General features: G+C 59.1%; 50 protein-coding genes (1 of these 50 running past the window's edge). 18 read left to right on the top strand and 32 right to left on the bottom strand.

The window, feature by feature from the left end; translation table 11 throughout:
- The 11 genes from nuoG to AB5Y86_RS03855 all read left to right on the top strand — a co-directional run.
- Positions 1-2,232, top strand: partial view of an NADH-quinone oxidoreductase subunit NuoG gene (nuoG, locus tag AB5Y86_RS03905; RefSeq protein WP_368192188.1) — the 3' portion only. 525 nt of this gene lie to the left of the window's left edge; only the last 2,232 of its 2,757 coding nucleotides appear in the window; its start codon lies off the left edge, out of view; the stop codon is at positions 2,230-2,232.
- Positions 2,229-3,197, top strand: a complete 969-nt coding sequence (nuoH, locus tag AB5Y86_RS03900) for an NADH-quinone oxidoreductase subunit NuoH (RefSeq protein ID WP_005337244.1) — start codon at positions 2,229-2,231, stop codon at positions 3,195-3,197. Before nuoG ends, nuoH begins: the two co-directional genes overlap by 4 nt.
- Before the next feature lie 10 nt (positions 3,198-3,207).
- On the top strand, positions 3,208-3,750 hold the full coding sequence (gene nuoI / locus AB5Y86_RS03895; protein WP_005337245.1) for an NADH-quinone oxidoreductase subunit NuoI: 543 nt from the start codon (positions 3,208-3,210) through the stop codon (positions 3,748-3,750).
- Positions 3,751-3,760: 10 nt separating this feature from the next.
- Positions 3,761-4,312 (top strand): NADH-quinone oxidoreductase subunit J, encoded by a 552-nt coding sequence (gene nuoJ / locus AB5Y86_RS03890; RefSeq protein ID WP_368192187.1) that lies wholly within the window; start codon positions 3,761-3,763, stop codon positions 4,310-4,312.
- Positions 4,309-4,617, top strand: coding sequence for an NADH-quinone oxidoreductase subunit NuoK (gene nuoK, locus AB5Y86_RS03885; RefSeq protein ID WP_005337247.1), 309 nt, complete (start codon positions 4,309-4,311; stop codon positions 4,615-4,617). Before nuoJ ends, nuoK begins: the two co-directional genes overlap by 4 nt.
- Positions 4,614-6,461, top strand: a complete 1,848-nt coding sequence (gene nuoL, locus AB5Y86_RS03880) for an NADH-quinone oxidoreductase subunit L (RefSeq protein WP_368192186.1) — start codon at positions 4,614-4,616, stop codon at positions 6,459-6,461. The genes nuoK and nuoL overlap by 4 nt, the downstream gene beginning before the upstream one ends.
- A gap of 98 nt (positions 6,462-6,559) precedes the next feature.
- Positions 6,560-8,101 (top strand): NADH-quinone oxidoreductase subunit M, encoded by a 1,542-nt coding sequence (gene nuoM / locus AB5Y86_RS03875; protein WP_368192185.1) that lies wholly within the window; start codon positions 6,560-6,562, stop codon positions 8,099-8,101.
- The gene (gene nuoN / locus AB5Y86_RS03870) at positions 8,101-9,564 is read left to right on the top strand and encodes an NADH-quinone oxidoreductase subunit NuoN (protein ID WP_005351071.1); all 1,464 of its coding nucleotides are present in this window, start codon (positions 8,101-8,103) and stop codon (positions 9,562-9,564) included. Before nuoM ends, nuoN begins: the two co-directional genes overlap by 1 nt.
- A gap of 232 nt (positions 9,565-9,796) precedes the next feature.
- Positions 9,797-10,933 (top strand): FIST C-terminal domain-containing protein, encoded by a 1,137-nt coding sequence (locus AB5Y86_RS03865; protein WP_368192184.1) that lies wholly within the window; start codon positions 9,797-9,799, stop codon positions 10,931-10,933.
- A complete protein-coding gene (locus tag AB5Y86_RS03860; protein WP_124929064.1) occupies positions 10,930-12,387 on the top strand; it encodes an HD-GYP domain-containing protein in 1,458 nt (485 codons plus the stop codon). Before AB5Y86_RS03865 ends, AB5Y86_RS03860 begins: the two co-directional genes overlap by 4 nt.
- Position 12,388: 1 nt before the next feature.
- Entirely contained in the window at positions 12,389-13,933 is a 1,545-nt protein-coding gene (locus AB5Y86_RS03855; protein ID WP_368192183.1) for an HD domain-containing phosphohydrolase, read from the top strand.
- 64 nt (positions 13,934-13,997) lie between these two features.
- Here the strand turns inward: AB5Y86_RS03855 and purL are convergent, their stop codons facing one another.
- Positions 13,998-17,921 carry a phosphoribosylformylglycinamidine synthase gene (purL, locus tag AB5Y86_RS03850; RefSeq protein WP_368192182.1) on the bottom strand — a complete coding sequence of 1,308 codons (3,924 nt, stop codon included), beginning with the start codon at positions 17,919-17,921 and terminating at the stop codon, positions 13,998-14,000.
- Between the two features lie 149 nt (positions 17,922-18,070).
- Between purL and mltF the strand changes: the two genes are divergently transcribed.
- Positions 18,071-19,555: a membrane-bound lytic murein transglycosylase MltF gene (gene mltF / locus AB5Y86_RS03845; RefSeq protein WP_005344877.1), complete on the top strand. Its 1,485-nt coding sequence runs from the start codon at positions 18,071-18,073 to the stop codon at positions 19,553-19,555.
- Between the two features lie 373 nt (positions 19,556-19,928).
- On the opposite strand, the gene AB5Y86_RS03840 is transcribed toward mltF, so the two are convergent.
- The 20 genes from AB5Y86_RS03840 to trmJ all read right to left on the bottom strand — a co-directional run bounded on the left by AB5Y86_RS03840 (position 19,929) and on the right by trmJ (position 38,911).
- The gene (locus AB5Y86_RS03840; RefSeq protein WP_042056368.1) at positions 19,929-20,153 is read right to left on the bottom strand and encodes a zinc ribbon domain-containing protein; all 225 of its coding nucleotides are present in this window, start codon (positions 20,151-20,153) and stop codon (positions 19,929-19,931) included.
- Positions 20,154-20,277: 124 nt separating this feature from the next.
- Positions 20,278-21,774, bottom strand: a complete 1,497-nt coding sequence (der, locus tag AB5Y86_RS03835) for a ribosome biogenesis GTPase Der (RefSeq protein WP_005333794.1) — start codon at positions 21,772-21,774, stop codon at positions 20,278-20,280.
- A 74-nt stretch (positions 21,775-21,848) separates the two neighbouring features.
- Positions 21,849-23,033, bottom strand: coding sequence for an outer membrane protein assembly factor BamB (bamB, locus tag AB5Y86_RS03830; RefSeq protein ID WP_368192181.1), 1,185 nt, complete (start codon positions 23,031-23,033; stop codon positions 21,849-21,851).
- Positions 23,026-23,676, bottom strand: coding sequence for a tetratricopeptide repeat protein (locus AB5Y86_RS03825; protein WP_021229680.1), 651 nt, complete (start codon positions 23,674-23,676; stop codon positions 23,026-23,028). Before AB5Y86_RS03825 ends, bamB begins: the two co-directional genes overlap by 8 nt.
- A 3-nt stretch (positions 23,677-23,679) precedes the next feature.
- A complete protein-coding gene (gene hisS / locus AB5Y86_RS03820) occupies positions 23,680-24,957 on the bottom strand; it encodes a histidine--tRNA ligase (RefSeq protein ID WP_167565141.1) in 1,278 nt (425 codons plus the stop codon).
- Positions 24,958-25,095: 138 nt separating this feature from the next.
- Positions 25,096-26,211, bottom strand: coding sequence for a flavodoxin-dependent (E)-4-hydroxy-3-methylbut-2-enyl-diphosphate synthase (ispG, locus tag AB5Y86_RS03815; protein WP_005333801.1), 1,116 nt, complete (start codon positions 26,209-26,211; stop codon positions 25,096-25,098).
- Positions 26,212-26,221: 10 nt separating this feature from the next.
- Positions 26,222-27,190 carry a cytoskeleton protein RodZ gene (gene rodZ / locus AB5Y86_RS03810; protein ID WP_368192180.1) on the bottom strand — a complete coding sequence of 323 codons (969 nt, stop codon included), beginning with the start codon at positions 27,188-27,190 and terminating at the stop codon, positions 26,222-26,224.
- Positions 27,180-27,971: a PilW family type IVa pilus biogenesis/stability lipoprotein TapF gene (gene tapF / locus AB5Y86_RS03805; protein ID WP_088869222.1), complete on the bottom strand. Its 792-nt coding sequence runs from the start codon at positions 27,969-27,971 to the stop codon at positions 27,180-27,182. The genes rodZ and tapF overlap by 11 nt, the downstream gene beginning before the upstream one ends.
- An 11-nt stretch (positions 27,972-27,982) precedes the next feature.
- Complete coding sequence (locus AB5Y86_RS03800; protein WP_005344856.1) at positions 27,983-29,086, bottom strand: bifunctional tRNA (adenosine(37)-C2)-methyltransferase TrmG/ribosomal RNA large subunit methyltransferase RlmN; 1,104 nt, start codon at positions 29,084-29,086, stop codon at positions 27,983-27,985.
- A gap of 167 nt (positions 29,087-29,253) precedes the next feature.
- Complete coding sequence (gene ndk / locus AB5Y86_RS03795) at positions 29,254-29,682, bottom strand: nucleoside-diphosphate kinase (RefSeq protein WP_005333805.1); 429 nt, start codon at positions 29,680-29,682, stop codon at positions 29,254-29,256.
- A 267-nt stretch (positions 29,683-29,949) separates the two neighbouring features.
- Positions 29,950-31,233: an aminopeptidase PepB gene (gene pepB, locus AB5Y86_RS03790; protein WP_227094765.1), complete on the bottom strand. Its 1,284-nt coding sequence runs from the start codon at positions 31,231-31,233 to the stop codon at positions 29,950-29,952.
- Entirely contained in the window at positions 31,230-32,534 is a 1,305-nt protein-coding gene (gene pepB / locus AB5Y86_RS03785) for an aminopeptidase PepB (RefSeq protein ID WP_265784044.1), read from the bottom strand. The genes pepB (AB5Y86_RS03790) and pepB (AB5Y86_RS03785) overlap by 4 nt, the downstream gene beginning before the upstream one ends.
- Before the next feature lie 173 nt (positions 32,535-32,707).
- A complete protein-coding gene (fdx, locus tag AB5Y86_RS03780; protein WP_368192179.1) occupies positions 32,708-33,046 on the bottom strand; it encodes an ISC system 2Fe-2S type ferredoxin in 339 nt (112 codons plus the stop codon).
- Position 33,047: 1 nt separating this feature from the next.
- Complete coding sequence (gene hscA / locus AB5Y86_RS03775; protein ID WP_368192178.1) at positions 33,048-34,895, bottom strand: Fe-S protein assembly chaperone HscA; 1,848 nt, start codon at positions 34,893-34,895, stop codon at positions 33,048-33,050.
- Positions 34,896-34,923: 28 nt separating this feature from the next.
- Positions 34,924-35,442 (bottom strand): co-chaperone HscB, encoded by a 519-nt coding sequence (gene hscB / locus AB5Y86_RS03770; protein ID WP_005351031.1) that lies wholly within the window; start codon positions 35,440-35,442, stop codon positions 34,924-34,926.
- A 118-nt stretch (positions 35,443-35,560) separates the two neighbouring features.
- Positions 35,561-35,884, bottom strand: coding sequence for an iron-sulfur cluster assembly protein IscA (iscA, locus tag AB5Y86_RS03765; RefSeq protein WP_005333812.1), 324 nt, complete (start codon positions 35,882-35,884; stop codon positions 35,561-35,563).
- Positions 35,885-35,899: 15 nt separating this feature from the next.
- Positions 35,900-36,283, bottom strand: coding sequence for a Fe-S cluster assembly scaffold IscU (iscU, locus tag AB5Y86_RS03760; RefSeq protein WP_005333813.1), 384 nt, complete (start codon positions 36,281-36,283; stop codon positions 35,900-35,902).
- A 41-nt stretch (positions 36,284-36,324) separates the two neighbouring features.
- Positions 36,325-37,539 carry an IscS subfamily cysteine desulfurase gene (locus AB5Y86_RS03755; protein WP_368192177.1) on the bottom strand — a complete coding sequence of 405 codons (1,215 nt, stop codon included), beginning with the start codon at positions 37,537-37,539 and terminating at the stop codon, positions 36,325-36,327.
- A gap of 53 nt (positions 37,540-37,592) precedes the next feature.
- Entirely contained in the window at positions 37,593-38,096 is a 504-nt protein-coding gene (gene iscR, locus AB5Y86_RS03750) for a Fe-S cluster assembly transcriptional regulator IscR (RefSeq protein ID WP_100653984.1), read from the bottom strand.
- Between the two features lie 92 nt (positions 38,097-38,188).
- Complete coding sequence (gene trmJ, locus AB5Y86_RS03745) at positions 38,189-38,911, bottom strand: tRNA (cytosine(32)/uridine(32)-2'-O)-methyltransferase TrmJ (protein ID WP_216962173.1); 723 nt, start codon at positions 38,909-38,911, stop codon at positions 38,189-38,191.
- 188 nt (positions 38,912-39,099) lie between these two features.
- Between trmJ and AB5Y86_RS03740 the strand changes: the two genes are divergently transcribed.
- Positions 39,100-39,516 carry a hypothetical protein gene (locus AB5Y86_RS03740; RefSeq protein ID WP_005344838.1) on the top strand — a complete coding sequence of 139 codons (417 nt, stop codon included), beginning with the start codon at positions 39,100-39,102 and terminating at the stop codon, positions 39,514-39,516.
- On the opposite strand, the gene AB5Y86_RS03735 is transcribed toward AB5Y86_RS03740, so the two are convergent.
- On the bottom strand, positions 39,469-40,002 hold the full coding sequence (locus AB5Y86_RS03735) for an SCP2 domain-containing protein (protein ID WP_005344837.1): 534 nt from the start codon (positions 40,000-40,002) through the stop codon (positions 39,469-39,471). The two genes, AB5Y86_RS03740 and AB5Y86_RS03735, sit on opposite strands and share 48 nt — an antisense overlap.
- A 189-nt stretch (positions 40,003-40,191) precedes the next feature.
- On the opposite strand from AB5Y86_RS03735, the gene AB5Y86_RS03730 reads away from it, so the two are divergent.
- Complete coding sequence (locus tag AB5Y86_RS03730) at positions 40,192-41,187, top strand: peptidase U32 family protein (protein ID WP_267517400.1); 996 nt, start codon at positions 40,192-40,194, stop codon at positions 41,185-41,187.
- 11 nt (positions 41,188-41,198) lie between these two features.
- Positions 41,199-42,071: a U32 family peptidase gene (locus AB5Y86_RS03725; RefSeq protein ID WP_368192176.1), complete on the top strand. Its 873-nt coding sequence runs from the start codon at positions 41,199-41,201 to the stop codon at positions 42,069-42,071.
- Positions 42,072-42,136: 65 nt separating this feature from the next.
- Here the strand turns inward: AB5Y86_RS03725 and nlpI are convergent, their stop codons facing one another.
- From nlpI to queA, 7 genes are all read right to left on the bottom strand, one after another.
- Complete coding sequence (gene nlpI / locus AB5Y86_RS03720; RefSeq protein WP_005351017.1) at positions 42,137-43,081, bottom strand: lipoprotein NlpI; 945 nt, start codon at positions 43,079-43,081, stop codon at positions 42,137-42,139.
- A gap of 90 nt (positions 43,082-43,171) precedes the next feature.
- A complete protein-coding gene (locus AB5Y86_RS03715; RefSeq protein ID WP_019446086.1) occupies positions 43,172-43,540 on the bottom strand; it encodes a rhodanese-like domain-containing protein in 369 nt (122 codons plus the stop codon).
- A gap of 84 nt (positions 43,541-43,624) precedes the next feature.
- A complete protein-coding gene (secF, locus tag AB5Y86_RS03710) occupies positions 43,625-44,572 on the bottom strand; it encodes a protein translocase subunit SecF (RefSeq protein ID WP_005337322.1) in 948 nt (315 codons plus the stop codon).
- Positions 44,573-44,582: 10 nt separating this feature from the next.
- Positions 44,583-46,436, bottom strand: coding sequence for a protein translocase subunit SecD (gene secD / locus AB5Y86_RS03705; protein WP_005337324.1), 1,854 nt, complete (start codon positions 46,434-46,436; stop codon positions 44,583-44,585).
- Positions 46,437-46,454: 18 nt separating this feature from the next.
- On the bottom strand, positions 46,455-46,790 hold the full coding sequence (gene yajC, locus AB5Y86_RS03700; RefSeq protein ID WP_005337327.1) for a preprotein translocase subunit YajC: 336 nt from the start codon (positions 46,788-46,790) through the stop codon (positions 46,455-46,457).
- 52 nt (positions 46,791-46,842) lie between these two features.
- Positions 46,843-47,979 (bottom strand): tRNA guanosine(34) transglycosylase Tgt, encoded by a 1,137-nt coding sequence (gene tgt, locus AB5Y86_RS03695; protein WP_069555774.1) that lies wholly within the window; start codon positions 47,977-47,979, stop codon positions 46,843-46,845.
- A 74-nt stretch (positions 47,980-48,053) separates the two neighbouring features.
- The gene (gene queA, locus AB5Y86_RS03690) at positions 48,054-49,106 is read right to left on the bottom strand and encodes a tRNA preQ1(34) S-adenosylmethionine ribosyltransferase-isomerase QueA (RefSeq protein WP_021229691.1); all 1,053 of its coding nucleotides are present in this window, start codon (positions 49,104-49,106) and stop codon (positions 48,054-48,056) included.
- A 212-nt stretch (positions 49,107-49,318) separates the two neighbouring features.
- On the opposite strand from queA, the gene AB5Y86_RS03685 reads away from it, so the two are divergent.
- From AB5Y86_RS03685 to ahpF, 3 genes are all read left to right on the top strand, one after another.
- A complete protein-coding gene (locus tag AB5Y86_RS03685; RefSeq protein ID WP_013723842.1) occupies positions 49,319-49,765 on the top strand; it encodes a CBS domain-containing protein in 447 nt (148 codons plus the stop codon).
- 692 nt (positions 49,766-50,457) lie between these two features.
- On the top strand, positions 50,458-51,024 hold the full coding sequence (gene ahpC / locus AB5Y86_RS03680; protein WP_005337335.1) for an alkyl hydroperoxide reductase subunit C: 567 nt from the start codon (positions 50,458-50,460) through the stop codon (positions 51,022-51,024).
- A gap of 154 nt (positions 51,025-51,178) precedes the next feature.
- Complete coding sequence (ahpF, locus tag AB5Y86_RS03675) at positions 51,179-52,759, top strand: alkyl hydroperoxide reductase subunit F (RefSeq protein ID WP_368192175.1); 1,581 nt, start codon at positions 51,179-51,181, stop codon at positions 52,757-52,759.
- A 135-nt stretch (positions 52,760-52,894) separates the two neighbouring features.
- Here the strand turns inward: ahpF and AB5Y86_RS03670 are convergent, their stop codons facing one another.
- The 3 genes from AB5Y86_RS03670 to AB5Y86_RS03660 all read right to left on the bottom strand — a co-directional run bounded on the left by AB5Y86_RS03670 (position 52,895) and on the right by AB5Y86_RS03660 (position 57,671).
- Positions 52,895-53,611 carry an SIMPL domain-containing protein gene (locus AB5Y86_RS03670; protein WP_368192174.1) on the bottom strand — a complete coding sequence of 239 codons (717 nt, stop codon included), beginning with the start codon at positions 53,609-53,611 and terminating at the stop codon, positions 52,895-52,897.
- Positions 53,612-53,667: 56 nt separating this feature from the next.
- Positions 53,668-54,228 carry a hypothetical protein gene (locus AB5Y86_RS03665; protein WP_368192173.1) on the bottom strand — a complete coding sequence of 187 codons (561 nt, stop codon included), beginning with the start codon at positions 54,226-54,228 and terminating at the stop codon, positions 53,668-53,670.
- Positions 54,229-54,314: 86 nt separating this feature from the next.
- Positions 54,315-57,671, bottom strand: coding sequence for a type I secretion C-terminal target domain-containing protein (locus AB5Y86_RS03660; RefSeq protein ID WP_368192172.1), 3,357 nt, complete (start codon positions 57,669-57,671; stop codon positions 54,315-54,317).

Genomic DNA, 57,671 nt, shown 5'->3' with positions numbered 1-57,671 from the left:
CACGACAACGTCTATTTCGGGCGGGTCGAGGATGGCACCCTGGAGAGCGAATTTTCCGGCAACCTGGTGGAGGTCTGCCCCACCGGCGTATTCACCGACAAGACCCACTCCGAACGTTACAACCGCAAGTGGGACATGCAATTTGCCCCCAGCATCTGCCAGCAATGCTCCGTGGGCTGCAACATCAGTCCGGGTGAGCGTTATGGCGAGCTGCGCCGCATCGAAAACCGCTTCCACGGCAGCGTCAACCACTACTTCCTCTGTGACCGTGGCCGCTTTGGCTATGGCTACGTCAATCTGGCGGACCGCCCGCGCCAACCGCTGCTCAAAGATGGCAACGACCAGCTGACCATCACAGTCGATGGCGCCCTCAACCGAGCCGCCGATGCGCTGCGCACGGCCCGCGGCCTCATCGGCATCGGCTCGCCCCGCGCCTCGCTGGAGAGCAACTTTGCCCTGCGCGAGCTGGTGGGTGAAAACAACTTCTACGCAGGCGTCGAGCAGGCCGAGTGGGCCTGTCAGCTGAAGATGCTGCAGATCCTGCAACAGGGCGGCGTGCCGACTCCGAGCCTGCGGGACATGGAAGAGGCTGACGCCATTCTGCTGCTCGGCGAAGATGTCACCATGAGCGCCGCCCGTATCGCGTTGGCGCTGCGTCAAGCCGTCAAGGGCAAGGCTCGCGAGCTGGCCCGCAAGATGAAGGTGGATCTGTGGCAAGTCGCCGCCGTACAGACCCTGGGTCAGAACGAACGCTACCCGCTGCTCATCACCAGCCTCGACACCACCCGTCTGGACGATGTGGCGGCCGACAAGCTGCACGCCCCCTATGCCGATCAGGCGCGCCTTGGCTTTGCCATCGCCAACCTGCTCGACCCGAGTGCACCGGCCGTGGCCGATCTCGGCCCCGAGCTGCAGGCACAAACGACTCGCTGGGCCGAGCTGCTCGGCAACGCCAGGAAGCCGCTCATCATTGCAGGCTCCACTGCCCGCGAGGTGGCGCTGCTTGAGGCGGCCAGCAACATTGCCCGCGCCCTGAAAGGCCGTGGACAGGAAGCCAGCATCGCGCTGGTTGGCCAGGAGGCCAACTCGCTGGGGCTGGCCATGCTGGGCGCTCAAACCTTGTCAGACAAGCCGCTCGAAGCCGCCCTTGCGCGTATCGAGTCAGAAGAGGGGTTGGCGCTGGTCACTCTGGAGAACGATCTCTACCGCCGCGCGCCACGCAACCGGGTGGATGCTGCGCTGGCACGGCTGCAGCACCTGCTGGTCATCGACCATCAGGCAACCCCGACCGCCAACAAGGCTGATCTGGTGCTGCCAGCGGCCAGTTTTGCCGAAGCCGATGGCACCTTGGTCAATATGGAAGGGCGCGCCCAGCGCTTCTTCCAGGTCTATGCACCCGCCTTTTACAACGCCGATATTCAGGTGCGTGAAGGGTGGCGCTGGCTGGCAGCGCTGCAAGGGGCGATAGAACGCAAGCCGCTGCGCTGGCAGAACTTCGACCAGGTCAACCATGACTGCGCCACCAGCCATCCGCTGCTCGCTACCATGCTGGAAGCGGCGCCCAACGCAGGCTTGCGGATCCGTGGCATGCGGCTGGCCCGTGAGCCACACCGCTACAGTGGTCGCACCTCCATGCTGGCGGATCAGAACGTCAGTGAACCGCGGGTAGCGCAAGATCCCGACTCCCCCTTCAACTTCTCCATGGAAGGGTATGCCGGAGCCCGTCAGCCGCTGCCGCAAGTACCGTTCGCCTGGGCGCCGGGCTGGAACTCTCCCTCCGCCTGGAACAAGTTCCAGGATGAAGTGGGTGGCAAACTGCGTGCTGGTGATCCGGGTCGCCGTCTGCTGGAAGCAACAGACCCGCAGGCAGAAGGCAAGGAGCTGCTCGGCTGGTTCACCACCATCCCCGCCCCCTTCAAGGCCGCAGAGGCGCTGCAAGTGGTCAATTATGCCCAGCTGTTTGGCGGCGAGGAGCTCTCTGCTCGCAGCCCGGTCATTCAGGCCCGGATGAACGAACCCGAGCTGGTGCTCAATCCCCTTGATGCGCAGCGTCTGGCCCTCCACGGGGGCAGTCAGGTCTCCTTCTCCTGGGGCGGTAGCCACTGGCAACTGCGTCTGCGGCTTAGCGAGCAGCTGAGCGCCGGTCTGGTGGGGCTCCCCCTTGGGGTGAACGGCCTGCCGACGGCCCTGCAACAAGCCTCAATCACTAACCTGCAGGAGGTGATCGCATGAGCGAGTCGCTGATCGATCTGTTGCTGGAGGTGGGCAAGGCACTGATCGTGCTGGTGGGGATCGTGGGGGCTGGCGCCTTCATGAGCTTCATCGAGCGCCGTCTGCTGGCCCTGTGGCAGGATCGCTACGGCCCCAACCGGGTGGGGCCGTTTGGTCTGCTCCAGCTGGCCGCCGACATGATCAAGATGTTCTTCAAGGAAGACTGGATCCCGCCGTTCGCTGATCGGCGGATCTTTATCCTGGCCCCCATCATCGCCTTCACTGCCTTTATTCTGGCGTTTGCGGTGGTGCCCATCACCCCCACCTGGGGCGTGGCGGATCTCAATGTGGGGCTGCTCTACATCCTGGCCATCGCGGGGCTGGCGGTCTATGCGGTGCTGTTCGCCGGCTGGTCGAGCAACAACAAATACTCATTGCTCGGCAGCTTGCGCGCCTCGGCCCAGACCCTCTCCTACGAGGTGTTTCTCGGGCTATCCCTGATGGGGATTGTGATCCAGACCGGCAGTTTCAACCTGCGGGATATCGTCGAGGCACAGGCAGACTTGTGGAACGTGGTGCCCCAGATCCTGGGCTTTGTCACCTTCCTGTTTGCCGGTGTCGCCGTCACTCACCGTCACCCGTTTGACCAGCCAGAAGCCGAGCAGGAGCTCGCCGACGGCTATCACATCGAGTATGCGGGGATGAAGTGGGGTCTCTTCTTCGTGGGCGAATATATCGGCATCGTGCTGATCTCCTCGCTCATCGTGACCCTCTTCTTCGGTGGCTGGCACGGCCCCTGGCTGCCCCCCTTCATCTGGTTTGCCCTGAAGACCGCCTGTTTCATGGTGTTCTTCATCCTGCTGCGGGCCTCCCTGCCTCGCCCGCGCTTTGACCAGGTGATGTCGTTTGGCTGGAAAGTCTGCTTGCCGCTGACCCTGATCAATATGCTGGTCACCGCGGCAGTTGTACTGATAAGTACGCAGTGAGGCACTCAATATGAAAATTGTTAGCATTATTCAGGGTGTCGGCACCCAGTTACGCAGTCTGGCAATGGTCTTCTCCCATGCCTGGCGGCCCCGTGAAACCCTCAACTATCCGGAGCAGGCAGTCTATGCCGCCCCCCGCTACCGCGGTCGCATCGTGCTGACCCGTGACCCCGACGGGGACGAGCGTTGCGTGGCCTGCAACCTCTGCGCAGTTGCCTGCCCGGTCGGCTGCATCTCGCTGCAAAAATCCGAGCGGGAAGATGGTCGCTGGTATCCGGAGTTCTTTCGCATCAACTTCTCTCGCTGCATCTTCTGCGGCCTGTGTGAAGAGGCTTGCCCCACCACCGCCATCCAGCTGACGCCGGATTTCGAGATGGGTGAGTATCGCCGCCAGGATCTGGTGTACGAGAAGGAAGATCTGCTGATCAGCGGGCCCGGCAAATACCCGGACTACAACTTCTATCGCATGAGCGGGATGGCCATCGACGGCAAGCCGAAAGGGGATGCCGAAAACGAAGCCAAGCCCATCGATGTCAAGAGCCTGCTGCCCTGAGGAGTCAATCATGGAACTGGCATTTTATGCCTCGGCCCTGGTGGCCATTTACAGCACGCTGCGGGTGATCAGCACCAGCAATCCCATGCATGCGCTGCTCAATCTCATCATCTCCCTCATCGCCGTGGCCATGATCTTCTTCTGCCTGGGTGCCGCCTTTGCGGGCGCCCTGCAGGTGATCGTCTACGCCGGCGCCATCATGGTGCTGTTCGTGTTCGTGGTGATGATGCTGAACCTGGGGAGTGCCCAGGCACAGGAGAAAAAGTGGCTCACCCCCATGACCTGGGGGGGCCCAGCCCTGCTCTCGCTGATCCTGCTGGGCTTTCTGGCCCACGGCATTCTCGGGGTGACCGGGGGCCTGATCGGAGTGACCGAGGTGACCGCCAAGCAGGTGGGTGTCGAGCTCTTTGGCCCCTATGTGCTGGCGGTGGAGCTTGCCTCCATCCTGCTGCTGGCGGGTCTGGTAACCGCCTATCACCTGGGTCGGGAAGAGAAGAGCGGTGAAGTGCTCTCCGTCCCGCGCTCTGTTTCCCGCTCTGCACAAGAAGGAGGTCAGCAATGAATGGAATCCCTATGGAGCACGGCCTCCTGCTGGCCGCGGTGCTCTTCTGCATCGGCTTGTGCGGTCTACTGATCCGCCGCAACCTGCTCTATATCCTGATGAGTATCGAAATCATGATGAATGCCTCGGCACTGGCGTTTGTGGTGGCGGGTAGCCGCTGGGCCCAGGCCGATGGCCAGATCATGTATATCCTGGTGATTTCTCTGGCGGCAGCGGAGGCCAGTATCGGCCTTGCCCTGTTACTGCTGCTCTATCGTCGTTACCACACCCTGAACGTGGACACTGTGAGCGAGATGCGCGGATGAGCCTCTTATATCTGACTTTTCTATTTCCGCTGCTGGGATGGCTGGTGCTGGCCTTCTCCCTCGGCCGGTTTGGCGAGCGTACCTCGGCGCTGATCGGGGTGGGCTCCATTGGCCTGTCGGCCCTCACTACCCTGTGGGTGGGCATCGACTTTCTGGGCAACCCGCCCGAGGGGGGCGTCTATATCCAGCACCTGTGGCAATGGATGGCGGTGGGCAACTTTACCCCGAGCTTCTCGCTGGCACTGGATGGCCTGTCGCTGACCATGCTGGGGGTGGTGACCGGGGTGGGTTTCTTCATCCACCTGTTCGCCTCCTGGTATATGCGCGGGGAAGAGGGTTACTCCCGCTTCTTCACCTACACCAACCTCTTTATCGCCAGCATGCTGTTTCTGGTGCTGGCCGATGACCTGCTGTTTGTCTACCTCGGCTGGGAAGGGGTGGGGCTGTGCAGCTATCTGCTGATCGGCTTCTACTACAAGGATCGCAACAACGGCGCGGCGGCCCTCAAGGCTTTTATCGTGACCCGTGTGGGTGACGTCTTCCTCGCCATCGGCCTGTTTATCCTCTATCGGGAACTGGGCACCCTCAATATCCACGAGCTGCTGGTGCGTGCTCCCACCCTGTTTGCCGAGGGCTCCCCTGCCTTGTCACTGGCCTGCCTGATGCTCTTGGGTGGTGCGGTCGGCAAATCGGCCCAGTTGCCTCTGCAAACCTGGCTGGCGGATGCGATGGCAGGCCCGACCCCGGTCTCTGCGCTGATCCACGCCGCCACCATGGTGACCGCCGGTGTTTACCTGATTGCCCGTACCCACGGCCTGTTCCTGCTGGCACCGGAGATCCTCCATCTGGTCGGGCTGGTTGGCGCCATCACGCTAGTGCTGGCAGGCTTTGCCGCGCTGGTTCAGACCGACATCAAGCGGATCCTCGCCTACTCCACCATGAGCCAGATTGGCTACATGTTCCTTGCTCTCGGGGTCGGCGCATGGCAAGGGGCCATCTTCCACCTGATGACCCACGCCTTCTTCAAGGCGCTGCTGTTCCTCTCCGCCGGTGCCGTTATCGTTGCGACCCACCACGAGCAGAACATCTTCAAGATGGGCGGACTGCGCAAGAGTCTGCCGCTGGTCTATGCCTGCTTCCTGGTGGGGGGCTCGGCGCTGGCGGCATTGCCGCTGGTCACCTCCGGTTTCTACAGTAAGGACGCCATCCTGTGGCAAGTAGAGGCCTCTGGCCAAAGCGCGCTACTGTGGGCCGGTCTGGCGGGGGCATTCCTCACCTCGCTCTATACCTTCCGGCTGATCTTCATCGCCTTCCATGGCAAAGAGCAGACCAAAGCCCATGCGGGCCACGGTCTGGCTCACCACCTGCCGCTGCTGGTGCTGCTGGTGCTCTCCACCGGCATAGGCGCGCTGATCACTCCACCGCTGGCAGGTGTACTACCCGCAGGCCCGGGGGACCATATCGAAGAGGGGCGCCATGCACTGGAAATCACCTCCGGCATCATCGCCATCGCAGGCATTGTGCTGGCCGCGTTTCTGTTCCTTGGTGAGCGCCGTCTGGCCACCTCCATTGCCAACAGCGCGCCGGGTCGCCTGCTCAGCACCCTCTGGTTCAACGCCTGGGGCTTTGACTGGCTCTATGACCAGCTGTGGGTCAAACCCTATCTGCTGGCGACCCGTCTGCTGGCCCGCGACCCGCTGGACTGGATGATGGGCCTGCCCGCCTGGCTTGCCCTGCGTGGCAACCAGCTGCTGGCCTGGACCGTGACCGGCAAGTTGCGCTGGTATGCCGCCTCCATGGGGATCGGCGCCGTGCTGGTGCTGGCGCTGTTGCTGCTGGGATAACGCGATGAACAACACGAAGATCGTACAGCCGGGCTGTTTGCTCTCCCTGATGGAACAGGGAGCGCAATCTCATATGAACTTGAACGAGAGCTGATACCGTGACCTTACTCTGGATCTTGCTAATTCCTTTTATCGGCGGCTTGCTCTGCTGGCAGATGGAGCGTCTCGGCGGGCAGTTTGTCCGCTGGGTGGCCCTGCTCTCCATGAGCGCCAGCCTGCTGCTCTCCTGTGCCATCTGGCTAAGTGGTGATTTCTCCCTTGCCACCACGGGCCTCGACAGCGCGGGCGTCTCTGGTGCTGCCTCCGCCTGGGCCGCCGAGTGGCGCCTGCCGTGGATCCCCCGCTTCGGCATCTCTTTGCATCTGGCGGTGGATGGCCTGTCGCTCTTGATGGTGATCCTCACCTGCTTTATCGGGGTGCTGGCCATCCTCTGTTCGTGGAAAGAGATCGTGCAGCGCATCGGCTTCTTCCACCTCAACCTGCTCTGGATCCTGGGCGGCGTGCTCGGGGTCTTTATGGCGCTGGACCTGTTCCTCTTCTTCTTCTTCTGGGAGATGATGCTGGTCCCCATGTACTTCCTGATTGCGCTCTGGGGCCACTCGGTCACTGACGGCAAATCACGGATCAATGCGGCGACCAAGTTCTTCATCTACACCCAGGTTTCGGGCCTTATCATGCTGGTGGCCATCATCGGGCTGGTGCTGACCCACCAGCATGCCACCGGAGTCTTCACCTTCAACTATCTGGAGCTGCTCAATACCCCGATGAGCAAGGGCGTTCAGTGGCTGCTGATGCTGGGCTTCTTTATCGCCTTCGCGGTCAAGATGCCACTGGTGCCGCTGCACGGCTGGCTGCCGGATGCCCACAGTCAGGCGCCGACTGCAGGTTCGGTGGATCTAGCCGGTATTTTGCTCAAAACCGCCGCCTACGGTCTGCTGCGCTTTGCCTTGCCGCTCTTCCCCGAAGCGTCCGCCGAATTTGCTCCCTACGCCATGGTGCTGGGTCTGATCGGTATCGTCTACGGTGCCATCGTGGCCTTTGCCCAGACCGACATCAAACGGCTGGTAGCCTACACCAGCATCTCCCACATGGGTTTTGTGATGATCGCTATCTATTCGGGTAGCGAAGTGGCCCTGCAGGGTGCTGTGGTGCAGATGATCGCCCACGGTCTCTCCGCTGCCGGCCTCTTTATCCTCTGCGGTCAGCTCTACGAGCGGTTGCACACCCGGGATCTGCGCCAGATGGGCGGCCTGTGGGGGCGTCTGCGCTATCTGCCCGGTGTGATGCTGTTCTTCTCGGTAGCGTCGCTCGGCATGCCGGGCACCGGCAACTTTGTCGGCGAGTTCCTGATTCTGGTCGGCAGCTTCCAGGTTGCCCCTGTCATCACGGCGGTCGCCACCTTCGGTCTGGTGCTGGCCTCGGTCTACTCTCTCATCATGTTGCAGCGCGCCTGCTTTGGCCCCGCCAAGGATGAGAGCATGCTCAAGGGACTGGATCGCCGCGAGCTGACCATGATGATGGTGATCGCGGGCCTGCTGGTTCTGCTTGGCCTCTATCCCCAACCCGTGATTGACACCGCCAGCAGCAGCCTTATCAACGTGCTGCACTGGTATCTGCTGCCGACTGCTGGAGCCCTGTAATGACTTTCTCCGCTTCCCAACTGCTGGCACTGCTTCCCCTGCTGTTGACCACCGGGGCCATGGCAGCCCTGATGCTGGCCATCGCCTGGCGCCGCTGTGTCACCACCGCCTTTACCGTGACCATTGTTGGCCTCAACCTTGCTCTGTTCTCGCTGCCCATCGTGATGGCGCAAGGGGATCAGGGGGTCACCCCGCTGCTGCAAGTTGACAGTTACGCCGTCTTCTACATGGGACTGGTGCTCATCGGCGCCCTGGCCACCTGCACCTTCGGTCAATCGTGGCTGAAAGCCTACCCGGACAACCGGGAGGAGTTCTTCCTGCTGCTGCTGATCGCCACCGCTGGTGGTCTGGTGCTGGCATGCTCCCGTCACCTCGCCTCTCTCTTTATCGGGATCGAGATGCTGACCCTGCCAATGTTTGGTCTGGTGGGTTACGCCTACCGCGAGCGCCACTCGCTGGAAGCCGCGGTGAAATACATGGTGCTCTCTGCCGCCGCCACCGCCTTCCTGCTGTTTGGCATGGCGCTGCTCTATGCACAGGCTGGCAGCCTGAGCTTTGCAGCCCTGGGGCAGACCCTGGCCGAGAGCCCGGCTCACCATCCGCTGCTGATGGGCGGTTTGGGGTTAATGCTGGTCGGCTTTGCCTTTAAACTCTCCCTGGCCCCCTTCCACCTCTGGACCCCGGATGTCTACGAAGGTGCCCCGGCACCGGTCGCCACCTTCCTCGCCACCGTCAGCAAGGTGGCGGTCTTTGCCGTGCTGCTGCGCTTCTATCTGGCGGTACCGGCGGCGAGCGATCCCATGATCCACTGGCTGCTGGCAGCCATGGCGGTCATCTCCATCCTGGTCGGCAACCTGCTGGCCCTGGTGCAGACCAACGTCAAACGGATGCTGGGTTACTCCTCCATCTCCCACTTCGGTTACCTGCTGGCGGTGATCGTGGCGAGCCGATTCGGCCAGATGCCGGTGGAAGCCGCCGGGGTCTACCTGCTGATGTATCTGTTCACCAGCCTGGGTGCCTTTGGGGTGGTGAGCATGATGTCGAGCCCCTATCGCGGCAAGGATGCCGACTCCCTGCACAGCTATCGCGGTCTGTTCTGGAAGCGCCCCTATCTGACTGCCGTACTGACGGTGATGATGTTGTCACTCGCGGGCATCCCGATGACCCTCGGCTTTATCGGCAAGTTCTACCTCATCGGCGTCACCGTCGAGGCGCAGCTCTGGTGGCTCTCCGGCGCCATCGTGCTCGGCAGCGCACTGGGTCTCTACTACTACCTCAAGGTGATGGTGACCCTCTATCTGCGCGAACCGGGTATGCAGCAGCGCGATGCCAGCGCCGACTGGGCACTCTCCTCCGGTGGTGTGGTAGTGCTGCTCTCTGCAGCACTGGTGGTGTTGCTGGGGCTCTATCCCCAGCCGGTCATCAGCCTGGTACAAGGGTTCCAGCACGTGGTATTGCAGTAACCGTTACCGTCGCTACCCCTCATTACCCGCAAAACCGGCAGCCTTGGCTGCCGGTTTTCTATTTCCGGCCCGACAGCATCGCGCACTCCACAGGCCAGCAAATGACAGATCAGTCAGCGAGGGTGATGCCCATCATGGTTTTTGCCATACAACCAGAACCGGGCGAGATCCTCATACCCTCTTGAATTTCTTATTGATATATTGGTTATATTCTGGAATGGAGTTCAGATTGATGAAGCAACACTACGTTTGCCAATTTAACCCGACAGAACTGGCCGCCACGCTGGCACCCTTGCAAGGAGGCAAGCTGACCATACTGCTGGCCGAACAGGATTGCGCACAGGTTCCCCTGTTGCAGCAGTTGTGCCGCGACTTCAACATCGCCCTGGATGGCGCCATTTTCCCCCAGCTGATCGGTGCGCAAGGATTGTTGCCGCAAGGGGCCTGGCTACTGCCCAGAGCCAACCCCTATCACGCCACACTGCTGCCCCTGACAGCGCAGGCCAGCGCAGTATCCCTTGCCCACCGGATTGCGGAACAGGTGGAGAACATGCTGGCCACCTGGCCAACCCCTTCGCCGCCACCAACCCTGTTTCTGACCTTCGACAACCTCATTCCCAATATCGCCTCCATTCTGGATGCGCTTTATCTGCAACTGGCCAATCGCGTCAACTATGCCGGCGCCAACGCAGGCAGCGGCAGCTTCACCCCTCTTGCCTGCCTGTTCGACAATCAACGGCAACTTGCCTACGGGGTCACCTGCACGCTGCTGCCCAGCAACAGCTTTCCCTTTCTGGAACATGGTTACCAACTCTCGGCCCAACCAATGCTGGCCACCAGCAGTGAAGCGAACAAGATTGCCTACATCGACTGGCAACCGGCCTTTCAAAAATATCAGGGGCTGATCCGCCAGCAATTCCAGCACACTATGGTGCGCGAGGAGCTCTACCGTTTCGTGGTGCACATGCCACTGGGCCTGCTGCGGGCCAACGGGGATGTGATTGTCAGGATCCCCGTCGAGGCAAACGATGACGGCGCCCTGCTCTGCGCCGGCGAGGTCGCGGAGCACAGCATCCTCACCCTGCTGAAGGCGCCAGAGAGTGCCACCGCACATGCCTGCTCACTGGCCAGGCGCCTCAACCAGCAACAAACCCTCACCCGGGCACACTTGCTGGAGGTCTACTACTGCGCGGGACGCCAGCTGCACTTCGACCAGCAGACGGTGACCGAACTGCACACCCTGCTGATCCACTCGGGGGCCGGCGATCTGGCAGGAGCCCTCTCCCTTGGCGAAATTGGCAGCGTGCGCCATGGGGATTACCCCCAATTTCATAACGGCGCCATTCTCTGTAACGGGGCATTGATATGAACAACGACCACGCCATGGCCATCGTCTGCGATCTGGCGCTATGCATCGGGCGTGAAGTGACGCTGGATGCGCTGCTCACCAAGGTACTGCAACGCTTCATGCATCACTGCGCCACGCCGGTTGGTGCGGTATTGCAGCAACAACGGGAGGGATACAAGCTGCTCAAGGTGATCGGCGACGAGCAGCTGCGTCAGCACACCGGCACCACCCTGACCCTGCCTGGGTGGGTCAGCGAGGAGGAGCACTGCCTGCTGCAACAGACGCTCCCCCTGCCGGGCAGCCGCCCCTACCAGTTTGCCTATCGGCTCAAGGTTGAAGGGGGTTATCTCATCTTGCTGCTCGCCCCCCAACCACATCAGCAGATCGTACCGGTCTGCCATCTGTTCAGCCCGGTGCTCGGCAACCTGGCCCGCGCCATTTCCCTGTGCAAGGACAGCGAGCTGCTCGCCCTGCGTCAGCAGGCCGAACTGAAGGATCTGAAACACTTCAACGAATCCCTGCTCAAGGCTATCCCGATCCCGGTGTTCTACAAAGATATCGAAGGGCGATTTCTGGGCTGCAACCAGGCCTTCAATCAGGTGATCGGCATCGGCAAGGAGGCGCTGCTGGGTCGACGGGTCGAGGAGCTGCTGCCAGTCGGGCTTGCCGAGGCCTACAGCATGCGGGAAGCCGAGTTGCTGCGAAGTCGCCAGCCCCAGTGCATCGAACAGCAGTTGCATGATCGCAATGGCATGCGCTATCAGGTCATCTGTTTCAAGGATCTCTTCTATGACCATCAGGGGATGGTTGCCGGCATCATCGGCACCCTGGTCGACATCACCCGCCTCAAGGAGAGCGAGCGTCACCAGCGTGAGCTGCTGTTCCAGACCATCAGTGCCCTCGCCAGCGCTATCAGCCACAAGGATCGCAACAGTGCGGGCCATGAGCTGAGGGTGCGCGATTTGGCACTGGCCATCGGGCAGGCCATGCAACTGCGGCAAGAGCGGCTGGATGCGCTGGGACTGGCGGCCATGGTGCACAATATCGGCCTGCTGCAGATCCCCACCGAGATCATCACTCGCCCCCGTGAATTGCGACCGGTGGAGTTCGAACTGATCAAGCAGCACCCCCAGGCCGGCCACGATATTCTCAAACAGATCGACTTCCCCTGGCCCATAGCCACCATAGTGCTTCAGCACCACGAAAACCTCGATGGCAGCGGTTATCCGCAGGGGCTGGCGGGCAACGCCATTACCCTGGAGGCGCGCATTATCCGGGTGGCCGATTCGCTGATCGCCATGACCTCCCATCGCCCGTTCCGCCGGGCCATGCCTCTGAGTGACGCCATTGCCGAACTGACCCGCTATGCCGGGATCCATTACGATGAAAAAGTGGTCAACAGCTGTATCGTGCTCTGGCAGACCGGCTACCACTTCGGGCCTCCCATCAGTCAACTTGCAGACAAGGCGGGATAAGATGTCCGAACTCCTCACCTCCTGTGCACTCCCCCACCCACTGACCGATGCGCTCCCCTCCTCGGCGCTGTTACTGACCCAGGTGATGGATCAGCTTCCCTATCGGGTGCTGCTCAAAGACACCCGATTCAGCTACATCGCGGGCAACCGCCTGCTGGCGGCGGATCTCGCCCTCTCCCCAGAGGCACTGGTGGGCAAGAATGACTGCGACTTCTTTCCCCCCGAACTGGTACAGCGCTATCGGGAGGATGACGCACGAGTCATGCGCGAGGGGATACACCAGCACATCGAAGAGCCCTATCTGAAGGGGGGAGAAGCCCGCTGGCTCAGCACCACCAAGTTTCCCCTGCGTGATGAGGCGGGGGGCATCGTGGGGGTCGGCGTCTTCTTCGAAGACATTACCGAGCAGAAATGGCAGCAGGAGAAACTGCAACAGTACAGCTGGACCCAGCAGGCGATCAGCCGCGCCCACCACGCCCTGCTCAAACCGGGCGATGAGCCACAACTGCTGCAGGATATCTGCGATGCCATCGCCGTCGATGACCGTTTTCCGCTGGTGGCAGTGCTGCAAGGCCAGCCCGATCTCGCCCAACCGCCGGGGATCGTGGCGCAGGCAGGCAGTGCCGATGCATCGGAACAAACGCTGTGGTTGAACGATGAGGCCCTCACCCAGGCCATCCTCCACCAGCGGCGCCTCAATCAGGTGATCTTCCACGAGCAGCCCCATACCGGCCGCCACCCGTTGCGATCCCGCCTGCTGATCCCCTTGCCACTGCAGGAGGATCTGGCCGGTGCGCTGATCATTCACAGCGACCAACCACGGTTGTTCAGCCAGGAGGAGGAGCAACTCTTCATCCAACTGACCGACTACCTCACCTATGGCCTGCAGGCGCGCCATACCCAGCAGGCTTATCTGCGCTCGCAACAGGAGAAGATCTTCCATGCCCGCCAGCTGGAGCTGGCACTGGAAGATGCGCTGGGTGCCATCGCCGCCGTGCTGGAGCAGCGCGATCCCTATACCGCTGGCCATCAGAAACATGTGGCCAAGCTGGCCCAAGCCATCGGCCGGGAGCTCAGGCTGGAAGAGAAGCGGCTGCGGGGGATCTATCTGGGCGCCATGGTGCACGATATCGGCAAGATCCAGGTACCGGCTGAAATTCTCACCAAACCGGAACGCCTCACGCCACTGGAGTTCGAGCTGGTCAAGGAACACCCCGCCATCGGCTATCTGGTGCTCAAGGATATCGACTTCCCCTGGCCCATCGCCCGGATGATCCACCAGCACCACGAGTATCTTGATGGCTCCGGCTATCCGCAGGGGCTCAAAGGGGATGAAATCCTGCTGGGGGCCCGCATCCTCACCGTCGCCGATATCGTCGAATCCATGTCCTCGGATCGCCCCTATCGCGCCGCCCTCGGCATTCCCCAGGCCAGGGAGCAGATCATCCAGATGCGCGGCCATCAGCTCGATGCGGATGTGGTGGATGCCTGTCTGCGGATCCTCGACCGGGGAGACTTTATCCCCCAACCGCTCGGCAAGCCGTAACGACACGGATAAAAAAACCGGCCAATTGGCCGGTTTCTGTTTTTATGCGCTGGTGCTGTCTCTATTAACCCAGACGAACCCGGGCGTTGCGGAACATCCGCATCCAGGCACCATCCTCACCCCAGTTGTCCGGGTGCCAGGAGTTGGCCACGGTGCGGAACACCCGCTCCGGATGCGGCATCATGATGGTAGCTCGGCCATCTTGCGTGGTCACCGCGGTGATACCGTTCGGTGAGCCATTCGGGTTGGCCGGGTACTGCTCGGTCACGCTGCCGCGGTTATCGACAAAGCGCAGCCCTACCAGACCGCTGGCCTGCAACGCGCTCAGGTGAGCGGCATCGCGCACCTCGACACGCCCTTCCCCGTGGGAAATGGCAATGGGCATCACCGAGCCTGCCATGCCGGCGAAGAAGGCCGATGGGGACTCCTGCACCTCAACCAGACTGAAGCGGGCCTCGAAGCGCTCGGAGCGGTTGCGCACAAAGCGCGGCCAGAGATCGGCACCCGGGATGAGATCCCGCAGGTTGGACATCATCTGGCAACCGTTGCAGACACCCAGAGAGAGGGTATCGCCACGCTCGAAGAAGCGCTGGAACTGCTCGCGGGCGTTGTCATTGAACAGGATGGACTTGGCCCAGCCTTCCCCCGCCCCCAGCACGTCACCGTAGGAGAAACCGCCACAGGCCACCAGGGTCTGGAACTCCTCCAGCTTGATGCGACCGGAGAGAATGTCGCTCATATGGACATCGACCGCCGCGAAACCGGCACGATCGAACGCCGCCGCCATCTCCACATGGGAGTTGACTCCCTGCTCGCGCAGCACCGCCAGACGGGGGGAGACCCCACGGGCGATATAGGGAGCAGCCACATCCTCGGACGGGTTGTAAGTCAGCTTGGCATGCAGACCCGGATCGGTGGCGTCCTGACGGGCCGCGTGCTCACTGTCGGCGCACGCCGGGTTGTCGCGCAGGCGCTGCATCTGCCAGCTGGTCTCGCCCCAGATGGTGCGAAGAGCGGTACGGCTGGCACGATAGACCTCCTGACCGCCCCGCTGCAAGGTGATGAGATCCCCTTCGCGCACGGTACCGAGCACATGGGAGCAGGCTGCCAGACCGTGACCGGCCAGCAGGGTCATCACCGCCTCTTTATCTTCACGACGCACCTGAATGACGGCGCCCAGCTCTTCGTTGAACAGCGCCGGCAGCAGCTCGCCGCCGATGCGATCGAGCTGGATGTCGAGGCCGCAGTGGCCGGCAAACGCCATTTCGGTCAGGGTGACGAACAGGCCGCCGTCGGAGCGGTCGTGGTAGGCGATCAGTTTGCGATCGGCCACCAGCGCCTGAATGGCGTTGAAGAAGCCCTTGAGCTGGACCGGATTGTCGAGGTCCGGCGCCTTGTCACCCAGCTGGCGATAGACCTGCGCCAGCGCCGAGGCGCCGAGGCGCTGCTTGCCATTGCCAAGGTCGATGAGGATAAGGTCGGTTTCACCGAGATCGGTACGCAGTTGCGGAGTAACCGTGTTGCGCACATCCTCGACCCGGGCAAAGGCGGAGATGAGCAGGGAGAGCGGCGAGGTGACGCTGTGCTCCTTGCCATCCTGCTGCCAGCGGGTCTTCATGGACATGGAGTCCTTGCCCACCGGAATGGTGATGCCCAAGGCCGGGCAGAGCTCCTCACCTACCGCTTTGACCGCCTCATAGAGCCCGGCATCTTCACCCGGGTGACCGGCAGCGGCCATCCAGTTAGCGGAAAGCTTGACCCGCTTCAGCGACCCGATGTGGGCCGGCGCCAGGTTGGTGAGCGCTTCCGCCACCGCCATACGAGCGGATGCGGCGTGGGAGAGCAGCGCCACCGGGGTTCGCTCGCCCATGGACATGGCTTCGCCGTGATAGCTGTCATAGGTGGCAGCGGTGACGGCGCAATCGGCCACCGGGATCTGCCAGGGGCCAACCATCTGGTCGCGATTGACCAAGCCAGTCACGCTGCGATCGCCGATGGTGATAAGGAAGGACTTCTCCGCCACGGTCGGCAGACGCAGAACTCGCTCGGCCGCGTCACTCAAAGTGATGCCATCGAGCTGGAGCGCTTTGCCTTGTGCAGGCAGAGTCACCACGTCGCGGTGCATCTTGGGCGCCTTGCCGAGCAGCACGTCCAGCGGCAGATCGATGGGCTGATTGTCAAAGTGGCTGTCAGAGAGGGTCAGATGCTTCTCTTCGGTCGCGGTACCGATGACGGCATAGGGCGCGCGCTCGCGCTCGCACAGGGCCTTGAACAGCGGCAGCTTGTCCTGCGCTACCGCCAGCACGTAACGCTCCTGGGATTCGTTGCACCAGATTTCCAGCGGGCTCATGCCCGGCTCGTCGCTCTGGATGGCGCGCAGATCGAAACGACCACCGCGCTCACCGTCGTTGACCAACTCCGGCATGGCGTTGGAGAGACCACCCGCCCCCACATCGTGGATAAAGACGATAGGGTTGTCGTCACCCAGCTGCCAGCAGCGATCGATCACCTCTTGGCAACGGCGCTCCATCTCGGGGTTGTCACGCTGCACCGAGGCAAAGTCGAGATCTTCGGCCGACTGGCCGGAGGCCATGGAGGATGCGGCACCACCGCCCAGACCGATGTTCATCGCCGGGCCGCCCAGCACGATGAGCGCCGCACCGACCGGGATATCCCCTTTCTGGACATGTTCGGTGCGGATGTTGCCGATACCGCCTGCCAGCATGATGGGCTTGTGGTAGCCACGCACCTCGACGCCGTTGTGGCTCGGCACCTCCTCTTCGAAGGTACGGAAGTAGCCGAGAATGGCCGGACGGCCGAACTCGTTGTTAAACGCGGCGCCGCCGAGCGGCCCCTCCTGCATGATGTCGAAGGCACTGACGATACGGCTCGGCTTGCCGAAATCCTGCTCCCAGGGCTGCTCGAAGCCGGGAATGCGCAGGTTGGAGACGGAGAAACCGACCAGACCCGCCTTGGGCTTGGCACCGCGACCGGTGGCACCCTCGTCGCGGATCTCGCCGCCGGAGCCGGTGGCTGCGCCCGGGAACGGGGAGATGGCGGTCGGGTGGTTGTGGGTCTCCACCTTCATCAGGATGTCGACCTGTTCCTGGTGATACTGGTACTCGCCGTTGGCCGGGCTCGGGAAGAAGCGGCCCCCCTGGCTCCCTTCCATCACGGCGGCGTTGTCTTTATAGGCAGAGAGGACATGATCCGGCGTCTGCTCGAAGGTGTTCTTGATCATCTTGAACAGCGACTTGGGCTGCTGTTCGCCATCGATCGTCCAGTCGGCATTGAAGATCTTGTGACGGCAGTGTTCGGAGTTCGCCTGGGCGAACATGTAGAGCTCGATGTCGTTGGGGTTGCGACCCAACTTGGTGAAGTTCTCCACCAGATAGTCGATTTCGTCGTCGGCCAGCGCCAGACCGAGCGCCACGTTGGCTTCGGCCAGGGCTGCGCGACCACCGCCCAGCACATCCACCTGGGTGAAGGGGCGCGGCTCGTGGTGAGCAAACAGGGCGGCAGCTTCGCTCATCTCGGCAAACACCACTTCCATCATCCGATCATGGAGCACGGCGGCAATGGCGCTGCGCTGGGCGGCACTCAGCTCACCCTGCCCCTTGATGGTCAGGTAATAGGCAATACCACGCTCCAGCCGCTTGACCTGTTTCAGGCCGCAGTTGTGAGCGATGTCGGTTGCTTTGGAAGACCAGGGGGAGATAGTGCCGGGGCGGGGGGTAACAAGAAACAGCTGACCGCTGGGGGTGTGTTCGGGGATGGTCGGGCCGTAGCGCAAGAGCTGGCCCAAGGTCGCTCGCTCGGGGGGAGAGAGGGGGCTTGTCAGCTCGGCAAAGTGCACATACTCGGCATAGACATCCTCTATCTCTACTCCGCTCTCTACTCCACTCTCGTTTCTCATCTGTGCGAAGCGTTGCAGCAGTTTTTGGACACGAAAATCAGACAGTGCTGGGGCACCACGCAAGATATCCATATGACCTTTCTCACCAAGTTTTAAAGTGGGGGGGAATTGAGACGCGCGTATTATAGGGATCTGGCTCACAGCGGACAAACGTTTTTCTCACTTCGTGCAGTGTGACTCTGCGCACACTCTCTGGTATAAAGGTGCCTCTTTTTTGACAAATGCCGATTTTTTCAACAAAGGTACTCACCTACTTGCGCTGCATTTTTCGACTGTTTATCGGGCTGTTGTTGACGCTGACACTGGTTGGCTGCGACTTCTATAGCCCCTCCAGCCAGCTGGAGCAGATCCGCCAGCGAGGCGAGATCCGGGTTGGCACCATCTATGGTCCCACCTCCTATTACCAGCGTGACGACCTCGCTCAGGGGTTCGATTACGAGCTGGCGCAAAATTATGCCGACTGGTTGGGGGTGAAACTCACCATCATCCCGGTCGACACCACTGACCAACTGGTCACCCTGCTGAAAAAGGGCAAACTCGATCTGGCGGCTGCCGCCATCATGGTCACCCCCGAGCGACGCGAGCTGTTTCGCTTCGGCCCGGGCTTCTACCAGGTCTCCCCCAAACTGGTCTACCGCAACGGCAAACCCAAGCCGGCCTCATTGAACGATATCAAGGGCAAGTTGGTGGTGGCCGCCGGCTCCACCGGTGAAGATCTGCTCAAAGAGATGAGCAAAGAGAATCCGAAACTAGCCTGGAGCACCAGCGACAACGCCGATGTGGAGGAGCTGCTCAAACAGGTGGTGGATGGCAAGATTGACTACACGGTGGTGCAGGATACCGTGCTGGCCCGTACCCAGCGCTACTACCCGGAGCTCACCGAGGGGCTGACCCTGGCCCAGAAGCAGACCGTTGCCTGGGCCATGAGCAAGCTGCCCGATGACAGCCTCTATGCCAGCGTGATCGACTTCTTCGGTCAGCGCTTTATGGATGGTGCCATCGCCAAGCTGGACGAGAAGTACTTCGGCCACGTGCAGAACTTCGACTTTGTCGATACCCGCACCTTCCTCAAGCGCGCCAAGAGCCTGCTGCCCAAGTACCAGCCGCTGTTCCAGACTCACGCCAAGAATATCGACTGGCGTCTGCTCGCCGCCATCAGCTATCAGGAGTCCCACTGGGACCCGCAGGCCCGCTCCTACACCGGCGTGCGCGGCATGATGATGCTGACCGAGCCCACAGCCAAAGCGATGGGAGTCAACGACCGGCTTCATCCGGAAGAGAGCATCAAGGGTGGCTCCCTCTATCTGCAACAGATGATGGAGAAGGTGCCGGATTCGGTGCCCGATGACGAGAAGGTGTGGTTTGCCCTCACCGCCTACAACATCGGTTACGGCCACATGATGGACGCCCGCCGCCTGACCAAAGAGCTCGGCAAGAATCCTGACGCCTGGAGCGACGTGAAAGAGGTGCTGCCGCTGCTGCAGCAAGCGCGCTGGCACCGCAAGGTGCGTTATGGCTATGCCCGTGGCAGCGAGGCGCGCAACTATGTTAACAACGTGCGCCAGTATTACCAGAGTCTGCTCTGGCTCGACAACGAGCAGCAGAAGGCACATCAGCGGGAGAGTCTCGACAACGACAGCGAGCCCGAGCTGGCCGAGCGCCCCACCGCCATCGCCGAAGTGGTCAATCAGATCACCATGCGCTAACCAGCCATTATTCGGCTGTTTTCACACAAACTTCTCTGTTACCATCGATTCACATCGGAGCCTATCCGAAATCGCATTGTTTTCATTATGTTGAGAGATTAAATAACAGCAATTTCGGATGGGCTCCATCAATGACCCAAGGCCGGGATGGCCAACTGAGTTGGGAGGAGACCAAGATGCAAAAACGTAGAAAAATCAGTCTGGTCAGAAAAGCGAAGTGCAGCTGGAGCCCCAGACGCAAACTCAAGCTTAATGACATCAAGCGCAACCTGTGGCGCAGAAATCGATCCTATACCCTGCTTATTGCAGAGCACACAGCATAAACCCGGCATTCGCCGGGTTTTTTTATCTTCTTTCTCACCTGAATACTGTCTTACACCAGCGCCGCCTTGAACTGTACCGACCGCTTGGAGATCAGCGAGTTGCAGTGGTTGCAGAAGTAATCCACTGCGCCGCACGCCTTGAGACGCTCCAGCTCCTGCTGGCAGGTGGGGCAGATGGCCGTGACGTGGACATTGGCCTGACACTGACCACAGGTTTGCTCCTTGCTGCGGGTATCCAGTTCAGCCTGGCATGATGGACAAAGCAGGGCTTCCATAATCAACTCCTCGAAAAGTGGACCTGCCATGGTCTTGTTCCATGGCAGATCCCCCTCCCCTTATTCCTCACCTTAACATGGCGAGGATAACAAAGCGGCTGCCGGTGAGGGCAGCCGCAAGGACTTATTTCTTCTTCATCTTCAGCAGGCGTTTGCGCTGACGTTCCTGACTCAGGGTCATGGTGTTCTTCTTGCCTTCAAACGGGTTGACCGACTCCTGGAACTCGACCCGGATCGGCGAGCCCATGATCTTGAGGGACTTGCGGAAGTAGTTGATCAGATACCGCTTGTAGGAGTCCGGCAAGTCGTTCAACTGGTTGCCGTGGATCACGATGCGCGGCGGGTTGTAGCCACCGGCGTGGGCATACTTGAGCTTGACGCGGCGACCATTGACCATCGGCGGCTGGTGATCTTCCTGCGCCATCTGCATGATGCGGGTCAGCATGGCCGTGCTGGTACGACGGGTGGCGGACTGGTAAGCCTCCTGAATGGATTCAAACAGATGGCCGACACCGCTGCCGTGCAGGGCGGAGATGAAGTGAACGCGGGCGAAGTCGATGAAGCCCAAGCGACGATCCAGCTCGTTCTTCACATCCTCTTTCACCTTCTGATCCAGACCATCCCACTTGTTCACCACCAGCACCACGGAGCGACCGGCGTGGAGCACATAGCCAAGGATGCTCAAGTCCTGATCGGTGATGGTCTCCTGGGCGTCGATCACCAGCAGGCAAACGTTGGCATCTTCGATAGCTTTCAGGGTCTTGATAACGGAGAACTTCTCAACCGTCTCGTGCACCTTGCCACGACGACGCACACCGGCGGTGTCGATAACCACATACTTCTGCTCGTCACGCTCCATCGGAATGTAAACGGAGTCACGGGTGGTGCCGGGCATGTCATAGACGATGACCCGATCTTCACCCAGCATGCGGTTGGTCAGAGTAGATTTACCGACGTTGGGACGACCAACGATGGCGAACTTGATGGGCAGGTCAGCGAACGGGGTCTCCTTGGTGTCCTCTTTGGTATCGAGTTCACCGGCAGCCACCATGCGCAGCAAGGCTTCTTCGTCGAAGTCCTCCTCTTCCTCATCCTGCGCATCTTCATCGGTAGCGGAGTCGACCAGGGTCTCCAGATGGGGAGCCAGGGCCAGTTCCAGCAGGCTCAGCACGCCACGACCGTGGGCGGCCGCGATCTGGTAAACCTCGCCCAGCGCCAGACCGTAGAACTCGGAGACCGCGGAATCACCGTCGATACCATCGGTCTTGTTGGCCACCAGAAATACCTTCTTGTGGGCCTTGCGCAGGTGCTCGGCGATGGCTTGATCCGCCGCGGTCAGGCCTGCACGGGCATCCACCATGAACAGCACGACGTCCGCTTCTTCGATGGCCAGCAGAGATTGCTCGGCCATCTTCAGCTCGATCCCCTCTTCGGTGCCATCGATACCGCCGGTATCGACCACGATAAATTCCAGCTCGCCCAACTTCGCCTGACCGTATTTACGGTCCCGGGTCAGACCGGGAAAATCGGCAACCAGGGCATCCCGAGTACGGGTCAAGCGGTTAAACAGGGTGGATTTCCCCACGTTGGGGCGGCCCACCAGGGCTACTACAGGAGTCATAAAAGCCTCATTCTCAAGACGACAAAGGCTCCGGGTCCGAAGACCAGGAGCCGGATATTCACATTATCGGACGATCAAGGACGCTTGAGGGCGTACAACTTGCCGTCACGGCTCTGCACATACAGGGTCTCGCCATCCACCAGCGGGGCGGCGTAGAGACCACTGCTATCGAGCTGCTGCATCGCCTTGATGGTACCGTCGGTACGATCAAGCCAATACAGGTATCCTTCCACATCACCCACCACCACATAGTCACCGAAGATGACAGGTGCAGTGACGGTACGATTTTCCAGCTGGGTGTTGGACCACAGCTCCAGACCGTTGCGACGGTCGATGGCAAACAGGTGGCTACGGCTGTCGGTCAGCACGATGGCATTACCGGTCATCGCCAGATCGCGATAGCCGGAATACTTGCGCTTCCACACTTCATCGCCGGTCATCAGTTTGCGCGCCATCAGCTGACCGTTGTAGGCGATGGCGTAGAGCTCATCACCGGCAATCAGCGGGCTGGCATCGACGTCAACCATACGGTCCAGCTCGGTGGCACCGCGCGGATCAGCCACCTTGGACTGGCGCACAGGCTGACCGTTGCTCAGCAGGGCGATGCCCACCTTGCCATCGGCACGACCGTAAATCACGGCGCCGTTGGTGATCACCGGTGCACCGGCACTGCGCAGGGTCAGCGGTGGTTGCTCTTCGGAGAGCGACCACTGCATCTTGCCTTCATCAGTGTCGAGGGCGATCAGGCGACCGGAGGTGGTCAACACCACCACGCGGCCATCTTCCACCGCGGGGCTTGCCACCACTTCACCGGGCACATTGGTCTGCCACAGCACTTCGCCATTCTCTTCGTTCAGGGCGTAGACCACCCCGTTCTCGGAACCGAGGAACAGCTTGCCGTAACGGGAGACCAGGCCGCCGGAAAGGCGGGCGCTGCGCTTGTCGGCGTTGACCGGCAGGTCGGCCAGATCGACACTCCAGAAGCGATCGCCACTAGCACGGTCAAAGGCGCTGACATCGCCGTCACGGGCCGCCGCATAGATACGATCCTCTTCCACCACCGGCTTGAGCTGGGAGTAGAAGTCACCGATGCCATCACCCACAGTGGATGACCATGCGGTGTCGGCAGTGAAGGCAGATTCAACCTTGGGCAGCGGCGCCATCGGGTTGAGATCCTCTTCGGAACTAAACAGGGAGCAACCCTGCAGAGCGAAGGAGACCGCAGCCCCCAGCGCCACCATCTTGAATAGATTACGCATCCGGTGCCTCACCAGTCGCAACGGCCGGCAGGGCCAGATCGTCCATTTTCAGCTTGAGCTCGGCGCTACCCTGCAGGCCGCCGGCATCCGCCGCCGCCTGATAGGCATCACGAGCCTCTTCGGTCTTGCCCTGCTTTTGCAGCACATCACCACGGGCTTCGGCTACCTGCGCCTTGAAGGCCTCATTCTGGATGGTTGCCAACTTGGCCAGCGCTTCATCTGCCTTGCCCTGATCATTCAGCACACGAGCCAGACGCAGCGCCGCGATGGGACGAATGCTCTCGTCACCCGTGGTCGCCACCAGCTCCAGCTGCTCGGCAGCCAGATCCAGCTTGCCCGCCTTGACGGCAGCGGCAGCCAGTTGCAAAGCGGCCAGTTCACCGTAGGAGTCACCCTTGTTGGCGGTAACAAACTGCTGTGCCTGCTCGAAACCGGCGGCATCGCCCTTGGCCAGCTGCTCAATCACCTGGTTGTAAGAGTGGGAGGAGGCCTCCATGGTCTCTTGCTGGTGCTGGTTGTAATAGCGCCAGCCGAACAGACCGACCAGACCGATCACGGTCCCGGCAATCACCGAGGTTCCGTTCTCTTTCCACCACTCCTTGATAACCTCAACCTGTTGTTCTTCGGTGGTATAGACTTCCACAGCTTACTCTCCTTTGGCTGCCAGCAGGGCAATGGCGGCGTCAACCTTGACGGTCTGTTGCTCGGCCTGACCACGCAGATATTTGATAGTGATCTCCCCGTTTTGCACCTCGGTCTCACCAAGGATCAGGGCGATTGCCGCGCCGCTCTTGTCGGCACGTTTGAGTTGTTTCTTGAAGTTGCCACCACCGCAGTGGCTCATCAGGCGCAGGTCCGGCAGGGCATCGCGCAGACGCTCTGCCAGCTGGAAGCCAGCCTGTTCGGTCCCCTCGCCCACCATCGCCAGATAGACATCCACCGCCGGGCGGATATCAGCGTTGAGCTCGAGAGTTTCCAGCATCAGCACCAGACGCTCCATGCCCATGGCAAAGCCCACGGCCGGGGTCGGTTGACCGCCCAGCTGCTCTACCAGACCATCGTAGCGGCCACCGGCACAGACGGTGCCCTGGGCACCCAGACTGCTGGTGACCCACTCGAACACGGTCAGGTTGTAGTAGTCAAGACCACGTACCAGACGCTCGTTCACTTCGTATTTGATACCGGCAGACTCGAGCAGGCGCTTGAGCCCCTCGAAGTGGGCCAGGCTCTCTTCGCCCAGATGGTCGAACAGACGCGGGGCACCCACCAAAATGGCCTGCACTTTTTCATCCTTGGAGTCGAGCACCCGCAGCGGGTTACTGTACATGCGGCGCTGGCTCTCTTCGTCCAGCTGCTCCTTGTACTGCTCCAGATAGGCCACCAGCGCATCGCGGTAAGCGGCACGCTCGGCGCTCTGACCCAAGGTGTTGAGCTGCAGGGTGACATGCTCGCTGATGCCAAACAGACGCCACAGACGGTGGGTCAGCATGATCAGCTCAGCGTCAATGTCCGGCCCGTTGATGCCAAACAGCTCGACACCGAACTGGTGGAACTGGCGATAACGGCCCTTCTGGGGACGCTCGTGACGGAACATGGGGCCCATGTACCACATCCGGCGTTCCTGGTTGTAGAGCAGACCGTGTTCGATACCGGCACGGACGCAGCTGGCGGTCCCTTCCGGACGCAGGCTCAGGCTGTCGCCGTTGCGATCTTCAAAGGTGTACATCTCTTTTTCGACCACGTCGGTCACTTCACCGATGGCGCGCTTGAACAGATGAGTCTGCTCGACAATCGGCATGCGCACTTCGCTGTAGCCATAGCTGGCAACGACCTGGCGCAGGATCTGTTCAACCTTCTGCCATACCGGGCTCTGCTCCGGCAGGCAATCATTCATACCGCGAATAGCTTGGATCTGTTTTGCCACGTTGATACTCGAGAAAAAGAGGTAAAATTTGGCCGCATTATAGGGATTTTCCCCCCCAAGGTAAAATCAGGGAATCCGGATGCGGGATTTAAAATCAGTCACCTGGAAAAAGGGCCACCCAATGTGGCCCTGTTTCGCTCACTCCTTGTCCATCGGGATCCGGTTGGCGGGATCCAGCATGGCGGCGCGGGCGCGAATGCGGCGCTCCAAAGTTGGAATGAGATCCTTGTTGTCGAGCCGATCGACCCGCTGCCCCCCTTCATAGAAAGCACTCTTGTTGGCGGCACCCGCCAGACCAAGGTCGGAGACCAGCGCTTCACCCGGCCCATTCACCACACAGCCGATGATGGAAACATCCATCGGGGTGATGATGTCTTCGAGCCGCTCTTCCAGAGCATTGACGGTGGCGATCACATCGAACTCCTGCCGTGAGCAGGATGGGCAAGCGATAAAGTTGATGCCACGGGAGCGAATACGCAGGGATTTGAGGATATCGAAACCGACCTTCACTTCCTCCACCGGATCCGCCGCCAGCGAGATACGCAAGGTATCGCCGATGCCGTCGGTGAGTAGCATACCCAGACCGATGGCAGACTTTACCGCGCCGGCACGGAAACCGCCCGCTTCGGTGATGCCAAGGTGCAGCGGCTGCTCGATCTGCTTGGCCAGCAGGCGATAGGCACCGACTGCCAGGAACACATCGGAGGCCTTGACGCTCACCTTGAAGTCTTGGAAATCGAGACGATCGAGATAGTCCACGTGACGCATGGCGGACTCCACCAGCGCCTCTGGGGTCGGCTCGCCGTACTTCTCCTGGATATCTTTCTCCAGCGACCCGCCATTGACCCCGATACGGATCGGGATATTGAGGTCGCGCGCGCAATCGACCACCGAGCGCACCCGCTGCTCGTTGCCGATGTTGCCCGGGTTGATACGCAGGCAGTCGGCACCGTACTCGGCCACTTTCAGGGCGATGCGATAGTCGAAGTGGATATCGGCAACGATGGGGATGCGGGTCTGCTGTTTGATCAGCCGGAAGGCTTCCGCCGCTTCCATGGTGGGCACGGAGACACGGACGATATCGGCACCGACCCGCTCGATCCGCTGGATCTGCTCGATGGTGGCGGCGACATCTGTGGTCTTGGTGTTGGTCATAGTCTGCACGGTAATGGGGGCATCGCCCCCAACCGGTACATTACCAACCATGATCTGTCTGGATTTACGACGAATGATGGGGGATTCGTGAGAAGACATGGGAAACAGATTACTCCTGCGGCAGTGAGAAGCGGGCTGTACGACCGTTGTTGTAACGGCTCATATCAAACGACTGACCCTTGTAGTCAAGCTTGACGGCCATGGGCGCGCCAATGATGAACTTCAGGGGCTCGGCGCCTTCCAGCACCAGCTCGTCGTTGGCCTTCTTCAGACCACTGAACAGGGTCTTGCCGTTGGCATCCTTCACATCCAGCCAGCAATCGGCGGTGAAGCTCATCTTCAGTTGCGGCGCAGTCGCCGGATCAACGACAGCCTCTTCAGATTCGGTGCCATTGGCGCCGGATACCGCTGCATCGGTCGCAGTGCCGACAGCCGCGCTGACAGCGCTCGGGGCAACAGCCGCAGAAGCAGGCGCCAGGGTAGCCGTCGCATCGGAGACCACCGCAGGGGCAATCACGTCCGTGGCGGCCGGTGCGTTGGCTGCGCCTTCCACCGGAGCTGTGTTGATCGCATCGGGCGGCGTGATAGCAGGTTCAGCCGGAGTCGAACCGGTTGCACTCATCTCGGTGGCTGCCAGCGCTTCATCACCGGCGGAGCGACGGGAAGTACTCTGCCACCACCAGGCGACCGAGAGCGCAATCAACACCAGGATCACCAGCCAGGTCACCACCTTGAGCCGACTGTCGTTGGCTTGCTGGCGGGAGCGACGGGAGAAGCTCTGCATGTCGATATTGTCGGGAGGAGTCAGACCCAGCTTGTCGTAAGCAGCCAGAATGGTCTCGTCGGGGATCCCGACCAGCTTGGCATAGGTACGCAAATAGCCCCGAATAAAGGTGTGGGACGTGTGCTTGTCGTAGGTATCCGATTCGATAGCGGCGATCAGGGTCAGACGAAGGTGAATGCGGGACGCAACCTGTTCTCGTGTCCAGCCAAGCTGTTCACGGGCGTTGCGCAGCAATTGGCCTGGGCCTACTGCCTGGGAGTCGTCTTGGAAATCGTGTTGCTGTTCAATAGTCATTGGCTAAATAACGCTTGGCTTGTTGCGAAGTGGGATATTGCCTTACCAGCTCAGTCCCGAATTGGTGAAGTAATGCCGGCTTGTCCATCGCCTGTGCCAGCCGAAGTCTCAACCAGAGACTCTCCTCGTTCTCGTCTGACACATCGGCAAAACGGGCGAGGTAGGACTGCACATCAGGCAGCTTGCCATCTTTCATGGAAAGCTCGGCCAAGTCCAGCAATAACCCTGGATTGCGGGGATTATACCCCAAGGCCAGGCGATAGTACTCGCCTGCTTTATCATTTCTGCGATTTTGCAGCGCACAAAGTGCCGCATTTTCATAGGTATCGGCAATTTTTACGTAGCCTGGCTGAATAACAGCCTGGTTGAACGCCTGATCTGCCTCGGCATACCTGCCGCGATCACAGAGGAAGGCACCATAGTTGTTCATTGCGTCAGCATTGGACGGATCCATGGCAAGGGCGTTCTTGTAATGGGTCTCGGCCGCCTTGAAATCCCCTACCTTCTGGTAAAAGTAGGCAAAACCGATCTGGATCTGGGGGTTGGAGGGGTCATACTGGAGGGCGCGGTCAAGATTGAACTTGGCCTGCTCGGCGTTGCCCTGACGCAGGTACTGGATACCCAGGTCGAGGCGGGTTTGGGCAGCCGCCTTGAGGTCAGGACCCACTTCACGCTGGGTCGAGTTCTGGCCAGCGTAAGTGGTCTCGGTCACACAGCCTGGCAGCGCGAAGAGCGCTGCCACTACGATCAATGTACGTGTATCCATTCCCTGTCTATACAATGGCTTAGCATTTAAACCATTTTGACGGAAATCCCATCCTGTTGCATCCGATTTTTGATAGTTCGCTTGGTACGGTCAATCACGTCACCCACCAGCTGACCACAGGCAGCATCGATGTCATCACCACGGGTCTTGCGGACAATCACGGTGAAACCGTACTCCATCAGCACCTTGGAGAAGCGATCGATACGGCTGTTGCTCGGCTTGCCATAAGGGTTGCCCGGGAAGGGGTTGAACGGGATCAGGTTGATCTTGCTCGGGGTATCCTTGAGCACCTTGGCCAGCTCGTGAGCATGCTGCATATCGTCATTGATATGATCGAGCAGCACATACTCGACGGTCACCCGACCACCGTTGGCATTGGATTTGGCCAGGTAACGACGGACACCGGCGAGGAACTCCTCAATGTTGTACTTGTCGTTGATCGGCATGATCTCTGAACGCAACTTGTCGTTCGGGGCGTGCAGGGAGATAGCCAGCGCCACGTCGATCTGGTCACCCAGCTTGTCCAGCGCAGGTACCACGCCAGAGGTGGAGATGGTCACCCGGCGCTTGGAGATGCCAAAGCCGTAGTCATCCATCATCAGACGCATGGCGGGCACCACGTTGGCGAGGTTGAGCAGCGGCTCGCCCATCCCCATCATCACCACGTTGGTGATGGGACGCTTGCCACCGACCACGCGGGCCGCACGCCACACCTGACCGATGATCTCGGAGACTTTCAGGTTTCGGTTGAAGCCTTGTTGAGCCGTGGAGCAGAACTTGCACTCCAGCGCACAGCCAACTTGAGAGGAGACGCAGAGGGTTGCGCGGTCATCTTCCGGGATGTAGACGGTCTCGACCTCCTGATCGCCCACCTGCAGAGCCCACTTGATGGTGCCATCGGCAGAGCGCTGCTCGCGGCTGATCTCGGGCGCCTTGATCTCGGCGATCGCCTTGAGGCGCTCTTTGAGCACCTTGTTGACGTTGGTCATCTGATCGAAATCATCACACCCAAAGTGATAGATCCACTTCATGACCTGATCTGCCCGGAATGGCTTCTCGCCCAGTTCGACGAAAAAGGCACGCATGGCATCCCGATCAAGATCCAGCAGGTTGATTTTTGTTTCGCTCATCAATGGCCTCAGTTCAAACACTTCATCAATTATTGGCTGACGACGTCAGGGGGCGGCATTGTACAAATAATGGGTCTGGCTTTCCACCTGGAGAATAGAGGGATATTGCGTAAACGGCGAAAACAACAAAGGGAGCCTAGGCTCCCTTGGGTCATCATCCACAAAAATCAGCCGCGCGGGCAGATCTCGTTGTCAGAGAAGAAGTAGGCAATTTCGCGGGCAGCGGATGCAGGTGCATCGGAGCCATGCACTGCGTTGCGATCGATGCTCTCGGCATAACAGGCACGCAAGGTACCAGCCAGCGCCTCTTTCGGGTTGGTAGCACCCATGATCTCGCGATTGCGACGGATGGCGTCTTCCCCTTCCAGCACCTGCACCATGACAGGGCCAGAGGTCATGAAGCTGACCAGATTGTCATAAAAAGGCTTGCCCTGATGCTCGGCATAGAAACCGGCAGCCTGTTCACTGCTCATGTGCAGCATTTTGGATGCCACCACTTTCAAGCCTGCGCTTTCGAAACGGCTATAGATGGCACCGATCAGGTTCTTGCTGACAGCATCCGGTTTAACGATAGAGAAGGTACGTTCGATGGCCATTGATATCTTTCCTTAACTACAGAGTTTTATTGTTAGAATCCATGTTCGCTGGCGATTATACGTAAACAAAAACCGGAAAAACACACAAACAAGCAACTTTTTATTAAACATCACTCCCTTGCAATCAACATCCACACTCATCTTGACCGAGCAGAGCCGGAAAATATGTGCGCTTGCGCACGATAGTTACCTTAAGCCGCCAAAACCCCATCTTTTGTTCACAATTCGAACAGCATGAAAAAGGCACCCGAAGGTGCCTTGTCTCGCCTATTTGGCTTCCGCCAGCAGGGCCCGCGCTATGGTGCGCATCCCCAGGGTATTGGCCCCCGGCGCCCAGAAGGCATCGCCGTTGTCACTGAAGCAAGCTGCCAGATCGATATGCAACCAGCCCATCCCTTCGTTGGCAACGAAACGGGAGAGGAAACCCGCCGCGTTGGAGGCGCCACCCGGCCCGCCCCCCTTCACCGGACGGCTGTTGGCAGTGTCGGCGTAATGGGAGGGGCACTGCTGGCGGTGCCAGGGCTCCAGCGGTAGCGGCCAGGCAGGCTCATGCTCGGCATCGGCATAGGTCATGGCCCGGCTTACCAGCCCTTTATCGAGGCCAAACAGGGCATTGTAGCGCCCACCCAGCGCCATCACGGCTGCGCCAGTCAGAGTTGCGGCATCGATGATCAGCGGTGCGCCGGACTCGCTCGCCAGTTGCAAGCCATCGGCCAGTACCAGCCGCCCCTCGGCATCGGTATTCACAATCTCGACCGTGGTACCATTCTTGTAGGTGAGGATGTCGCCCAGCTTGTAGGCGTGGCCGGAAACCAGGTTCTCGGCGCAGCAGAGGATCAGCTTTACCCGCTTGTCGAGCCCGCGCAGCATAGCCAGCGCCAGCGCACCGGTGACAATCGCCGCGCCCCCCATGTCGCACTTCATGGTGAGCATCCCCTCGGAGCTCTTCATGGAGTAGCCGCCGGAGTCAAAGGTGATCCCCTTGCCCACCAGCGCTGCCGCCACCGGCGCCTTGGGGTCACGCCCCGGGTTGAAGTCGAGCTCCAGCAATACCGGTTCGCGCGCACTGCCGCGGCCCACCTGATAGAGGCCGACCCAGCCCGCCTGTTGCAGCGCTTCGCCTTTCAAAATACGATGACTCACCTTGTCCGGCGCCACCTCGGTAATAAAGGAGGCCGCTTCCACCGCCAGCTCCAGCGGGCCCAACTGCTCCGGGGTGGCATTGGTCATCTCGCGCACCCAGCGGCCGCAGAGCCAACGCGCTTCCAGCTCCTCTCTGTCCTCTTCCGAGGACATGGCCCACTGCAGTTGCACCTCCGCCTTGGGGGTTTGCAGCCCTTGGGCAAAAGCCCACTGCTGTTCACGCTCCCAGTGACCAGCCAGGGTCACTTTCTGGATCCCTTGCTGGCAGAGGCGACGGGCCGCCTGCTGGATATCGAGCAGTGGATTGGCCGTCACCAGATGGATCACCATGCCGTCGGCACGGTGAGAGAGCAGCGCCCCCTCCCCCCACTCGGCCGGTGCAAATTCACGACTTAACCAGACATTCATGCGGTCACCTCCTGCAGCCAGCGTGCGATGGTGCGCAGACCGTGGCCCTTGGCGCCGGTTGCCCAGAGATCATTGCCCGATTTCTGATAGGAGGCTGCCAGATCCAGGTGCACCCAGCCCTTGCCCTCATCGCGCACGAAGCGGGAGAGAAACGCAGCAGCCGTGGTGGCACCGGCCGTGCCTTCTGCCGAGGCGACGTTGCCCAGATCGGCAAAGGCCGAGGTGAGCTGGCTGGCATGCCAGGGCTCCAGCGGCAGCGCCCACGCCTGCTCGTTTTCCACCTTGGCGGCGGCCAGCGCACGCTGCTGTTCGGTCTCATCGAGGGCAAACACAGCATTGTAGTCGCGCCCCAGCGCCATCTTGGCGGCGCCGGTCAGGGTGGCTGCGTCAAGGATATAAGCTGCACCGCTGTCGGAGGCCGCCATCAGGCCATCGGCCAGTACCAGACGACCTTCCGCATCGGTGTTCTGGATCTCGACCGAGATGCCGTTCTTGTAGGTGAGGATGTCGCCCAGCTTGAAGGCGTGGCCGGAGACCAGGTTCTCGGCGCAGCAGAGAATGAGCTTCACCCGCTGGTTCAGACCGCGGCTGATAGCCAGTGCCAGCGCGCCAGTCACCATAGCCGCGCCGCCCATGTCGGACTTCATCGGCAGCATGTTGTCAGAGGACTTCATGGAGTAGCCACCTGAATCAAAAGTGATCCCCTTGCCCACCAGCGCCGCCACCACCGGCGCATTGCGATCACCGGTCGGGTTGTAGTCGAGCTCCAGCAGCACCGGCTCGCGCTCGCTGCCACGGCCAACCGACCAGATCCCGATATGGCCGGACTCGCGCAGCGCTTCACCGGCGGTGATGCGGGCAGTGACCTGATCCCCGGCGATACCACGAATGAGCAACAGGGCCGATTCCGCCAGACTCATAGGGTAGATCTCTTCCGGACAGCCATTAGTGATGTCACGTACCCAGCGAGCCGCCTTGAGCAGCGCATCCAGTTCACGGGCTTCCGCGTCGCTCTGCTGGCCGAAATCCAGTTCACGCGATCCCTTGGCGGCGTAGAACCCCTGGGCGAACGCGTAGCGACGCTCCAGATCCCAACCTTCACCGACCAGCGTCACCCGCTTGATCCCGCTCGATTCGAGGCGACGGGCGGCGCGCTGAACGGTACGCAGAACATCCTTCTCCTGACCGGCGGCACCAAGATGGATCAGTGCCTCGTCGCCATTGAAACTGAGCTGGGCGCCCTCGCCCCAATAGGCGGCCGCAGCCTGGGTGGATAACGCTACCTTCATCATGTCAGCCATCGTGTTTGCTTCCTTTTTACTGGCACTATGTATAAGCACTCTTTATGGGAAAGAGCTTATTGGCAAAGAGAGAATAACGAATACAAAAAAGGCCGTGCCCCCGAGGGTCACGGCCTTCCACCATATCACTGAAGCACCACAGGATGCTGCACGTGCAATTCACTCATGTGTAATTAATGGCGTTCAGAGGCAAGGTTCAGGGTGTACTTGGGCAGTTCCACCACCAGATCCTCGTCCGCCAGTTTTGCCTGGCAGCTGAGGCGCGATTCCGGCTCCAGCCCCCACGCCTTGTCCAGCATGTCGTCTTCCAGCTCGTCACTTGGCTCGAGGGAGTCAAAGCCCTCGCGCACCACGCAGTGGCAGGTAGTGCAGGCACAGGATTTCTCGCAGGCATGCTCGATTTCGATACCGTTGCGCAGCGCCACATCCAGAATGGTCTCGCCGCTTCGCCCCTCGAGGGCGGCGCCATCCGGACAGAGTACGGGATGAGGAAGAATGATCAGTTTTGGCATATTACACCTTGTTGACGTTTTGTCCGGTCAGCACCTTGCGGATGGAGGCGTCCATCCGGCGGGCTGCAAACTCGCCACTGACAGCATCGGCTGCCTCAATGGCTTCTTTGATTTGATGGGTTGCGCCGCTGTTGCGCATGGTCAGCAGATGGGCGATGGCGGCATCAATCTCGGCACGCTCGGCTGCATTGAGCAGGGCATCGCCATCGGCGGCCAGCGCCGCATTGAGACTCTCGACCACCCGGTCAGCTTCAACCTGCTGCTCGGCCAGCATGCGGGCATCCATATCCTGCTGGGCGTTCTCGATGGAGGCACTCAGCATGTTGAGGATATCCTGCTCCGCCAGCCCGTAAGAGGGCTTGACCTGGATCTCGGCCTGCACGCCGGAGGATTTCTCCATGGCGCTGACCGAGAGCAGACCATCCGCATCTACCTGGAAGGTGACGCGAATATGGGCGGCACCAGCGGCCATCGGCGGAATGCCGGTCAGAGTAAAACGGGCCAGGGAGCGGCAATCGGCTACCAGTTCGCGCTCACCCTGTACCACGTGAATGGCCATGGCGGTCTGACCATCCTTGAAGGTGGTGAACTCCTGAGCGCGGGCAACCGGGATGGTGGTGTTGCGCGGGATCACCTTCTCGGCGAGGCCACCCATGGTCTCCAGACCCAGTGAAAGCGGGATAACGTCAAGCAGCAGCATCTCGGCATCGGGCTTGTTGCCCACCAGGATATCGGCCTGGATAGCGGCGCCAATGGCGACCACTTTATCCGGATCGATACTGGTCAGCGGCGTGCGCTGGAAGAACTCGCCCACCAGTTCACGCACCAGCGGCACCCGGGTGGAGCCACCGACCATCACCACTTCCAGCACTTCCACCTGCTCAAGGCCCGCATCGCGCAGGGCGCGGCGACAAGCCAGCAAGGTCCGTTTCACCAGCGGGGTGATGAGTTCATCAAACTGGCTACGGCTCACTGAACCCTGCCAGCCAGCAAAGGTGCACGCCACCTGCTCGGCATCGGTCAGGCCGTGTTTGACGGCAGCGGCCACATCCAGCAGCTCGCGCTGCAGATGGGCATCCAGCTCGCCGGAGAGGCACGCTTGCTCCTTGATCCAGTCCGCCAGCAGGTGATCAAAATCATCACCGCCGAGGGCGGAATCGCCGCCGGTCGCCATCACTTCGAACACACCGCGGTGCAGACGCAGGATGGAGATATCGAAGGTGCCGCCCCCCAGATCGTAAACCGCGATCACCCCTTCCTGACCGGAGTCAAGGCCATAGGCAATCGCGGCCGCGGTCGGCTCGTTGAGCAGACGCAGTACGTGCAGACCGGCCAGACGGGCCGCATCCTTGGTGCCCTGACGCTGGGCATCATCGAAATAGGCGGGCACGGTAATGACCACGCCATCGAGATCGCCCCCGAGTGTCTGGGCGCCACGCTCGGCCAGCTTTTTGAGAATTTCGGCCGAGACCTGTACCGGATTGACCAGCCCCTGACGGGTTTGCAGTTGCGGCATGCCATTGTCGGCAGCGATGAACTGGTAGGGTTGCTGGCGGGTATCGATATCGGCCAGCGCCTTGCCCATCATCCGTTTGACCGAGACGATGGTGTTGTGAGGATCGAGTGCCGCTTCGCGCTTGGCATCAATTCCGACTCGAATGGCGTCGCTTTGATAGTGCACCACTGACGGGAGCAGGTCGCGCCCTTGCTCATCGCAAAGGGTATCGGCGTGACCGCTGCGAACCGCAGCGACGAGAGAGTTGGTGGTGCCGAGATCGATGCCGACTGCACGTTTGTGCTGATGAGGTACAGCGCTCTGGCCGGGTTCGGCGATTTGCAGTAATGCCATGGGTAATGAAACTTCCAGCGTTAAAGGATCAAGACTCGAGAAGCGAGTCTTCGAATCGTTCCAGCTCTTCGAGGAGCTTGTCGACAAACTTGAGTTTGCGAACGCAATCAGCGGCAACGAGATCTCTGCCGGCGGCAAGAGACTCGGTCAGCTGCTGCATCAACATCTGGTGATCATGCCTGATCTCGCTACGAAAATCCTTGATGGCGCGCTCAGGGTCGGCGTCATCTTTCAGATCGGCCAGACGCTCGCGCCACTCCAGCTGCTGCATCAGAAACGCGGTATCTTGCAGAGTCTGCTGTTCACCACGGATATCAGTGCCACGCAGGGAGAGCAGATATTCGGCACGGCGCAGCGGCGCCTTGAGGGTGGTGAATGCTTCGTTGATCTGGGCGGCACGTTGCACCGCAGCCAGCTGCTCCCGTTCGGGGGCGGTGGCAAAACGATCAGGATGGAATTGGGTTTGCAGCTGGCGGTAGGTATCAGCCAACTGACGGGTATCGAGCTCGAAGCCTTCAACCAGCCCAAACAGCTCGAAATGATTCATGCAAACCTCTTGGAAACGTTCGCCACAACCTCACTCGCCCCTGGCAAATGAGATGTAGTTGAACGGGTCATGGGCAACCCGCTCAACCACAGACGAAGGATCATTGACGTCAAACAGCTCAGACACTGAAGCTTTCGCCGCAACCACACTCGCCTTTGGCGTTGGGATTGTTGAACTGGAAGCCCTCGTTGAGGCCCTCCTTGACGAAATCCAGCTCGGTGCCATCCAGATGGATCAGGCTCTTGGCATCAACAATAATCTTGACGCCCTGCTGCTCGAACACCTGATCCTCATCGGTCAGTTCATCAACGAACTCAAGCACGTAGGCCAGACCGGAGCAGCCGGTGGTTTTGACGCCAAGGCGCAGGCCAATGCCCTTGCCCCGGTTAGCCAGAAAAGAGGAAACCCGTGCCGCGGCGGCATCTGTCATGGTAATAGCCATACTGCTCTCCGGCGCTTAGAGACCTTTCTTCTGCTTGTAATCGGCGATGGCGGCCTTGATGGCGTCCTCAGCCAGAATGGAGCAGTGGATCTTCACCGGTGGCAGGGCCAGCTCTTCAGCGATATCTGTGTTCTTGATGCCAGCCGCTTCGTCCAGGGTCTTGCCCTTGACCCATTCGGTCACCAGGGAGCTGGAGGCGATGGCAGAACCGCAACCGTAGGTCTTGAACTTGGCATCTTCGATGATGCCTTCGTCGCTGATCTTCAGTTGCAGCTTCATCACGTCGCCACAAGCGGGCGCACCGACCATGCCGGTTGCAACGCTGGGATCATTCTTGTCGAAACCACCGACGTTGCGAGGATTCTCGTAGTGGTCGATTACTTTTTCACTGTAAGCCATATCTCACTCCTGCTAATTCTGTTGCTCACTGACCAGATAGATCAGTGATGAGCCCATTCGACCGTGTTCAGATCGACGCCGTCTTTGTACATCTCCCACAGAGGGGACATCTCGCGCAGACGACCGATGGAGTCACGAATAAGCTTGACCGCGTAGTCAATCTCTTCCTCGGTGGTGAAGCGACCCATGCTGAAACGGATGGAGCTGTGTGCCAACTCGTCGTTCAGACCCAGAGCGCGCAGCACATAGGAGGGCTCCAGGCTGGCGGAGGTACAGGCCGAACCGGAAGAGACCGCCAAATCTTTCAGCGCCATGATGAGGGATTCCCCTTCCACATAGGCAAAGCTGACGTTGAGGTTGCCCGGAACACGTTGCTCCAGATCGCCATTGATGTAGACGGCTTCAATATCCTTGATGCCATTCCACAGACGCTGGCGCAGAGCCAAGATGCGCTCGCCTTCACTCACCATCTCTTCTTTGGCGATGCGGAAAGCTTCGCCCATCCCGACGATCTGGTGGGTCGGCAAAGTACCGGAACGCATGCCGCGCTCGTGGCCGCCACCGTGCATCTGGGCTTCCAGACGAACGCGGGGTTTGCGGCGCACAAACAGTGCACCGATCCCTTTCGGACCATACACCTTGTGCGCAGAGACGGAGAGCAGATCCACTTTCAGTGCTTCCACATCTACCGGGATCTTGCCCACACTCTGAACGGCATCCACGTGCAGCAGGATCTTGCGGGAACGGCACAAATCGCCGATGGCGGCAATGTTCTGAACCACGCCGATTTCGTTGTTCACATGCATGATGCTGACCAGGATGGTGTCATCACGCATAGCATTCTCGATCATCTCGATAGTGAACAGGCCGTTGGGCATCGGCTCAAGATAGGTCACCTCGAACCCTTCACGCTCCAGCTGGCGACAGGTATCGAGCACCGCCTTGTGTTCGGTCTTGGAGGTGATGATGTGCTTGCCCTTGCTGGCATAGAAGTGGGCAACACCCTTGATGGCTAGGTTATTGGATTCGGTCGCACCGGAAGTGAAGACGATCTCGCGGGGATCGGCACCGATCAGTTCTGCCACTTGATTACGGGCCAGATCCACCGCCTCTTCGGCTTGCCAGCCAAAGCGGTGAGAACGGGAAGCCGGATTGCCGAACAGGCCATCCATGGTGAGACACTGCATCATTTTTTCTGCGACACGCGGGTCCACCGGACAGGTTGCCGAATAATCAAGGTAAATAGGCAGTTTCATGTTTTTCTCCGTCACAGTCCGGGTCATACAGAGTCCCGCTGTGGAAAGCACGTTTATAGTTGGACTTTCAAGCTCACATCGCCGTGTTCTGCCCGCTCAACCAGGGACAACACGGTCTTCATTTGTTCATCTTGCTTGCCGGCAATGCGGCGCACATCGGCCTGGCGTACCAGCTCGGCCAGGGTGATATCCCCGAGGAAGCTGGAGATCCGCTCACTCAGGTCGCGCCACAGGGAGTGAGTCAGGCACTGGGTACCGCCGTGGCAACCGCCCTTGCCGAGGCACTTGGTTGCATCGACCGACTCATCGACCGCGGTGATCACTTGACCCACCGAAATCTCGCCTGGGGCCAAACCGAGGCGATAACCACCGCCCGGGCCACGCACGCTGCTCACCAGACCATGTTTGCGCAGGCGGGCAAATAGCTGCTCGAGATAGGACAACGAGATGCCCTGGCGCTCGGAAATATCGGCAAGGGGGACGGGCCCCTGCTCTGCATGCAGCGCCACGTCGAGCATGGCGGTTACAGCGTAACGTCCTTTTGAAGTCAGTCTCATGTGCCTTACCGTCTTGCGAAGCAATTTAATGGGGCACATGGTCACATACCCGACCAAATCAGTCAAGTATATGGTTGAGTAAATCAGTCGGATTAATCCGGTACGCGCGCTTTCTGCACCGAGGTCAGAATACCGCGCAGAATGTTGAGCTCCGCCGCTTCCGGCCGAGCCCGATTGAACAAGCGACGCAGCTTGCTCATCACATGACCCGGATGGTCATCGGCAATAAAACCGGTCTTCATCAGGGTTTGTTCCAGGTGCTGATAAAACCCTTCCAGCTGGGCGGCACTCGGATAGGCCATCTCATCTTCAGGCTCGGCGGCCTGCCCCTGCAGCCAGCGCATCCGCACTTCGTAACAGAGGGTCTGCACCGCCATGGCCAGATTGAGAGAGCTGTAATCAGGATTGGCCGGAATGGCCACGTGGTAGTGGCACTTTTGCAATTCGTCGTTGGTGAGACCAGTGCGTTCACGGCCAAACACCAGCGCGACCGGGTGCTGCATCCCCTCGACTATCGACTTTTCGCCGGCCTCACGGGGATCGAGCATGGGCCAACTCAGGGTTCGAGAGCGGGCGCTGGTGCCAATGACCAGACCACAATCGGCAATCGCGTCGTCCAGAGTCGGGACGATACGGGCATTGGCAAGCACATCGCTGGCACCAGCCGCCAAGGCGAAGGCATTGTCATCCGGCAAGGCTTGCGGATCAACCAATACCAGCTGGGTCAACCCCATGGTCTTCATGGCGCGTGCCGCAGACCCCATGTTGCCGGTATGAGAGGTGTTTACCAAAACGATACGAATCTGATCCAACATGCCCAGTCAATCTTCAGTCAAAAATGGCGCGCAATTGTAACATAAGAGTACGCAATGTTGGCACCGTAAAAGCCGAGCCATTTCAGAACAAAACCACCTGTTTGTATAACAAACCAGCATGAGGGAAGTGAGAAAGGGGGGACTAAACTTGATGGATATCCGATAAACGGCACAGGAGACACAACGCCATGCTTCCTCCCTTTATCTATGAGAGATTGCCCAGCCTCTACCTGCTGGCAGCCATTGCCATTATTACGTTGAGTGAACAGCCCCTGCTCTGGTTTGCAGGCGCCTTGCTGTTTATCGCCGGAGCGGTGACCTGGATGATGCGCTCCAGTTACCGGCGTACCGACCTGATTATCTTTCCGAGCAAACGCTGGCTACAGCCGGAGTGGCTGTATGAAGCGCAGCCCTTCATCTGGCTGGCTGTGGGGCTGGCTATGTCACAGCTGCCCGCCCCTGCGGCACTCATCGCCTTGGTGCCCTGTCTGTGGGCCTGTCGTTGTCTCTGGGCACGGCACCATTATCGTCGCCATGCCCATGGGGTGATTGTCCACTTAAGACGGGATCCCGCCCGGCGCCGTCTGCACCGGAGCCTGCGCTGACTCGGTACGGGCGCGTTCGATAAACGTCGCCAGATCCATCAGGGGATACTTCATCAGGCTTGGCAAGCCATCGAGATCCAGACTGTCCATCAGGTTTTTCACCTCAAGACCCAGTTCGGTATCCCCTTCTATCTTCAGCTTGCGCTGGAAAAAGAGCGAATCCGGATCCTCTTTGCGACCGGCAATCAGGATCAGGTCGTTGGCGGTACCGCTGAAGCAGACATCGGCCTTGTCACACTCGCGAGCCACCACCAGCTGGCCATTCTGCTCACTGATAAACCAGCACAGCTCCAGATCAGAGACTTCGACTTTCAGCCACTTGTCTGCCAGAAACTCGAAATCGCCATCTTCGATAGCCTCTTTGAAAACCCGGGCCAGCAAACTCTCCATCAGCTGCTTTTGCAGATTGAAGGGAACCAGCTTGAGGGGATGGCGCAAGAAGCGCGGAGCCTGTTCGACCAGGCGGCGTTGCAGTTGTTGAAACACGATAGACTCCCTTTTTTGCGCATTCAAACACAGGAAGAGTGGCAAGATCCTGTTGGAAATCAAACTTGTGCAGGGTTACCTCAAGAAGGGTAAAGCCACACAAAGCTGCCTCAGGTCAAAAAGCGGGAGTGCATGGCTGCATACAATCAGGGCTCGTTTGCCCTTCATATGCACTCTCGGAGCGTACCAATGGAATTACTCTGTCCGGCAGGCAGTTTGCCGGCACTGAAAACCGCCGTGGATAACGGGGCCGATGCCGTTTATATCGGTTTCAAGGATGACACCAATGCCCGCCACTTTGCCGGTCTCAACTTTACCGACAGCAAACTGGAGAAGGCGGTGGATTATGTGCATCAACATGGTCGCAAGCTGCATATTGCCATCAATACCTTTGCCCATCCCGGGGCCGATGCACGATGGAAACTGGCGGTTGATCGCGGGGTAGCCCTCGGCGCCGATGCGTTAATCATCGCCGATCTCGCCGTGCTGGAATATGCCAGCCGCCACTACCCCGAGATGGAACTCCATGTCTCGGTGCAGGCCAGCGCCACCAATGCCGCCGCCATTCGCTTCTATCAGCAGCAATTCAATGTCACACGGGTGGTGCTGCCCCGGGTGCTCTCCATGCATCAGGTCAAGCAGCTGGCCCGCGAGACCGATGTTGGCCTTGAGGTATTCGCTTTTGGCAGCCTCTGCATCATGGCCGAGGGGCGCTGCTATCTCTCCTCCTACATGACTGGCGAGAGTCCCAACACCGTCGGCGCCTGCTCACCGGCCAAGTTCGTCCGTTGGGAAGAGACCCCGAATGGTCTCGAGTCGCGGCTCAACGAGGTGCTGATCGACCGCTATGGCCCGGGCGAAAATGCTGGCTATCCGACCCTGTGCAAGGGGCGTTTCGACGTAGATGGCCAGACCTACCACGCGCTGGAAGAGCCCACCAGTCTCAATACCCTGGGTCTCCTGCCCGAGCTCTTCAAGACCGGGATCCAGTCGGTCAAGATTGAAGGGCGCCAGCGCAGCCCCGCCTATGTGGAGCAAGTGACCCGGGTCTGGCGTGCAGCCATCGATGCCTATCAGGCCAATCCCGAGGCCTATCAGGTTAAAGCTGAGTGGGATGCCCAGCTAGCCCGCGTCTCCGAAGGTAGCCAGACTACCCTCGGCGCCTACCATCGTCAGTGGCAATAAGGAGTCCACCCATGCAATTTTCTCTCGGGCCTCTGCTCTTCTACTGGCCCAAAGCCGATACCGAAGCCTTTTACCATGCCGCTGCCGACAGTCAGGCCGACATCATCTATCTGGGGGAGACCGTCTGCAGCAAGCGGCGCGAACTCAAAGTCGATGACTGGATTGCGCTGGCCCGTCAGGTGGCCAGTTCCGGCAAGCAGGCGGTGCTCTCGACCCTCGCCCTTATCTCCGCCCCTTCCGAGCTCAAGGAGGTGAAGCGGCTGGTCGACAATGGCGACCTGATGGTCGAAGCCAACGATCTCGGTACAGTGCAACTCGCCTGGGAGGCAGGGATCCCCTTCGTCTGTGGTCCCGCCATCAACGCCTATAACGCCGATGTGCTGCGCATATTGCTCAAACAGGGGATGAAACGCTGGGTCATGCCGGTTGAACTGTCCCGTGACTGGCTGATCCAGCTCAATCAGGATCTGGGCACCCTGCGCGACCAATTTGAGGTGGAGGTGTTTGCCTACGGCCATCTGCCGCTCGCCTATTCGGCGCGCTGCTTTACCGCCCGATCCCTCGACAAGCCCAAGGACAACTGCGAGCTCGCCTGCATCAACTACCCCACCGGACGACTGGCCAACAGCCGCGAGGGTCAGCGGGTGTTCAATCTCAACGGGATCCAGACCCAGTCCGGTTACTGCTATAACCTGGGTAACGAGCTGGCTGGTATGGAAGGTCTGGTGGATGTGGTCAGACTTTCACCGCAAGGGATGGAGACGCTGGAGATGCTGGCCCGCTTCAAAGCCAACCGGCAGGGCAATCAGCCCCTCGCTCTGCAGCAGGATCGCGATTGCAACGGCTACTGGCGCCAGATCCCCGGCATGAGCCTGGTGGAGTAAACCCGCCATTCGCCCAACAAAAAGGCCTCATCGCGAGGCCTTTTTTACCACTACCTGGCAGTAGATCAGGAGGGCTGATCACCCTTGTTACGAGCGCTCTGGGCACCTGGCGGCAAGGGCTTGCGCGCCATCAACTCCAGCTCCAGCAGCGCATAGCGGTGCTCGATGAAATCATAGACGTTGTTAGATAAGGCCAGCTTGAAGTAACTGATGGCCTCCTTGCGGTTGCCTTTGCCCAGCTCGAACTTGCCCAGATAGAAGTAGGTTTCACACAGGCGCTCGGCAAGCTCCCGGTTATCCTTCACCCCTTTCACCACGTTGCCCATCAGCTGGGAAGCGTTGATCTCGCCGGTATAGAGGCGAACCAGATCCCAGTTCCAGGCATCGTCATCGTACTTGTTGAGACGCTCGCGCATCCGGCTCATTGCGGCCGACGGGTCGAGTTTCTGCTCGGCCAGATAGAGCCAGATCACCCGATAGGGATCTTCCGGCTGCGCCTCGTAGAAACGCTTCATATCGGCCGCGGCCAGCTCAGGACGGTTACCGTAATAGAGGGCGATGCCACGGTTGAGATAGGCATAGTCATAGTCCGGCGCCAGTTCGAGGGCGGAATCGAAGGCATCATAGGCTTCGTCGTAATTCTGCTGCTGTACCAGATAGACGCCGATGAAGTTGTAGGCTTCGGCGAAATCCGGTTTCTCCCGCAGGGCACGGTTGAAATCGAGCCGCGCGAGGGAACGCAGACCAACCCGATCAAACACCACGGCACGCTCATAGAACAACTCTGCCCGTTGCTCGGTGGTCAGTTCCATTTCACTGAGCATCTGCCCGAGTCGGGCGAGCGCCAGCTCACTCTGGTAGGAGACCTGCAGGGGGGTCGCCAACACCAGTGAAGCAGGCTGCGGCTTGGGAACCTTGGGGGTGTTAACCTGACTGCTACTGCTGCAACCCCACATGGGAAGCAACAACAGGATACCGAGGAGGTATCCAATCCCTTTCCTGACGTTCAATGAACACTCCGACGCTTACGCTTGACCCCGCATATGGTAAAGGTCAACTGCCGCTTTGTCATGTAGCTGTGCCCCTCTACCTCAAATAAATCAGGATTCGACAGGGTATCCGGCATCGCACCAACCGCGAAAGCCGCCGTCGACGCTGATCACCTTGCGATAACCCATCTGTTGCAGGTTGTCCGCAGCCAGAATGGAGCGAAAACCACCACCACAATAGAGGTAGAGCTCGGTCTCAAGATCCGGGAACTGGGTCTCGATATCCCGCTCAATCACGCCACGACCCAGATATCGGGCACCGGGCAGATGGCCTTTGGCCCACTCGCTCTCTTCCCGCACGTCGATTAGGTGAAACGTGCGCCCTTCGTCCTGCCAGCGCTTGATCTGGTGAACATCGGTTTCGGTGATGCGGGAGCGGATCCCGTCAACCAGCGCTAAAAAACGGGGATTGTGATGCATGACAAACTCCTGTTGTTTAAATCATGTGCGTCAGCAAACGACACGCAGAGATAAGAAAAGAGCGCCATGAGGCGCTCTTCACTGTTACGGCAGGATTTCCTGTTGGTCCGCACCCTCTTTCTCTACCTGGGTTGGCAGCATGTGCTCGCGCTTGACGCCGAGGAACATGGCAAACGCACTCGCCACATAGATGGAGGAGTAGGTACCGAACGCCACACCGATCACCATGGCCACGGCAAAACCGTGGATCAGCGCACCGCCCTTGAGCAGCAGCGCCAGCACCACGATAAAGGTAAGGCCGGAGGTGATGATGGTACGACTCAGGGTCTCGGTCATGGAGAGATCCAGAATGTACTCGGTATCCCCTTTACGCACCTTGCGGAAGTTCTCCCGCAAGCGGTCGAACACCACGATAGTATCGTTAAGGGAGTAACCCACCAGGGTCATCAGTGCCGCCAGTACGGTCAGGTCGAACTCGTACTGGAAGTAGGCAAAGACACCCAGCGTGATCACCACGTCGTGCACCAGGGAGAGAATGCCCCCCAGCGCCAGACGCCATTCGAAACGCACTGCCACGTAGGCCAGGATACAGAGGATGGAGGCCAGCATGGCCAGCGCACCGTCTGTCGCCAGTTCATCACCCACGGAAGGGCCGACGAACTCAACGCGCTTGAGCACAGCGCCCTCGTCGAGCTGCTTGGCCGCCGCCAGCACTTCGTTACCCTGCTGTTCTACCTTGACCCCCTCTTTCGGGGTCAGGCGGAACAGCACGTCACGGCTGGAGCCAAAGTGTTGCAGGGTTGCCCCTTCAATCTTCTGCTCTTCCAGAGCGTCATGGATCTTGTCCAGGCTCACCGACTGCTGGAACCCCACCTCGATGGTGGTACCACCGGTAAAGTCCAGACCCCAGTTCAGACCCCGATCAAACAGGAAGAACAGGGCTACCACCATCAGCACGGAAGAGAAAACCACACCCGGCTTGGCATAGCGCATAAACGGGATCGGTTTTTCAAAATGTAGAATCTGAAACATCTCTCTATCCTCAGATGGGCAGCTTGTCGATACGCCGTCCACCCCAAGCCAGGTTGATAATGGCACGGGAAACTGTGATGGCAGTAAACATGGAGGCGGTCAGACCAATGCCCAGCGTCAGGGCAAAGCCCTTGATGGCGCCAGTACCGATTCCGAACAGGATCACACAGGTGATCAGCGAGGTCACGTTGGAGTCGGCGATGGTGGAGAATGCTCGATCAAAGCCCAGATGGATGGCTTGCTGAACACCCCGACCGTTGCGGATCTCTTCACGAATACGCTCGTAGATCAGCACGTTGGCATCCACCGCCATACCCAGCGTCAAGACGATACCGGCGATACCCGGCAATGTCATGGTGGCCCCCGGAATCATCGACATGATGCCGACAATCAACACCAGGTTCATACAGAGCGCCAAGTTGGCAACCCAGCCGAACGCGCGGTAGTAGATCCCCATGAACAGCACGATCACCAGCATGGCCCAGCCGATGGCTTCCATACCGCTGTCGATGTTCTGTTGACCCAGGCTCGGGCCAATGGTGCGCTCTTCCACGATCTGGATCGGGGCGATCAGGGCGCCAGCACGCAGCAGCAGCGCCAGGTTGTGGGCTTCGTTGGCGTTGTCGATACCTGTGATACGGAACTGGCTGCCAAGACGCGACTGGATGGTGGCGACGTTGATCACCTCCTCCTGCTTGCGGAACTTGCGCTTGCCATCCGGACCCGGTTGACCGACCGGCTTGTACTCGATGAAGACGGTCGCCATCCCTTTACCGACGTTATCCTTGGTAAAGTTGGCCATCTTGTTGCCACCCTGGCCATCCAGCTTGATGTTGACCTGGGGACGGCTGTACTCGTCGAAACCGGACTGGGCACCCACGATGTGGTCACCGGTCAGGATCACCCGCTTTTGCAGCACCACGGGACGACCATTGCGATCGTTGTAGACCTTGGAGCTGGGCGGGACACGGCCGTCGGCCGCAGCCTGGATATCGGCAGTCTCATCGACCATGTGGAATTCCAGGGTCGCGGTTGCACCCAGGATCTCCTTGGCGCGGGCGGTATCCTGAATACCGGGCAGTTCAACGACAATGCGCTCGGCGCCTTGCTGTTGTACCAGCGGCTCGGCCACGCCCAGTTCGTTGACCCGGTTACGGATGATGGTGATGTTCTGCTCGAGGGCGTACTTCTTCACTTCCTTGATCTTGGCTTCGCTCAGACCAGCCAGCAGGATGAACTCATCCCCTTTCTGCTCGGTAGTGAAGGTCAAATCAGGGTTCTGACGACGCAGATGAGAAACGGCGCGTTCCTGATCGGCTTCGTCACGGAAGATCACCTGCACCTGATCACCGACCCGGCGCACGCCGGAGTAACGGATCTTCTGGGTGCGCAGCTCGGAGCGGAAATCCTGCACCATCTGCTCTTGCTGCTTGGTCAGTGCTTCGGCCATGTCCACTTCCATCAGGAAGTGCACACCACCGCGCAGATCAAGACCCAGCTTCAGAGGCGCCGCACCGATGGCTTCGAGCCAGGCGGGAGTGGAAGGTGCCAGGTTGAGTGCGGTAATGAAGTTGTCGCCCAGCTTGTTGGCAACGATATCGCGCGCCTTCAGCTGGTCTTCGGTGTTCTTGAAACGGATCAGGATAAAACCGTGCTCGAATGCAGCATGTTTGACCGGGATCTTGGCCGCTTCAAGGGTCTCTTTCACCAGATCAAGAGTATCTAGCTTGACTTCGGCACCACGGCTGGCAGAAACCTGCAAAGCCGGATCTTCGCCGTAAAGATTGGGGGCTGCATATAGAAAACCGATGGCGATCACCAGGATCACCATCAGGTATTTCCACAGCGGATAGCGATTCAACACGCTGTGCTCCTTGGGAGATTAAAGGGACTGGATAGAACCCTTGGGCAGAACGGCAGAGACGAAGTCCTTTTTGATGGTGACTTGAGTCTGGTCGTTCAGGGCGATCACCAGGTAATCGCTGTCTGCAGCTACTTTGGCAATTTTGCCAACCAAGCCACCGGAAGTGAGCACTTCATCACCCTTGGACAAGGAGCTCATCAGATTGCGGTGATCCTTGGCACGTTTGGCCTGGGGACGATAGATCATGAAGTAGAAGATCAGGCCGAATACGGCCAGCATGATGATCATTTCCATACCACCACCCTGTGCACCCGGTGCTGCGCCTTCTGCATACGCCTTGGAGATAATGCTCATTTAACAACCTCTTATTGATGTAGATTTAAAAAAACAAAATTATATGTTGTTGTTATTTAACGTCATTTTCAGCTAACGGAGGCACAGGCTTCCCTTGCCGACGGTAAAACTCTGTTACAAAGTCGTCTAATTTACCCTGCTCGATCGCGTCCCGCAAACCCTGCATCACACGCTGGTAATAACGCAGGTTATGAATCGTATTCAGACGGGCACCGAGGATCTCGTTGCACTTGTCCAGATGGTGCAGGTAGCTTCGGCTGTAGTTCTTGCAGGTGTAGCAATCACACTCGGCATCCAGGGTACTGGTGTCGTTGCGGTGCTGGGCATTGCGGATCTTCACCACACCATCGGTGGTGAACAGGTGGCCGTTGCGGGCGTTGCGGGTCGGCATGACGCAGTCGAACATGTCGATACCGCGGCGCACCCCTTCCACCAGATCTTCCGGCTTGCCGACACCCATCAGGTAGCGCGGCTTGTCAGCCGGAATTTTCGGGCAGACGTGCTCGAGGATACGGTGCATGTCCTCTTTGGGTTCACCCACTGCCAGACCACCGACCGCATAACCGTCGAAACCGATCTCCAGCAGCCCCTTGAGGGAGACATCCCGCAGATCTTCGTAGACCGAGCCCTGAATGATGCCGAACAGGGCGTTCTTGTTACCCAGCGCATCAAACTTTTCACGGGAGCGCTTGCCCCAACGCAGGGACATCTCCATGGACTTGCGCGCTTCCTCATAAGTGGCCGGGTACGGGGTGCACTCGTCGAAGATCATCACGATGTCGGAGCCCAGATCGTACTGGATCTCCATGGACTTCTCGGGGTCGAGGAAGATCTTCTCGCCATTGATGGGGTGACGGAAGTGGACGCCCGCTTCGGTGATCTTGCGAATATGGCCCAGGCTGAACACCTGGAAACCACCGGAGTCGGTCAGGATCGGGCCCTGCCAGTTCATGAAGTCATGCAGATCGCCGTGGGCACGCATCACTTCCTGACCCGGACGCAGCCAGAGGTGGAAGGTGTTACCCAGCAGGATCTGGGCGCCGGTTTCACGCACTTCTTCCGGGGTCATCCCCTTGACGGTGCCGTAAGTCCCGACCGGCATAAAGGCCGGCGTTTGTACCACACCACGTTCGAAGACCAGTTGACCGCGACGGGCACGGCCGTCGGTGGTTTTCAGTTCAAATTTCATTGCTACCTCGGCTGCGTCAGATAAACAGTCTGACAATAGGAGGGCCGCTCACGGCCCGGTAAATAAGCTGAAGCTTATGCTTCAACCTGGCGACGGGTGACGAACATGGCGTCCCCATAGCTGAAGAAACGGTACTGCCCGGCCACGGCTGCCTGATAGGCCGCCATCACGTTGTCATAACCGGCAAAGGCGCTGACCAGCATGATCAGGGTCGACTCCGGCAGATGGAAGTTGGTGACCATGGCATCGACAATCTGGAACTTGTAACCAGGGAAGATGAAGATATCGGTGTCACTAAAGAAGGGCGCTAGCGGTTTGCCCTGCGCCAGGGTGACCTTGGCCGCGCTCTCCAACGAACGGACCGACGTGGTCCCCACCGCGATCACCCGACCACCACGGGCACGGGTGGCCGCGATGGCATCTACCACCTCTTGCGGCACTTCCGCATACTCGGAGTGCATGTGGTGATCTTCAATCTTCTCTACCCGCACCGGCTGGAAGGTCCCCGCCCCTACATGCAGGGTGACGAAGGCCGTTTCAACCCCTTTGGCCCGAATTTTCTCAAGCAGCGGCTCATCAAAGTGCAGACCGGCGGTCGGCGCCGCGACGGCGCCCGGCTTTTGATTGTAAACGGTCTGGTAGCGCTCCTTGTCGGCATCCTCGTCGGGACGGTCGATATAGGGGGGCAGCGGCATGTGGCCGATGGCCTCCAAAATCTCCAGCACCGGACGCGGGTCGAGGAAGTGGATCTCGAACAGAGCGTCGTGGCGGGCGCGCATCTCGGCTTCAACGCCGCCATCCATGATCATCCGGGTGCCGGGCTTGGGCGCCTTGGAGGCACGGACATGGGCCAGCACGCTGTGCTCGTCCAGAATGCGCTCGACCAGTACCTCCAGCTTGCCGCCGCTGGCCTTCTGGCCAAACATGCGTGCCGGAATGACACGGGTGTTATTGAATACCAGCAGGTCACCCGGATTGAGCTGATCCAGCACATCCACAAATTGACCGTGGCGCAGGGCGCCAGTTTGACCATCGAGCTGCAACAGGCGGCTGGCGGTACGCTCTGCCATCGGATAGCGGGCAATCAGCTCGTCTGGCAGATCAAAATGAAAATCGGATACTTGCATCTTTCACCTCGGGGGGAATCGGCGGCTAGTCTAGTTATCCCCATCTTCCAAGGCAACCCAAAAGACCAAAAACCCAAGAGAGACAAGGGGTAGCGAGCAATATTGAGACACACATCCGGTTAATGATTCTTTAATGTTCTGTATTGACCCTGATCATGTTTTGCCAATGGGCGCTGGGCTAGGGTGAAAGCAGATACACAAGGAGGCCCACCATGATGACCCTATCCGAAATCATGACCGAACATCCCTTCACTCTGGGTCCGTCAAACAGTGTCAAACAGGCGATGGACCTGATGCAGCAGGAGCGGATCCGCCACATTCCCATCGTCGACGAGCAGCATCACCTGCTGGGGCTGGTAACCCTCACCGATATCCTGGCCACCCGGGAATCCAAGCTGCTGCTCATCAGCCCGGAGCGGGAAGCCGAATTTACCGACAGCGTACAACTCGACGAGATCATGACACGGCAAGTGGCGAGCGTAGATCCTCACGCCGGCATCAAGGAGGCGGCACTTTATCTGCAGCGGCACAGATATGGCTGCCTGCCGGTACTCAAAGGACGCAAGCTGATCGGCATTGTCACCGAGTCGGACTTCATTGCCGTGGCCATCAACCTGCTGGAATTGATGGAAGAGCAGGAACCACCTACCGACTTTTGACAGCTCTGACTGTAATTAAATTACAATAAAAGCGTTTTCAGCCGTCAAAACAAGCTGAAATGATGAAACACTTTCATTTTGACTGAAAAATTACACCAAATGCTTGCCTTGTGATCTGCGTCACACTATCATCCCTCTCATGCAATAGTTGCCGAGGGGGAGACGAGGGATTGTGCACCCATTATCTTCCTCTCATATGTCTGCAAGTTTGCACACCCCGTAGTTAGTCTTTGCTGTAAAGCATTTGTTTATATAGCCATTCCTTGTTTGATGACCCGGCCCTGTCGTTGCGATAGCGCCGGGATTTTTTTATCTGCGCTTTTCGGCTTCCCCCTTACCAGCACATCCCCCATCGCTGCGAGCAGCTGCCTCAACCTCCTGCGCCACCCGTTTGCACCACCGTTTATCTCATCGCGTCATCGTGGATCTGCACACCCCTTCTTATGCCTTGAAAAGGCGATGTAGCGCACAGATATTGAACCACGACAAGGCGTTATCTCAGTAGGCCAGAGATATTCATGTTAGGTACAGCCATAGTGAGCTATCTAATAAGTAGATTTAAGCGATTCAAAATTGCGGCTTTTATCGATTAGCGGAAGCCCCTATGATGAATCCATCGAAAGTTAAGCGCCTCGTCTGGCAAGACTCTTCAACACCAGACCGGCATATGTACATCACCAAGGAGCAATTACATGTCTACCTACATCAACACTGAAATCAAGCCGTTCAATGCTACCGCCTACCACAATGGCAAATTCGTTCAGGTGTCTGACGCTGACCTGAAAGGCAAGTGGTCCGTGGTCTTCTTCTACCCGGCTGACTTCACCTTCGTTTGCCCGACCGAGCTGGGCGACCTGGCTGACAACTACGCTGAATTCCAGAAACTGGGCGTCGAGATCTACTCTGTCTCTACCGACACCCACTTCACTCACAAAGCATGGCACGACACTTCTGACACCATTCAGAAGATCCAGTACCCGATGATTGGTGACCCGACTGGTACCATCACCCGCAACTTCGGCGTGATGATCGAAGAAGCTGGTCTGGCTGACCGCGGTACCTTCGTAATTGACCCGCAGGGCATCATCCAGATCGTCGAGATCAACGCTGGCGGCATCGGCCGTGATGCACTGGAACTGCTGCGCAAAGTCAAAGCAGCCCAGTACGTTGCCTCCCACCCGGGTGAAGTGTGCCCGGCTAAATGGAAAGAAGGCGAAGCCACTCTGGCCCCGTCCCTGGACCTGGTAGGCAAGATCTAAGCCTCCGGCTTCCAAGACCGGCCCGTATAAGGGCCGGTTTTGTTTCCGGCCCCAAGCAAAGGCGCCGGTCTGCTTTCCGGCCTTGCCAAATAGACCTGAAAGCAGACCGACTCACATTTAATGCCAACTCGCCATTACAAGAAGGAATTCGACCATGTTGGATACCAACCTCAAACAACAGCTGAACACCTATCTGCAGTACATCGTCAATCCCATCGAGATCAGCGTGTCCGGCAACGACAGCGACAAATCTGCAGAGCTGCTGGCACTGGCCAGCGAGATCGCCGAGATGTCCCCCAAGATCACCCAGACCTCTGGCACTGCCGTTCGCAAGCCTTCCATGAGTGTCGCGCCGCAGGGCCAAGCTCCGCGCGTTCACTTTGCCGGCATCCCCATGGGTCATGAATTTACTTCTCTGGTACTCGCCCTGCTGCAAAGCGGCGGCCACCCCTCCAAGGCCGATGCGGCCGTGCAGGAGCAGATCCGCAATCTCAAGGGTGAGTTCCACTTCGAGACCTATATCTCCCTCTCCTGCCACAACTGCCCGGACGTAGTTCAGGCCCTCAACCTGATGGCGACCCTGAACCCCGGCATCACCCACACCATGATCGACGGCGCCCTGTTCCAGGATGAGGTCAATGAGCGTCAAATCATGGCGGTACCGAATGTTTACCTGAACGGTCAACCGTTCAGCCAGGGCCGTATTTCACTCGAAGAGATCGTCGCCAAACTCGACACCGGCGCCGCAGAGCGCAAAGCTGCCGAGCTGAATGAGAAAGCTCCCTACGACGTACTGGTGGTGGGCGGTGGCCCGGCCGGCGCCGCAGCGGCCATCTATACCGCTCGTAAAGGCATTCGCACCGCCATCGTTGCCGAGCGTTTCGGTGGTCAGGTAATGGACACCGTCGGCATCGAGAACTTTATCTCAGTGCCCTATACCGAAGGCCCCAAGCTGGCCGCCAGCCTGGAGCAGCACGTCAAAGAGTACGGCGTTGAAGTGATCACCGAGCAGCGCGCCGCCGCCATCAGCAAAGATGGATATGTGAACGTGGATCTTGCCTCTGGCGCCACTTTGAAGAGCCGCGCCGTGATCCTGGCTACCGGTGCCCGCTGGCGCGACCTGAACGTGCCGGGCGAGCTCGAGTACCGCACCAAGGGCGTGGCCTACTGCCCGCACTGCGATGGTCCCTTCTTCAAGGGCAAGCGAGTAGCTGTGATCGGTGGCGGTAACTCCGGCATCGAGGCAGCGATCGACTTGGCTGGCATCGTCGAGCATGTGACTGTGGTGGAGTTCGCCGACACCCTGCGTGCCGATGAAGTGCTGCAGAAGAAGGCTCGCTCCATGAGCAATATCGACATCATCATGAGCGCGCGCACCACCGAAGTGATCGGTGATGGCAGCAAGGTGGTCGGTATGGACTACGAAGATCGCACCACCGGTGAGATCAAACACCTGGCGGTGGCGGGTATCTTCGTCCAGATCGGCCTGGTACCGAACACCGAGTTCCTGAAAGGGAGCGAGATTGCCCTGACCCGCTTTGGCGAGATCGAGATCGATACCAAAGGGGCGACCTCCCTGCCCGGCGTCTACGCCGCAGGGGATGCCACCACGGTACCGTTCAAGCAGATCATCATCTCCATGGGTGCTGGCGCCACCGCCGCACTGGGTGCGTTTGATTACCTCATCCGCAACCCGGCGCCGGAAGCAACCAAAGCTGATGCTGTGACTGCCTGATAAACCCCGCCAACAAAAAGCCGACGCTCGATTAAGTAAACACGAGCGTCGGCTTTTTTATATCTGCATCGATGCGCAATAAAAACCCCGCAGCAAATGGCGGGGTTGTTCATGACTGGACTTAAACGACGGGCATCACTCCAGCAAGAAAACAGCCTCGATATTATCACTTACCGTGATCTGCTGTTGTTGATAGCTGTTGTCCGCCATATCCGCCGCAGGAGCAGCCATCGCCATGCCCTGCACCACCTTCAGGTTGCGGCTGTAGGCGGTAATGGGCGAAGCATTGCGGTACTCCACACTGTAGACCTTGCCAAGCTTCATCCCGAACGCCTTGGCCAGAGATTCAGCCTTGGTTTTGGCATCCTCAACGGCATTCAAACGGGCCTGCTCCTTGATGACCTGCGGCGATTTCAACCCGTACTCAATCTGGGATACGGACTCCAGCCCGGCTTTGAGTGCGGTATCCATCAGGGGGCTCAACTTGTCGAGCTGATAGAGCTTCACCGCCAATTGTCGCTGAGCACGATACCCCAACAATACCGGCTTCTTGTTCTCGCCATACTGATATTCCGGAGAAACCATCAGGTTGCCAGCCTCAACATCGCTGCGCTTTATTCCCAGCCCTTCCAGTTGGCTGAAAAAGGCTGCGACCTTGGTATCGACCTGCTGCTTGGCCTTGAGGCCCTGCTTATCCAGTGCACTCACCGCCACATTGAGGGTGAGCATATCGGGTTCGGTCTTCTGCTCGGCATAGCCACTCACCACCAGATGGGGCGCTTGCGGCACTTCAATCGCCAGCAGCGGAGCACTGACAACCAGAGCGGAAAGAGTAAGAAGGGGACGCCACATAGAAAAAAACCTCAATCGGAAAGATTGAGGCCATTATGCCCGTGCAGCTACGGGATTCATATATCGTGCAAGGGGGGGAGCTGATCCAGTATCTGATTGGTCAGATCGAGACTAATGGTGACCATGCTGCCGGGATCCTGGCTCTGGTTTGCCATATCCAGCGCAGGAGCCGCGCCACAGACCAACACCTCATCATCGAAATGGAACGAGTCCCACGACAGAACGTGTCCTTGCACCTCCTGTCCGATATTGGTGCCACCACTATCCTCCTCCATCGCAGACCAAGGGATGGTATCAGATGGTCCTAGCAAATCTTGCAACAACGGAGAGTGAAAACTGGCCAGCGGATACTCCTGCTGCCCCTGATGATGGCCAACCAAAATCATGTTATGGGCAGACTCGGTATCCATGACCGGTACATAAGTGATAGAGGCCGTAGCGAAGTCAACATAGAGCGAGCCCGCTACATCACCGGCCTCATTCTCAATCTCCATCCCATCCAGCCGATCCCCCGCGATCGAGGCCTGATAGCCAAACTGGCCTGCGCAGGTAATGTTCCCCTGCCCATCCCAGCTATAACGGATGCCATCAATGTCGACCCAGTTGAATGACTGCATGATTACCCCTCTCCTCTACTGCCGCTATCTTATCCATCCCCTTGAGGAAAAAACAGGGGCCAGGCAAGCCCGGCCCCGTTCAAGGGTTAAATATCAACCTTAAGGTTACCGTCATCCAGTAGTTGCTTGATGATATCCTGGTTAGAACCCAGAGAAGCCAGATCGAGTGTATTCTGGAACTGAATTGTCAGTTCCGCCTCCCCACCAGCCCCTGCAGGATCGATCGTCAACGTCTTGGTGGCCGTGTTGAACTGCAGATAGTTGATCAGCACGGCTGCCAAGTCTTCGTTGTCCCCCAGCGCTGGTACGCCAACCAGCAGATCAGACAGATCCAGCACATCGCCACCGCTGGCCGTTCTACCCAGAGTGAAGTCAGTTATGCTGTCGGTACTGCCATCAGCATCCCCCGCCAACCACTTGAAGGTGTCGCTACCAAGACCGCCGATCAAAATGTCATCACCCAGACCACCAATCAAAGTGTCATTGCCCGCCCCTCCTTCCAGACGGTCATTGCCATCATTGCCATTAAGCACATCAGCACCTGCATGGCCGAGTAATACATCATCTTCGCTGGTGCCTACGAGGGCATCATTGGCATTGGTACCTTCCATTACTATCGGTGCCACCGTGGCACTGGAAGCAATATTGATGGTCAGCTGAGCTGTATCCTGATCTCCATCACTTTGTGCCAGTTGATAGTTGAACACATCCGCCTTGCCCACATTGTTGAGATCCGGGTTCGGAGTATAGGTGTAGGTACCATCACTGTAGACTTCGAGTGAGCCATAAAGCCCAACTACTGTTTGGCTCGTGGTAACTGCGGTATAGCTGCTGCCATTCCAGATCTTGAGCACAGTGCTCTCCGCTCCGATGGCATCAACACTTCCCCAAGGATCGCCACTCATCATGTCGTGGTTGGGCTCGGTTAACAGATTGCCATGTGCAGCCGTCAAGGCAATCGCAGTCGTCACGTTGAGTTTGATATTATCCAGCTGCAAAGTGGAGTCAGAGTTACCAGAACCATCATTCACCGAGAAATAAACCCGGTAGCGTGTCCCAGCATCCAGGGTAGACGTCGTGATAGTCGACAACGAACCCGGATCACCGGATAGATTACCGCTAAAGCCAACGCCAGAGAGTTGAACCCAGCTTGAACCATCGAATTTGTACAGATTCCAAGTCACTGTATCGCTGGCATGTACGTTAGCTCTATCGTATTGGAAGCTAAGTGTGGTTGTATCTGCCAGCCCAGTGACGAACTCTGGGGTCAAAAGCTGTGCAGCACCTGCGCCATCATCATTTCTATCAACGAGTTGTAATATGCCTCCACTAACACGGCCGTCCAGGGTTGAAGTATCTAGCGTACTGACAATCCACTTGTTGCCATTGCTCGCCACGGCATCGCCAATGGAACTGGAGCTCAAGTACATCACACTCCGACCAGTGCCAGAAGTGTCATAGATCCAGGGATTGTACCCGGCACCACTGTTCGCAGAATTGGTCGTATCCCCAAAGTCTGCCAGTGTGGTGCTGGTCGTAGCCCCCGGGATCATGATCTGGGTTACCAGCGCTTCATCACCGTTGTCATAGGCGATAACATCACTGGAATCTGTCGTGATCATGTTGAGTACGCCGGTCTTCACGTCCCCATCCGCATCGCTGATGGTGTAGCGGAAGGTCTCTGTATAGTCATTTGCCACGTCCAGCGACAAGCTATAGCTATATGCCCCTGTCAACAAATTGACCGAGAAAGTTCCCCCACCATGAGTGGGAATAGTTAGCACATGCGTTATTGCGTTGTAGCCGGAATACGTCGTGGTATACACCACATCCGGGGTTTCCGGGTTGCCATCTGCATCATGAGAGATACTGGTGATTGGCAAGGTCGCCGGACCATCAGCACCGAATACAACCCCAGCATCAGTCAGCAAATTCCCTGTGGTTGGGACCTGTACTGTCCCGGACAGGGTCGAAGCCAGCTGACTCAGATCCGTGACAATGATAGCCGGTTGCTGTTGACCAGAGCTTCCGTTGTAAGCTATCGGCGTCAGCGCGCCAGCGGTTGCGCCGGTACCCATGCCCAGGGCATAAGCATTGATATCATTACTGTTAAGGAAAGCTTCCCAAGCGGTTTGTTCCGCTGTGTTGATGCCCGTACTTCCGGTACCGCTAACACCTGGCCAATTGGTACTTTCGGTGGGTTCCCCATCGGAGAGGAAATACAGCACACTCTGACCACCGATGATTTTTCCTGCCGAGTCGTAAGCTGACATAGCCTTGATCAGAGCATCGTCATAATCAGTCCCGCCATTACCCAAATAGTCGGTAACACCATTAATGACATTCAAAGCCTGAGTGGCTGTCAGCCAGACATCGCCAGATCCCAAGAAGTTAGTGGTTGCCGAGCTGGCAAAACCAACCAGACGCACCATTACGTCCCCTACATCGTCATAGTCACTAATGAGCTGCAGAATGGATGCCTTGGCAATGGCCATGCGGGTAGCAAATCCAGCCACTCCCGAGGCGTAATCCATGCTGCCTGATGTATCCAGGATGATCATAAGATTGGTGCTTGGATTCGAAAACTCCTCGACACGGGTATTAAGGTCAACAGGCTGTGCCGGCACATCATCCACTATCTTCACGCTCAGGGTGTTCGTCGCCGAGTCCCCATCGCTGTCCACCAGGCTCACCGCGAAGTCTTCAAACAGGCTGTTGTTGCCATTCGCCGTCGGGTGCGCCTCGTTGTCGTTCAGGGTGTAGCTGTAGCTCACCAGCCCGGTCGCCGAGTTGTACCCGGTGATGGTCAGGGTGTTGCCCAGCGGCGTGGTCACCCCGCTCAGCGGGAAGCCCGCCACCACCCCGTTCACCACGATGTTGATGCCACCCACGCTCAGGCTCTGCACCCCGTCCGGTGCGCTGATGGTGAAGCTGCCGGGCACCGTGGTCGACTCCTTACTGCTGTCCGACCCCGCCGACTCAATGTCGCCGCGCCCTGCCAGCAGATCATCTTCGTACACGATGGCATCGCCACCCGCCCCTTGTGGAATGAGGTTGGTGATGGTCACCCCGTCATCGTCGTTCCTGATGGCCAGGGTCAGGGTCGCCGTGCTCACATCCCCGTCCGCATCGGTCAGGGTATAGGTGAACACTTCACTCCCCGTCGCCCCGCCCGGCAGCGCCACAAATTGCGGGTCTGCCGGGTCGAGGGTGTAGGTGTAGGTGCCATCGGCATTGAGCACCAGGCTGCCGTAGATCCCGGGCAGAGTGCGCGCAGTCACCGCCGCACCATCCGCCCCCTGCACGTCGTTGGTAATGACGTTGCCGGTGAGGGTGACGCTGCTTTCGCTCGCCGTGCCATTGGTGTCGTTCACCGCCGTCGGTACATCATCCACTATCTGCACGCTCAGGGTGTTCGTCGCCGAGTCCCCATCGCTGTCCAC

The organism is Aeromonas sp. s8 (genome assembly GCF_040907785.1).
Classification (GTDB): Bacteria; Pseudomonadota; Gammaproteobacteria; order Enterobacterales; family Aeromonadaceae; genus Aeromonas; species Aeromonas veronii.
Note: the sequence above shows the minus strand (reverse complement) of the source record. Positions and strands in the feature narration are given on the sequence as shown.

Bases quoted from the DNA above. Each gene is read 5' to 3' on its own strand.
- bamB (WP_368192181.1), bottom strand. From the start codon at position 23,033: ATGCGTAATCTATTCAAGATGGTGGCGCTGGGGGCTGCGGTCTCCTTC.
- AB5Y86_RS03865 (WP_368192184.1), top strand. From the start codon at position 9,797: ATGAAGCAACACTACGTTTGCCAATTTAACCCGACAGAACTGGCCGCC.
- AB5Y86_RS03755 (WP_368192177.1), bottom strand. From the start codon at position 37,539: ATGAAACTGCCTATTTACCTTGATTATTCGGCAACCTGTCCGGTGGAC.
- AB5Y86_RS03860 (WP_124929064.1), top strand. From the start codon at position 10,930: ATGAACAACGACCACGCCATGGCCATCGTCTGCGATCTGGCGCTATGC.
- nuoK (WP_005337247.1), top strand. From the start codon at position 4,309: ATGAATGGAATCCCTATGGAGCACGGCCTCCTGCTGGCCGCGGTGCTC.
- iscU (WP_005333813.1), bottom strand. From the start codon at position 36,283: ATGGCTTACAGTGAAAAAGTAATCGACCACTACGAGAATCCTCGCAAC.
- der (WP_005333794.1), bottom strand. From the start codon at position 21,774: ATGACTCCTGTAGTAGCCCTGGTGGGCCGCCCCAACGTGGGGAAATCC.
- rodZ (WP_368192180.1), bottom strand. From the start codon at position 27,190: ATGACTATTGAACAGCAACACGATTTCCAAGACGACTCCCAGGCAGTA.
- nuoH (WP_005337244.1), top strand. From the start codon at position 2,229: ATGAGCGAGTCGCTGATCGATCTGTTGCTGGAGGTGGGCAAGGCACTG.
- tgt (WP_069555774.1), bottom strand. From the start codon at position 47,979: ATGAAATTTGAACTGAAAACCACCGACGGCCGTGCCCGTCGCGGTCAA.
- hscB (WP_005351031.1), bottom strand. From the start codon at position 35,442: ATGAATCATTTCGAGCTGTTTGGGCTGGTTGAAGGCTTCGAGCTCGAT.
- iscR (WP_100653984.1), bottom strand. From the start codon at position 38,096: ATGAGACTGACTTCAAAAGGACGTTACGCTGTAACCGCCATGCTCGAC.
- AB5Y86_RS03665 (WP_368192173.1), bottom strand. From the start codon at position 54,228: ATGCAGTCATTCAACTGGGTCGACATTGATGGCATCCGTTATAGCTGG.
- secF (WP_005337322.1), bottom strand. From the start codon at position 44,572: ATGTTTCAGATTCTACATTTTGAAAAACCGATCCCGTTTATGCGCTAT.
- ndk (WP_005333805.1), bottom strand. From the start codon at position 29,682: ATGGCCATCGAACGTACCTTCTCTATCGTTAAACCGGATGCTGTCAGC.
- AB5Y86_RS03685 (WP_013723842.1), top strand. From the start codon at position 49,319: ATGATGACCCTATCCGAAATCATGACCGAACATCCCTTCACTCTGGGT.
- AB5Y86_RS03670 (WP_368192174.1), bottom strand. From the start codon at position 53,611: ATGTGGCGTCCCCTTCTTACTCTTTCCGCTCTGGTTGTCAGTGCTCCG.
- iscA (WP_005333812.1), bottom strand. From the start codon at position 35,884: ATGGCTATTACCATGACAGATGCCGCCGCGGCACGGGTTTCCTCTTTT.
- fdx (WP_368192179.1), bottom strand. From the start codon at position 33,046: ATGCCAAAACTGATCATTCTTCCTCATCCCGTACTCTGTCCGGATGGC.
- purL (WP_368192182.1), bottom strand. From the start codon at position 17,921: ATGGATATCTTGCGTGGTGCCCCAGCACTGTCTGATTTTCGTGTCCAA.
- AB5Y86_RS03715 (WP_019446086.1), bottom strand. From the start codon at position 43,540: ATGCATCACAATCCCCGTTTTTTAGCGCTGGTTGACGGGATCCGCTCC.
- pepB (WP_265784044.1), bottom strand. From the start codon at position 32,534: ATGGCTGACATGATGAAGGTAGCGTTATCCACCCAGGCTGCGGCCGCC.
- queA (WP_021229691.1), bottom strand. From the start codon at position 49,106: ATGCAAGTATCCGATTTTCATTTTGATCTGCCAGACGAGCTGATTGCC.
- mltF (WP_005344877.1), top strand. From the start codon at position 18,071: ATGCCGATTTTTTCAACAAAGGTACTCACCTACTTGCGCTGCATTTTT.
- nuoL (WP_368192186.1), top strand. From the start codon at position 4,614: ATGAGCCTCTTATATCTGACTTTTCTATTTCCGCTGCTGGGATGGCTG.
- AB5Y86_RS03855 (WP_368192183.1), top strand. From the start codon at position 12,389: ATGTCCGAACTCCTCACCTCCTGTGCACTCCCCCACCCACTGACCGAT.
- AB5Y86_RS03730 (WP_267517400.1), top strand. From the start codon at position 40,192: ATGGAATTACTCTGTCCGGCAGGCAGTTTGCCGGCACTGAAAACCGCC.
- nuoN (WP_005351071.1), top strand. From the start codon at position 8,101: ATGACTTTCTCCGCTTCCCAACTGCTGGCACTGCTTCCCCTGCTGTTG.
- AB5Y86_RS03740 (WP_005344838.1), top strand. From the start codon at position 39,100: ATGCTTCCTCCCTTTATCTATGAGAGATTGCCCAGCCTCTACCTGCTG.
- nuoJ (WP_368192187.1), top strand. From the start codon at position 3,761: ATGGAACTGGCATTTTATGCCTCGGCCCTGGTGGCCATTTACAGCACG.
- AB5Y86_RS03800 (WP_005344856.1), bottom strand. From the start codon at position 29,086: ATGAGCGAAACAAAAATCAACCTGCTGGATCTTGATCGGGATGCCATG.
- pepB (WP_227094765.1), bottom strand. From the start codon at position 31,233: ATGAATGTCTGGTTAAGTCGTGAATTTGCACCGGCCGAGTGGGGGGAG.
- ahpF (WP_368192175.1), top strand. From the start codon at position 51,179: ATGTTGGATACCAACCTCAAACAACAGCTGAACACCTATCTGCAGTAC.
- nuoI (WP_005337245.1), top strand. From the start codon at position 3,208: ATGAAAATTGTTAGCATTATTCAGGGTGTCGGCACCCAGTTACGCAGT.
- hscA (WP_368192178.1), bottom strand. From the start codon at position 34,895: ATGGCATTACTGCAAATCGCCGAACCCGGCCAGAGCGCTGTACCTCAT.
- AB5Y86_RS03840 (WP_042056368.1), bottom strand. From the start codon at position 20,153: ATGGAAGCCCTGCTTTGTCCATCATGCCAGGCTGAACTGGATACCCGC.
- ispG (WP_005333801.1), bottom strand. From the start codon at position 26,211: ATGTCTTCTCACGAATCCCCCATCATTCGTCGTAAATCCAGACAGATC.
- yajC (WP_005337327.1), bottom strand. From the start codon at position 46,790: ATGAGCATTATCTCCAAGGCGTATGCAGAAGGCGCAGCACCGGGTGCA.
- trmJ (WP_216962173.1), bottom strand. From the start codon at position 38,911: ATGTTGGATCAGATTCGTATCGTTTTGGTAAACACCTCTCATACCGGC.
- AB5Y86_RS03725 (WP_368192176.1), top strand. From the start codon at position 41,199: ATGCAATTTTCTCTCGGGCCTCTGCTCTTCTACTGGCCCAAAGCCGAT.
- ahpC (WP_005337335.1), top strand. From the start codon at position 50,458: ATGTCTACCTACATCAACACTGAAATCAAGCCGTTCAATGCTACCGCC.